A 57,671-nucleotide genomic window follows, 5' to 3' on the forward strand; every position below is an offset into this window, starting at 1 on the left:
CAACAACTGGAATCGCATTAATTGTTACTACAAAACTTTTCTCGTCTGTACAATTTGGGGTAGTCCCAGATTGAGCATAAACATACACGGTTTGCGTAGTAGTGAGTGTTGCTCCTGCTGCTAATGGTGTTCCTGTTCCTCCTGTTCCAGTAAAGTATCCTCCTACTGTTAAAGCTGGTAAAACATAACTTCCACATCCTGATACATCGGCAACTGGTGCAACAACAGGTTGCGGGTGAACCGTTACAGTAAAGCTTGTGTTTGCAAAACATCCGCCAGCTGCTGTGTTAACCACGTGAACATAAATTGTTCCACTAGGACCTGTGTAAACTGATGGGGTTGGTATTGGATTGGCTCCAGTAGCTCCATCGGCAGCATTTGTATGGTAGGTAATTGTATATCCTACAGGACCTGCGCCATCTAGAATAATATCTTCTTGTGTTGTTAAATCAAAAGTAGAAGTACCTGAACCTGCCGGTAGCTCACATTTTTCAAGATTACCCGGTTGTCCTAAAACAACAGTAACCTTATTTAATGTAAAGGTTTTAACTGTATTACATCCTGCTCCTGATAAATCTTCAATTCTTATATATATGGTTTCTCCATTCCCTGGACTTTGGTAACTTCCCAAATCAGCTGTTGGAATAAAAGGAGAACCTGTATTTAAATTTCCTAAAGTAGCAAAATAAGTTAATTCATAATTTGCATTTAAACCTAAAGCGGTTAAATCATTTGTATTCAAATTATAGGTTTGCATTGGCGTCCCATTATCACAGACTGTGAGATCTGAAGGGGGATTCGTCTGAATACCTGGTGTTACAGTAACTGTAACCGAATCTGTTGCATTATTAGAACATCCTGGCTTAGTCACTACAACTGTATAAACACCTGCAGCAGAAACTGTTAATGTTTGTCCATTAGCTCCTGGTACTATACCTCCATCATGAGTCCATACATAAGATGTCGCTCCAGAAATATTTGAATTAAGTGTATAAGATTGTCCTTCACAAAGAGGTACATCCGGACCTAAAGATATAGGACAAACAATATCACAGTTTGTAGAACCTGTACCTCCAGATTGTCCAAAACTGATAAACCCAGATTGTCCATTGAAGTTGGTAATCATAACCATATAGATTTGACCTACCTGAGCACCTGTAATTGTAAAATCTTCTTCTGGTGCTGCAGAATAACTACAACCTACTTGTGTCCCTGCTCCTAAATTTCCACACGCTTGTGCAGGAGAAGTAAAGGGTCCGTAAGCAATAAAATCGACATCTAGTGGATTTCCAATTGGATTTCCTTGTCCATCAAACTGTGTATTTTGCACAATATGGAAGTTAAGATCTCCTGGAGTTGCAATTTGCAAATAATACCAAACAGGGTTTGGTGTTGTTGCTAAACATGAAACTGATCCAGCACTTGGCACTCCTGTGGTATTTGGAAAAACCATTGTACTACCGCCTGCACAAAAGGGCTGAGCTGTAGCACAAGTTGCCCCTTGTCCAAAGACATTAATACACATCAAACTGAACAAAATCAATAGGAAGTATTTCTTTCTCATTTTTATTAAACTGTTTAAGGTTCGAAATTTACATAATTTTAAGAAACTTTTAAGGTTTTGTATTAAAATTTTTAAATATTAACAGTTGAAATTATTTTTACAGTATAATTAGGTTTAATTAATTATCTTTGTTCTCTTAAATTTTAATCAAAAAAACAATTATTTTATAATGATTCCAAACGAAGATTTTTTAGACGAAATTGGAGATAATCATATTGCTACAAGCGCTTTTACCCCTTTAAGAGAAAATGCTTTTGATCTATCTGATGATAAAAAAATAGAACTGATAAAAAAAGATGTTGAAAGCATCCTAAATACATTAGGAATGGACCTTACAGATGACAGTCTAAAAGGTACTCCTAATCGTGTCGCTAAAATGTTTGTGAAAGAGATTTTTGGAGGTTTAAATCCTGCCAAAAAGCCAAGTGCATCAACTTTTGAAAACAAATATAAATACAATGAAATGCTTGTTGAAAAAAACATTACTGTTTATTCAACTTGTGAACATCACTTACTTCCTATTGTTGGACGTGCTCATGTTGCTTATATTTCCAATGGAACTGTAGTTGGTCTTTCTAAAATGAATAGAATTGTCGATTATTTTTCAAAAAGACCACAAGTACAAGAACGTCTAACGATTCAAATTGTACAGGAATTACAAAAAGTATTAAATACTCAAGATGTTGCCTGCGTAATTGATGCAAAACACTTATGCGTTAATTCAAGAGGAATTAGAGATATCGAAAGTAGCACTGTTACAGCTGAATTTGGTGGACAGTTTAAAGAAGATAAAGTAAGAAGAGAATTTTTAGACTACATTAAATTAGATACTCAGTTTTAATACCATAAATTGATTTGAATTATTTTAAAATTTAATTCAAAAAAATCTTTTAATCCATTTAAGCCAAATGCCTTTATATCAACATCAGACATTAAAATTATACAACTCCTTAAGCGGAGAAAAAGAAGTTTTCACACCTATTCATGAGGGGAATGTTGGAATGTATGTTTGCGGCCCAACGGTTTACAGCAATGTTCATTTAGGAAATGTTAGAACTTTTATGTCATTTGATTTAATCTTCAGATATTTAAAACATTTAGAATACAAAGTACGCTATGTTCGAAATATTACTGATGTGGGACATATTGTTGATGATGAAGATGAAGGTGAGGATAAAATTGCTAAAAAAGCTCGTTTAGAACAACTTGAACCTATGGAAGTCGTACAGCGTTATACTGTGGACTTTCATCAGATATTGGAACTATTTAATACAATTCCGCCAAGCATTGAACCTACGGCTACTGGTCATATCATAGAACAAATCAATATCATCAAACAAATCATCGACAATGGTTTTGCTTATGTTGTGGATGGATCTGTTTATTTTGATATTGCTAAATTCAATGAGAAACATCATTACGGAATACTTAGCGGTAGAAACATTGATGAAATGCTAGCTAACACTCGTGAACTTGCTGGGCAGTCAGAGAAAAGAAATCCACAGGATTTTGCACTTTGGAAAAAAGCTGAACCGCAACATATCATGCGATGGCCTTCACCTTGGAGTGATGGTTTTCCAGGATGGCACCTTGAGTGTACTGCAATGAGCACAAAATATTTAGGTGATAAGTTCGATATTCATGGTGGTGGAATGGATTTAAAGTTTCCACATCACGAATGTGAAATTGCACAAAATGAAGCTTGTACAGGTCATGCTCCAGTGAATTACTGGATGCACGCTAATATGCTAACATTGAATGGTAAAAAAATGGCTAAATCGACTGGTAACAACATTCTACCAAAGGAAATTTTCACAGGAAATAACCCAATATTAAGTAAACCTTTTTCACCTGCTGTAACTCGATTTTTCATGTTACAGGCGCATTACAGAAGTATATTAGATTTTTCTAATGATGCTATTCTTGCTGCAGAAAAAGGATTTAATCGATTGATGGAAGCCATTGACAATAGTAAAGATCTTAATTCTAGTCCTACTTCTTCTTTGGATATAGCAAGTTGGAAACAATCTTGTTACGATGCTATGAATGATGATTTTAATAGTCCTATATTAATTGCACAACTTTTTGAAGCTGTAAAATATATCAACCTATTAAAAGAAGGCAAAGAAACATTAACTGCCGAAGATCTAAAAACATTACAAAATGCTTTAAATGTGTTTGTTTTTGATGTTTTAGGTTTGGTAAATGAAAAATCTTCTAATAATCAAAATGAAAAACTGGAAGGCATTGTAAATATGTTAATCACAATGCGTAATGAGGCTAGAGCTAATAAGGATTTTGCTTTGTCAGATCAGATTCGCGATCAATTGATCACCTTAGGAATACAACTAAAAGACGGAAAAGACGGAACTACTTTTTCAGTAAACTAATATAACAATGGGCAAATGATATTCTATTTCAAATGCCCATTGTTTTTAAACCAATAATATGAGCCTTAAAAAAATTCTCATATTCCCATTCATATTATTAATCCGTTTTTATCAAGGGGCCATTTCTCCTTATACACCTGCAGCTTGTCGCTACACTCCTACCTGTTCACATTACAGTGCAGAAGCTTTGCAAAAGCATGGTCTATTTAAAGGAGGTTGGTTAGCAATTAAACGTATTGCAAGTTGTCATCCTTGGGGCGGCAGTGGTTATGATCCTGTTCCTGAAAAAGATATTATCAAAAAATAATCTTAATCATTACAATTGGTTTAAATCAAATTTTTAATTTTAACGTAAAATATATTTATTACTTATGACACACCCATTGAATATAGTCTGGAATCCATCTGAAGGAATTGACTTAGGTTTTTTCGTAATTCGATATTACAGCTTAATGTTTGTTGTAGCTTTCTCTTTAGGTTGGTACATCATGAAGAAAATTTTCGAACGTGAAAACGAATCTATTGAAAAACTTGATTCTTTATTCATCTATTCAGTTGTAGCTACCTTAGTTGGTGCTCGATTAGGACATGTTTTATTTTATGATTGGGAATATTTTCAACATCATTTACTTGAAATCTTCTTACCTTTTAAATTTGAACCAAAATTTGAGATTACAGGTTTCGCTGGTTTAGCTAGCCATGGAGCAGCCATTGCTATCATCATTACAATGTATTTCTATAGTAAAAAAGTAATCAAAAAACCATTATTATGGACTTTAGACCGTGTCGTAATTCCTGTTGCTAGTGGCGCTATTTTTGTTCGTCTGGGTAATTTCTTTAATTCTGAGATATTAGGTAAGGAAACAAATTCTGCTTTTGGAATTAAATTTTTACACGATGCATATTCTCCGAATGAAGTCGTTCAATTAACACACATCACCCCACCCAAAGCCGCTTATAAAGCAATTGTTACCGATCCTCAGTTTGCAAACTTATTACAAGCTGTACCTGTAAAACATCCTGCTCAATTATACGAAGCGATTGGTTATGTCTTTGTATTCTTTATATTATTCTTTATGTACTGGAAAACTGAGGCACGCAAGAAATTGGGTTACTTATTTGGAGTATTTTTAGTTTTACTATGGAGTGTTCGTTTTATTGTAGAATTCATCAAAGAGAGTCAAGGTGGATTTGAAGGCAAAGAGCCGATATTACTTACTGGACAATGGTTAAGTATTCCTTTTATCCTTGTTGGTTTATATTTCATGTTCAGACCTACCAAAGCAGAAGCATAATTAAACATCTTATTATAGTATATAAAAAAAGCCTGAGGAATTCCTCAGGCTTTTTTTATATACATCTATTTTAGCATTATTGTATCTACTATCTTAATCTAATTGCAATTACTCTAGAGCAGTAATACAACAACAACTTAAAATCTAAAACAACCCCTATACACGGCCATTATACTCAAAATCTGATTAAGACTAAGTCTCCACACAATCATCGCTTAATCTTTCTTAGGATCCTTTTATTTTATATTGAAGATTAAATTATAGTCCTAAAAAAAAGTCCCGATAATTATCGGGACTTTTTACTTTTATTTTGAACTAAAATATTGCTTTATAATCTAAATAATTCTTTAATTATTCAGCGCTTTCTGCGTGTCTTTTTTCAATTAATTCTCTTTCTTTTCTTGAAACTGTATCACATAATACTGGAGTTGCAATGAATAAAGAAGAGTATGTACCAACACCAATACCAATTAACATCGCGAATACAAATCCTCTGATTGATTCACCACCAAAGATGAACATAATCAATAATACGATTAACATTGTTAATGATGTATTAATTGTTCTTGACATTGTTGTATTAATAGATTGGTTTACGATATCATTAAAGTTACCTTTAGTTTTACCTGCTAAGTATTCTCTAACTCTATCAAATACAATTACAGTATCATTCATCGAGTATCCAATTACTGTTAGAATAGCTGCAATAAAGTGTTGGTCAATCTCCATGTGGAATGGAGCATATTTCCAGAATAAAGAATAGATACCTAATACAAATATAACGTCATGCGCTACTGCTGCAATTGCACCTAAACTATATTGCCATTTTCTAAAACTGATCATCAAATAGATGAATACAATAGCCATAGAACCTAATACTGCCCAGTAAGAATTTGTTTTAATATCTTCTGCAACTGCAGGACCTACTTTAGAAGCTTGTAAAATACCTACTTTCTTACCTTCGTACGTGTTTACAAATTTCTCATAGGATAAATCTGTTGTATAATATTTCTTAAGGTTATCATACATTAATTTATTTACTTCCTTATCTGCTTCAACTCCGTGATCTGCAACTTTATATTTTGTTGTAATTTTCAATTGACTAGCATCTCCGAAAATTTTAGCCTCAGCACTTCCGAATACTTTAGATAAGTCTTCTGCAACAGCTGATGCTTCAACTGGTTTTTCAAAACGTACTTGGAATGTTCTTCCTCCAACGAAATCTACACCTTGATTCAATCCGTTTGTTGCTAATGAAATAATACTAACAATAACTACAATTCCTGATATCACGTAAGTGATTTTCTTTTTTCCTAAGAAATCAAAATGGAAGTTCGTAAACATATTCTTAGAGAATTTTGTAACGAATGTCAAATTGTTTTTTCTGCTTACGCTCCAGTCTAAAAGAATTCTTGTAATAAAAATTGATGTAAACAATGAAGTTCCAATACCAATTAATAATGTTGTAGCAAATCCTTTAATTGGACCTGTACCAAAAATCAACAATACAATACCTGTTAAGATGTGTGTAACGTTTGCATCTGTAATAGAAGACATTGCTCCTCTCCAGCTGAAAGATGTTTTAATTGCTTCAGGCAATGTTTTACCAGCTCTTAACTCTTCTTTCGATCGTTCATATATAATAATGTTCGCATCTACCGCAGTACCCATTGTCAAGATAATACCTGCAATACCTGGTAATGTAAGTACAGCACCTAAGCTTGCTAAAACTCCAAATAAGAATAAAAGGTTCACCCCTAAAGCCACGTTAGCATACCAACCTGCTTTACCATAATAAACAACCATCCATAACGATACGATTAATAAACCGATGATCGATGACATAATACCATTATCAATAGCTTCTTGCCCTAATGATGGTCCTACTACTTCTGATTGAACGATATCTGCAGAAGCTGGTAATTTACCTGCTCTTAATACGTTTTCTAAATCTTTTGTTTCTGATAATGTAAATTTACCTGAGATTACTGAACTACCTCCAGTGATTGGCTCATTAACATTTGGCGCAGAGTATACGATGTTATCTAATACAATTGCAATAGCTCCTTTATTTCTTGAAACTTCCGTTGTAAGTTCTTCCCATTTTTTAGATCCACTTGGGCTCATTCTCATAGAAACCGATGGTTTACCAAATTGGTCAAAATCAGCTTTTGCATCTACAACAACACTTCCACTTAATGGTGGGTGATTATCTCTATTTCCTTTTAAAGCATATAACTCTACCGCAGAAATATCTTTTTTGTCTTTATCTTGTATAGAAGTTACTTTACCCCAAGCAAATTTCACATAACGTTGTTCTGCTGGTAATAATGCTTTAATATCTTCTCTTTTTAAGTAACCGTTGATTACTGCTGTATCTTTTGGTGAGAAGTAAGCAATGATTGGTCCACCACCACCACCGATGATTTTATCAAATAACGGGTTATTTCCTTTTGTTACTGCAGCTGAATCTTTAGATACATCTGTCAATAATGAATCGATATCTGATTTTTTTGTTTCTTTCGTTACAACTTCAGCTTTCTCTGTTTTTTTCAAAGCTTCGTTAGCTGTCATTAAAAACTGGCTAATTTCTTCTCCTTTATATACATCCCAAAATTCTAATTGAGCTGTACTTTGTAATAAATTCTTAATACGGTCAACATCTTTTGCACCTGGAAGCTCTACTAAGATTCTTCCTGTTTCTCCTAATGGTTGAATATTAGGTTGTGTTACACCAAATTTATCGATACGTTTTCTTACTACTTCAAATGCACTAGCCGTTGACTCTTCTACTTTCTTTTTCAATACAGCTTGTACAGCTTTATCAGTCATTTGAAAGTTGATTTCATCACTTAAGTTTCTATTTGCAAAAATATCAGGTGAAGCTAATTTCACTTTACCAGCAGACTCTTTTTCAAAAGCAATAAAGAAAGCATCTAAATAACTTTGATTACCTTCTCTGTTTTTTGTTGCATCTGCTAAAGCTTTATTAAAAACCGGATTTTTTGAGTTGTTCGATAATCCTTTCAATACGTCTTTAATAGACACTTGAAGAATTACGTTGATTCCACCCTCTAAATCAAGACCTTTATTAATCTTTTTGTCTTTTACTTCATTATAAGTAAATTTCGTGAAACCTAGATTGAAAACAGATTCTTTACCAATAGAATCTAAATAAGAAAATTCTTTAGCCGAATCTCCATTAGCAAATTTTTTCGCGTTGTTTTCTACTCGGTCGGCAACAAATGTGAATGAAAGTTGGTAAATACTTACCAATGCAAATAAAATTGCAAAAAATTTAACGAGTCCTCTATTCTGCATTATTACAAGTAATTAATTAATTTTTGTTATTTAAGTTGTTTCGCAAAAAATCAAAATTAAAATATCCTTTACTACATTTATAAAGGTCTTCAAATCTTCACTATTTTTTTTAAAACGAGCAAATATATAATTTACCAAAAGATTAACCAATTTATTTATCGATTAATATATAAAAAAAGACTGCATATAGCAGTCTTTTTTTTGATAATTTATGATTTGCTTAAGATAAAACTGATTTTAAATCTTCATTCATGTTACGAACTGCATCTGCACTCTTCACAAATAAATCTTTTTCAACCGCATTTAACTCAATATTTACAATCTCTTCGATTCCATTTTTTCCTATAATACAAGGTACACCTACAAAAATATCTTTTTGTCCATATTCACCTTCCAATAAAGTAGAGCAAGGAATAATTTTCTTTTGATCGTTCAAAATACTATCTACTAGATAAGCTACTGATGCTCCAGGAGCATACCATGCCGAAGTGCCTAACATACCGGTTAAAGTTTTACCCCCAACCATTGTATCTTCTGCTACTTTTGCTAAAGCTTCTTCTGATAAAAATTCAGAAACTGGTATACCATTATAGGTTGCTAAACGCGTTAAAGGAATCATCGTTGTATCTCCATGACCTCCAATTACCATTCCATGAACATCATTTGCAGGTTTCCCTAAAGCTTGTGCTAAATAATATCTAAATCTTGAACTATCTAAGATACCTCCCATACCGATTACACGGTTTTTAGGAAGGCCTGTTGCTTTTTGAACTAAGTAAGCCATTGTATCCATTGGATTTGAAACGACAACAATTATTGCCTCTGGCGAATATTTCAGTACGCTTTCTGCCACTGTTTTCACAATACCTGCATTGATACCAATTAATTCCTCACGAGTCATTCCTGGTTTTCTAGGGATACCTGAAGTTATAACGACAACATCGCTTCCAGCTGTTTTTGAATAATCGTTCGTGCTTCCTGAAACTTTAGTATTAAATCCTAAAGTGGTTGCTGTCTGAGAAATATCCAATGCTTTTCCTTCTGCAAAATTTTCTTTGATGTCAATTAAAACTATCTCGCTCGCAATTCTTCTAAATGCAATTGCATCAGCACATGTTGCGCCTACGTTACCGGCTCCTACAATAGTTACTTTCATTCTATAATTTTTTTTAGTTGTTGATTAGTTTCATATCAAAATTGATATTCTCAAATATAATAACAAAAACCATTATATCTTACTTATGCATCAATTTTTGCATAAACTGCATTCTTCTCTATAAATTCTCTACGTGGTGGAACTTCATCCCCCATCAACATTGAGAAAATACGATCTGCTTCTGCTAAACTATCAATTGAAACTCGTCTAAATGTTCTGAATTCTGGATTCATTGTAGTATCCCACAATTGCTCTGCATTCATCTCTCCAAGACCTTTATATCGTTGAATGGTTGCATTACCACCCATTTTCTCATTTGCAATATCACGTTGATCATCGTTCCATGCATATTCCTTTTTATTTCCTTTTTTCACTAAATATAAAGGTGGTGCTGCAATGTATACGTGTCCATTCTCAATTAACTCTCTCATGAATCGGAAGAAGAACGTCAAAATTAATGTAGAAATGTGGCTACCATCGACATCGGCATCACACATAATAACAATTTTATGGTAACGTAATTTTTCTAAATTCAAAGCTTTACTGTCTTCAGCAGTACCAATAGTAACTCCTAAAGCTGTAAATATATTTTTGATCTCTTCGTTTTCAAAAACTTTATGGTGCATTGCTTTTTCCACATTCAAAATCTTACCTCTTAAAGGTAGAATTGCTTGGAAATTACGGTCACGCCCTTGTTTTGCTGTTCCACCTGCAGAATCTCCCTCGACAAGGTAGATTTCACATTTTACTGGATCTTGTTCAGAACAATCTGACAGTTTCCCAGGTAGTCCACCGCCACCCATTACGGTTTTTCTTTGAACCATTTCACGTGCTTTTTTCGCAGCATGACGTGCCTGAGCCGCCAAGATTACTTTTTGCACAATAATTCTAGCATCGTTTGGATTTTCTTCCAAATAATTTTCTAGCATCTCCGAAACAGCTTGACTAACTGGCGCTACAACCTCACGGTTTCCTAGTTTCGTTTTTGTTTGCCCTTCGAATTGTGGTTCTTGAACTTTTACAGAAATAATTGCTGTTAATCCTTCACGGAAGTCATCTCCAGAAATTTCAAATTTCAATTTATCTAATAAACCAGAAGCATCTGCATACTTTTTCAAGGTATTAGTCAAACCTCTTCTGAAACCAGACAAGTGTGTTCCTCCTTCGTGCGTATTAATATTATTCACGTAAGAGAAGATATTCTCTGTGTAACTTGTGTTGTAGATTAAAGCAACCTCAACTGGGATTTCACCTTTTTCACTCTCCATGCTAATTACATGGCTAATGATTGGTTCACGATTTCCATCTAGAAAACGGATGTATTCTTTTAAACCTTCATCACTATGGAATGTTTCAGAAACAAAATTTCCATCTTTATCAACTTCTCTTTTGTCTGTAAGTGTAATTGTAATTCCTTTGTTCAAGAAAGACAATTCACGCATACGGGCAGCCAAAGTATCATAAGAATATTCAACTGTCTGTGTAAAGATGCTATTATCAGGTTTAAAAGTTACTACAGTACCTCTTTTTTCTGTTTCACCAACTTGTTTTACAGGATAAATTGCTTTTCCCTTTTCGTATTCTTGTTCGTATATTTTTCCTTCTCTGTGAACTGTTGCTTTCAAGTGGTTTGATAAAGCGTTTACTACAGATACCCCAACACCGTGAAGACCTCCAGAAACTTTATATGAATCTTTATCAAATTTACCTCCGGCACCAATTTTAGTCATTACAACCTCAAGTGCGGAAACACCTTCTTTTTTATGTATATCTACCGGAATACCACGACCATTATCTTCAACCGTTACCGAGTTATCATCATTAATAGCAACATAAATAGTATCGCAATGTCCTCCCATCGCCTCATCGATAGAGTTATCTACCACTTCATAAACTAAGTGATGAAGACCTCTAACACCTACATCTCCAATATACATCGAAGGACGCATTCTTACGTGCTCCATTCCTTCTAAAGCCTGAATACTATCTGCTGAATAATTGTTTTTATTGATTTCTTCGCTCATATAATTATATTCTAAATATATTTTTTGATTAACGAACAAATATACAAAAATCCTAGGGATAATCTGGTATAAATGACGTTTTTAGCCGTCAAGTTATCAACATTTGTTCATTATTCGCAACTAAAAACAGAAAAAGCGTTGCCATAGCAACGCTTAACTAAACAAACAACTAAATTATACTAAAACTCAACAGCCACAGGCTTCTTTGCTATTGCTGTGTCGGCCATGACATGTGCAGCATTTGCTCTTCCGCTTGGGTCTGTATTTTCTTGCCATTTCGGAATCCACTTTCTAACGGTTTGCGCAGCACTTTTCTGCGGAAAATGCTTATGGAATAAGCTTCTATAGAAATATGCTTCCTTTGATGTTGGCGTATTGTATGGAAATAGTTCCGATGCTTTACTAAGCTCATCATCGGTTACTTGACTTGAACAGTATTCAATTAAATTATCGATCCAACTGTATCCTACTCCATCTGAAAATTGCTCTTTTTGCCTCCATAAAACTTCATCAGGTAGATAGGGACTTTCTGGTGTATCGAATGCTTTTCTCAAAATATACTTTTCTATACCCTTATAAGTTTTTGGTTGTTTTTCTTCTGGTTTAATCTTTATCGCTAATTCCAAAAAGGCTTTATCTAAAAATGGCACTCGTGCCTCGAGTCCGTGAGCCATAGTCGATTTATCTGCTCTTAACAAGTCTGCGGTAAATAATTTCTGCACACGTTCAATTGTTTCTTTTTGAAATTCCTCTACTGTTGGCGCATTTCGGAAATAGAGGTAGCCTCCAAAAATTTCATCAGCTCCTTCGCCTGACAAAACAACCTTAATCCCTAAATCTGAAATTGCTTTAGACAAAAAGTACATCGGTGTACTTGCCCTAATAGATGTAACATCATAGGTTTCTAAATGCCATATTAGTTTTTCTAAAATTGAAATTCCTTCCGCTACTGTAAAGTGAATCTCATGGTGTTCTGTACCAATAAAATCCGCCACTTTTCGAGCTGCTACAGCATCTGGCGCATCTGCTGTTAAACCGATAGAAAAAGAATGTAGCTTCTTCCCTTCTTCTGCCAAAAGCCTTGCTGCTATCGAAGAAGTTAACGATGAATCTAATCCTCCTGAAAGCAAAACTCCAATAGGAACATCACTCATTAAGCGTTTGCGGGTTGCTTCCGTCAATGTCTCTCTAATTTTATCTAAGTCCAATATTTCTATTGCTTTCTCTGCATCTACCCATTGTGGGTTATAGTATTTCACAAACCCCGTTTTAGGCGTATAATAATGTCCTGGAGGGAATGTTGAAAATGTTTTACATTCTTCTGAAATTGCTTTCATTTCTGATGCAAAATAAATGCGACCTCTTGCATCAATTCCGTAATACAATGGTTTCACACCTAGCGGATCTCTTCCTGCAATAAAGTCGTCTCCATCAATTACAACAAAGGCAAAAATTCCATCTAGCTTCTCGCAAAAATCATATCCGAACTCTTCGTATAGATGCACAATAACTTCTGAATCGGAAGTGGTTCTAAATGTATGTTCTTTCAAGATAGTTTCACGTAAATGTTTGTGATTGTATATTTCGCCATTATGAATCATAAACGCTTGATTTGTTCCTTGAATAGGTTGTTTTCCAGTATATAAATCGACTATCGATAAACGTTCATGACATAGAATATGTCCTTTCTCTGTTCTCTGTAAGTCGCTTTCATCTGGTCCTCTATGGGACATGCGTTTTGACATTTGCTTTACTAAAGCTTCATCTAATCCTTTTCCAATAATGGCTAATATTCCACACATAATACACTTGTTTAATTATTTTCAACAAGGCAAAATTGCATTATCAGTTACAATTACAAAACACAAAATAACATATTAGTTATAATTTGAAACAAAAATTACATTTTTAAATTAAATAATAAACTCACACAAAGTATTTCTCCTTATCACGCTTTCAAATTCTAAATTCAAGGGTTCATTTTTAGACATAAAAAAAGCTGCTCTAAAACAGAACAGCTTATTATTTCAAAATTCACTCTTAAAATTATTCGATACTTTCAATCACATAAGTAGTGCCATTAATCTCAAACATATGTCCCACTTCCATCCCTAACATTTTACCTCCTAATGGGGATTGAGGTGATAATGCGATTACATTTACTTCATCAATCTTAATTTTAGGTAAGGCTGTACTCATAAATAATAAAATACCATTGGCCTTGACTAGGCTTCCTAAAATAATTTTTGATGTTGTAGTTGTTGGATCAATCTTTTCTAAAATTGCTTTTTGTCCTAAAACTTCTTTTAGTTTATGATTAATTTTCTCTTGCTCAAGGTGCATCATAGACAAAGCTGTTTCATGCTTATCTCCGGCAGAACCTTTCGCATCGTTTTGTGCATCTTCTGTCAATGCCAAAATCATATCTCTAAACACATCTATTTTATCCTGTACGGATTGATTATAGTATTTTAATACCTTTTCTTTAAAAGTCATTTTTTGAGTCGTATAAAATAAAAAACCTACAAGCTTATGATGCTTGTAGGTCTATTGTTTGATTCTTATCATTCTAGAAATCGAATTTATAGGATGCTCCTACTACGATTTGAAATTGTTGTACTGGATAATTCATCCATTTTTGGTACGCTTGATTTGCTAAATTGTTTGCTCTTAAAAAGGCTGTTAGTCTTTCATTGTATTGATAACCTACATGTAGATTTGCATCAAAATAACTATCTAAAGTAACGGTTTGTGCCATTTGAGAAATTGATGTACTGGTTGAGAACATATCTTTACGTTCTCCTACAAAAAATACATTTGCCCCAGCAAACCATTTTTCTGTAATCTTTACATCCATGTTTGCACCAAATTTAAACTCTGGTAAATTATACGCTTCTTCTAATCGATCTGTTTTAAAACTATTGAATGTACCGTTTACACCTAATGAAAAGGCTTTTGACATATCGAATTTTAGCTCTCCAAATAAACTAACTGTTCTTACATCATCGTACACCACATTAAAGGAGTTTCCATACATATATCCTTCTTCTAATGGAGCTGCCCCTATAGCATAGGTATTACTCATGAACAGTGCTTTATTTTTTTCATTCAACAATGATCCTCTTACGTTATAGCCAATATTATTCGCTAATTTCCCTTTTAGACCTACATATAAATCATATTGTTGATCTGTTGGAGCAATCCCAATTGTTGGTGAAATAAATTGATTCTCGGTCATCAAATCACGGTATGAATTCTGACGTAACTTTCCTTCTGCACCAGCGTATGCAATCATCAAATCACCTACGACTTTATAGGATGCTGTTACTTGTGGGTAAACGTAGAATTTATTTCTACTGTTTTGGTTGTCCATACTATAGAAAATTCCTGCTCCTAGATTGATCGATAAATCATCTCTTTGAATCACAAAACTTGGTTGAATTCCAATATTTGTATATCCATATTTTAATGCCTCTGCCGTAAAGTAGTTTCTTTCAAATGTACCACCCACATAATCTACCACAAATAGTGTTTTGATTTTCTCTCCTAATATATCAAATTCTAAAGATGGTTTTACAAAAAATCTATTTTCTGCAGATCCTTTTGCATCCCAAAATCTCTTATACTGTAAAGTCACTTCATTAAAAAGGCTTTCTTTTGTCTCTAATCGCCCACCAACATAAAACGTATGGTACGTTTGCTCTGGTGCAATTGCATCTACTGTTGCTGGATCAAATGTTACAAATTCTTTTGGAAGTCCATACCAGTTGTAAATTTGATGTTGGTATCCTAAATCGGCGTTCCAACTCATATTTTGTTGTTGGTTACCATAGGTTAAATCCAGTTGAGTATTATAGAATTTGTCATTCAAATCAACTTCTTTGATTCCACCTTGTGATGATTGATGGCGTAGCATTCCTCCAACATATTCGTTACGGTTTAAGTTCTCTGTAACAAAAAGCTCTGCATTTAATGTCCCGTAATTTCCAATTCCAATGCTGGCAAAATTATTAAACAGTTTTTCCTGTTTGCTTTTGTCTACATTGGCTGCTTTTCCTTTAGCTGGTGTAAACGTTGAAGCTACGGGGAATGAGAAAATATTATATTTTATTTCTTCTTTCTTTGTATTGTCTTCATCGTCTAATGATGGTGTTTCTTTCACCTTAAACGCATCCGAAATTGTTGGTGTGTAAGGCTTAACAACATTAATTACCTCTGTACCTAAGTTTTCATCTTTCTTTTGCGCCCATGCAGTTTGCAAGCTGATTGTAAAGAAAGCTATTGTGAATATATATTGAAATTTGATTGTCATAATTGTATCAGTATTGGATAATTCGTATTCCTAAATACGCTAAAAATTAATCTTTAAATTATTGATGAATCGATGAGTTACGTTTTGCTTCTTCTGCCTTAATAACTTCTAACTCTTTTTTCGCTTCTTCAACTACGTCTGTATAATCTCCAAAGTTTTTAAGTACACTTTCCAAAATATAATTGGCCTGAAAAGCATCTTTTAATCCATAAAAATTCTTTGCCATTACTACTAATCCTTTTGCTCCAAAATACTTATATCCTGAATAGTCTTTTGCTAATTTCTGAATAGCGGTATTTGATGCTTCAAATTTCCCATCTTTATTTTTGAAATAGGCATCATAATACAATGCTTCTGCAGCTAATTCTCCTTTTGCAATGGTTAATAATTTTGCGTAAGCTGTTTTAGCTTTTGCTTCATCTCCTGATTGCATGGCAGAACGGGCTACGATAATCTGTGCATCACTTTTTACTTTATCATCCATTTTAGCATTGTTCAATACTTTATCTGCATAGACTACTGCGTTAGGATAATCTTTTTGATTGTAATATGATTTCATCAAATTGGACTGAGCAAAAGTTACGTTTTGTGGGTAATCTGCTTCGGTCTCTAATCTTTTCAATACAGGAACGGCTTTTTCATAATCGTTCTTTTTCAAATGAATTTGCGCTAGTCTTGCTAATGATTGTTCTGTAAATTCATTTTTAGGTTTTGCTATTACAAACTCATAGTTTGGAACTGCTAGATTTTCCAATCCATCCGCAAAATAGGATTGTGCTAAATAGAAGTTTGCTTTTAATGCGCTAATTCCATTCGGGAATTTTGATACATATCCTGTGAAACCTGCTATCGCTTGTTTTGTATTGTTTTGTAGGTATTGTTTTTCTGCTGATTCAAAAGTTGCATTATCTAAATCGGCATCGGATACTTCTACGAAATCTAATGTTTTTACCCATGTTGCATATTCATCTACTTTACCGGAATCAACATAGATTAAACGGGCTGTTGATACAGCTTCAATGGCTTCTGGTGTATTTGGGTAAGTTGCTACAACTTGCTTAAATTTCGTTAATGCTTGTTGATCTTTTTCAGCATTATAATAGACTAGTCCTTGTCTTAATATTGCTTTTGATGCATACGAGCTTTCTTTGTATTCTGAGATTAACTGATCGTACACTTTCAATGCATTTTCTGTTTTTTTCTCCGTTACGTAAGTATTTCCTAATTCAAATAGTGCATCATCTCTCAATTTTGATTTTGGAAAATTCTGAACGAATTTATTTAGTTCTGTAATTTTATTATCATTTCTTGATACATATCCATAACTGATTGCTTTTTGGAAAAAGGCATAGTCTGCATCAATTCCTTTCATGTCAATGGCTTTATTATAAGCATCCATTGCTGGCCAGTATTTCGTAGTAACGAAATAACTATCTCCTAATCTTAAATAAGCATCATTCAAACGTACTTTATCGTCTTTTGCTGCTGCTACATAATTCTGGAAGTAGGTTGCTGCTTGATCGTACTCTTTTAGTTTGAAATATGTGTACGCTAGATTATAGTTGATATTTTTGTTTTCTGGTGTATTTTTCGCTTCTGCAAAACCTATGAACTGTTTAAAACTAATTAAGGCTTCTTGGAAATTACTCAAAACATATTCTGTTTCTCCTTTCCAGAACGTTGCTCTAGCAGTAAATTTAGCATCTCTTGGCTCAGCGATTGATTTTTTAAACAATCCTAAAGCTTCTTGGTAATCTCCATCGGTAAACAATTCTAAACCGCGGTAAAAAGTAACTTTTTGGTAGGCTTGTTTGTTTTCGAAACTTTTATTTTTCTCTAATAGGACTAAAGCTTCTTTGTAGTTTTTAGAGGTAATATAAGAGTTAATCAAAAGGGTCTCTACTTCTGCTTTAAAAGCCGAATTTGGATATTTATTCAAATAAGATGATAGTACTTGTGGTACACTTTGGTATGAATTTCCAATTTCATAGCTCAATTTAGCATAATTTAAATACGCATCTTCTTGAATTTTTAAATCAAATTCCATTTCCGATGCATTTTTAAATGCATTTAAAGCTTGTTGTTTTTTATCTGTTTTCAGGTAACTTTCTCCTAAATGATAGTATGCATTTTGTGCCACTCCATCTCTACCATCAATAATTTTATTGAACTGAGCGATTGCATTTTCATAATCTCCTTGTTTATAGTAGGCATAACCTAACATATAAAAGTCGGTGTTACTCCATTTTCCTTTTTTCCCTTTGTATTGTACTAAATAAGGAATTGCTTTATCATATTCTTTTAAATTGAAATAGCTTTCTCCAATGATTTTAGACAATTCAGACTTTTCATTGGCATCAGATTTCGGCATTTGCTCAATTCCAAGATCGATTGCTTTTTGAAACTTTCCAAGTTTAAAGTTCATATCTGCCTGGAAATAGGACATCTTTTCTTTGTACTTTTCTTCTCCTGCTACTTGATCAAAGTATTGGTTGGCTTCTTTGTAGTTATCTCCTTCATAGGCCATGAAACCTAAATAGTATTTTGCTTGTGATCCGTATTCTTTTGAATTCACTACTTTTTCAAAATACTTTTGTGCTTCTTTTCCTTTATTTGCTTTAAAATAGCTGTATCCCATTTGAAAGTTATAACTATCGCGATCGTCATTCGACATACTCGCTTCATCCACTTTATCAAACCATTTTAATGCCGAAGGATATTTTCCTTGTTCGAAATAAAAATGAGCAACTTCAAGAAAAGCTTGATTTTGTTTTGTACTTGTAGGATAGTTTTCTACAAAATTCTCCATCAATAGATCAGCATTCATCTGATTCAAACGTATTGCACAATTTGCAATATAATACGCACAATCCGCTTGTACTTCTTGGTTTGAATTTTCTGTTCTTACTCGGTCAAAAATAATTTGAGCTGACTGATATTGTTTACTATTATAAAGCAAAACTGCTCTGTCATAATCCTTTAAGTCGTGTGTATAGATAGCTGATTGTTGCGCCGAAACATGTTTTGTTCCAATACAAAGTAGCAAAATAATTAGCCAAGAAAATTTACGCATTGTTTTATGGGTTTTAAAAAAATCAAATATATCAAATTCTTACTGTTTATAACGCCTATAAAACGGATTTTAGTATTAACAATTCTTGATTATCACGATAAATTTTAATTCTTTGAGGAATATTCTATAGTTCTAGTAGAATACAAATCTTTGGATTTCAATTCTATTCTTACTTATTTGCAAAATAAAATTTTGATGTAGTACGTTAACTTAGTACTTTTACGAAATAAATCACTTACTTATGTCGCAACCCGTATTATTTTTAAGAAATGTAAATATTTACCAAGAGCAAAATTTAGTTTTGTCAAATGTTAATATTGAAGTCAATCAAGGTGATTTTATTTATCTGATTGGAAAAACGGGCTCCGGAAAAAGTAGTTTTATGAAAACGCTTTATGCTGACTTACCTTTAACTGAAGGGCAAGGTAGTATTGTTGACTTTGACTTGGCTACATTAAAGGAAGCTAACATCCCTTATTTGAGAAGAAAGATTGGAATTGTTTTCCAAGATTTCAAATTATTACCAGATCGTAATATCAACAACAACCTTGAATTTGTATTGAAAGCTACAGGATGGACTGATAAATCTGAAATGCAACTTAAAATTGATGAAGTATTGGATAAAGTTGGAATGAAATCTAAAGCTTCCAAAATGCCACATCAACTTTCTGGTGGAGAACAACAGCGAATTGCTATTGCTCGTGCCTTATTGAATGATCCAGATCTTATTTTAGCGGATGAGCCTACAGGAAATTTAGATCCTCAAACGAGCGCTGAAGTATTACAGTTGTTGAAAGAGATTAATCAAAATGGCAAAACGATTATCATGGCTACACATGATTATGCTTTATTGATGAAATTCCCTGCCAAGACTTTAAAATGTGATGACAACATGATTTTTGAAGTGGTACAGCGTACTGTTTAAAAAACAACACTACATTTTTTCAAAAAACCATATCTGTTTTCTAACGGATTATTTGATATATCCCAGATTGTCATAGATAGTAGTACCGGTATTTATTCCAAATGACGTTTTATGAACTGGATAGCTCTAATTATATTAGGATTGATTTAATTCGAGAGATTGGCTATTCTCTATTCATTGAACTTATACTAAAATTTCAAATTGTACTTCAAAATTAAAGAAGTGAAATAAATATTTTTCTCGTTTAATCATTGTGTATTTTATCTCTAAAACCCATTTTACTTTGTTATTTTTGTTATTGAAATTTCAAAAAAACGAATGCTTTCAATATTAATTCCTATATATAATTATAATGCATCAAAACTGATCACAGTTTTACATCAATATGCATTAGACTCAAAAGTTTCTTTTGAAATTATTGTCATTGATGATGCTTCTACAAATTCTGAAATTTCAGCTCAGAATGCTTCTATTTCTGACTTATTATTCTGTCAATACATTATCTTGGAGAAGAACATTGGGCGTTCAAAAATTCGTAATCTATTAGCCTCAAAGGCATCTTATGATTGGTTATTGTTTATGGATTGCGACACTTTTCCTCAAGATACTAAATACATAGAAAATTATCTGAATGCTATACATTCGAATCAAAGTGATGTTTATTTTGGTGGTATTGTTTATCAAGATGAAAGACCTACTGATGATCATTTATTTCGTTGGGTTTATGGCAAAAAAAGAGAGGCAATTCCATTACAGATTAGAATCACAAAACCGCATCATTATGCTTTAACTTCCAATATCTTGATAAAAAAGAAAATCATGCTAGAGCATTCTTTTCATGGCGAGATTACAAACTATGGTTTTGAGGATTTAGTATTTGTTATGGAATTAAAAAAGAATGGCATTCCGATTACGCATATTGAAAATAGTTCTTATCATTTAAATATAGAACCTTCTTCTGTTTTTTTGGAGAAGACTCATCATTCACTTAATAATCTTAATTTCATTACTGAAAAAGGCATTATCAATTTTGAAGATACTTCACTGACCCAGTTTTATAACAAGATTTCAAAATTCAAATTACAGTATCTCATTATTCCATTTTTTAAAATAAGTCAGCCTTTATTGAAGAAAAATCTATTATCTAAAAATCCTTCTTTATTCATTTTTGATTTATATAAATTAGGCTATTTTTGTAGTATAAAAAACCGCTAAATGCCTATTTTCTCTGTAATAATTCCATTATACAACAAGCAAAATGACATTGCAAATACACTTTTAAGTGTAACACAGCAGTCGTTTGTAGATTTTGAAATTATTATTATCAATGATGGTTCAACAGATGATAGTGCAGCAGAAGTAGCAAAGGTTGATGATCCTCGAATTAAATATTATAAAACGGTTAATCAAGGAATTTCCCAAGCTCGAAACGAAGGAATTAATAAAGCTACTGGAACTTTAATTGCTTTTCTTGATGCTGATGATTATTGGTATTCCAATCATCTTGAACGACTTTACCTTCTTTATACAGCATTTCCTTCGAGTGGAATATTCGCTACAAATTATACATTTTATTACAGCCCTAATCAGATTATTACTCCGCATTATGAAGGTATCCCAGCACATCCTTGGCAAGGAATCGTGGCTGATTTTTTCCTTTCTAGTTTAGATTATCGATTAGCCTGGACCTCAGCACTAGCAATTCCTAAAAAAGTTTTGGATACCGTAGGAACGTTTGATGCTTCAATTTCTTTTGGAGCTGCTGGTGAGGACACTGATTTATGGACGCGAATTGCTTTGCAATATCCTGTCGCTTTTGATACTGAAGTTACAGCGCGCTATCAACTGAATGGGAGTAATCGTGTATCGAATGTAAATACTTCTAAGCGTTCTTTTGATACATTGGATAAATTTCTGGTTCAAGAACAGGAAAATCTTTCTTTAAAAAAATTCTTGGATCGTTATCGCGCTGAATTTGCATTAAAGCATAAGTTGGACTATAACATTGAAAGGTTTAATTTTTACAAGAATGGGATTTCAAAAAATAACATTTCTCGTAAAACATGGTTCTTGCTGAGACTTCCTACTCCTCTTTTAAGGGCATTATATAACTTTAAGCAATGGCTAACCGACAAAGGTTTGACTGTAAATATCTATAATTGATTCGATTGAACGTAATCAATAAATTCATCGTATTCTCGGATGTAATCTTCTTCGTTATAAACAGCTGAAGCAATTACTAAACAAACTGCTCCTGAAGAAAAGTTTTCTAGTTCACGCCAAATACTGGCATTAATCAATAATCCTTTATCTGGCTTATTTAAAGTAATAATCTGTTCTTCTTTTCCGTCTTTCAATAATACATCGAAACTTCCTGATAACGGAATCAATAGCTGTTGTAAGTTTTTATGTGCATGTCCTCCTCTATGTGAAGTACTGGGCACATCGTATAAATAGTATACTCTTTTGATTTCAAAAGGTACACACTCATTTTCAACTACAGCAATATTACCACGGTAATCCTCAATTTTGGGGATTTCAATTATCGATACATTCATGTGACTAACTTACTTTAATTTTCAGAAAATCCAACCATTTGTGTCCAATATTTTCCAAAGAAAATCGTTCTGCACTGCTTACCGCGTGTTTCTTACAATTTTCATACAATGCTTTATCTTCATACAGCCTATTCATCGCGAGAATAAATTGTGCTACATTTTGATTCTCTACTAAGAGTCCATTTTCTTGATCTATAATCATCTCACTTGGTCCAGACAGACAATCAAAGGAAACAACTGGTGCTCCACAAGCTAGTGATTCATTGATTACATTTGGAAATCCTTCATTTCTGCTGGTTAGAAGCATAAACAAAGCTTTTCTCATGTATACAAATGGGTTTTCCTGAAATCCAAGAAAGTAGATTTTATCAGTTAAGTTTTTCTTGCGCACTAATTCTTCTAATTGTGTTCTTTGTGGACCATCACCAATCAAAACTAGCTTAACATCATTTACCGGTAAAACTGATTGCTCATAGGCTTCAATCATCTTATCAAATTGCTTGATATTATCGAGTGCCATTCTCCCAACACCTAATACGTATTGATAACTGATCTCTAGTTTTTCTTGGGATAAGGTTATTATTTTATCAAACTCAATTGGGTTGTATACTTTATGTACATTTTCATAATTATATTCTACTTTTATTTTTTCTGCTACAGCATCACATACCGCTACAATTCCATAGGAGTTACTGTAGATTTTTTCGGCTAAAAACTTATTTGATGGAAAATACAAATAGGTCATGTAGCTATGTATTATGGGTACATAAGGAGCATTAAAAATAACTTTGGAAAATAAAAATTCTTGTAATTGATGTTCCCGGTATCTAAAATCAATAATATAATCGAAGGTATTGTCTTTAAAAAATCTACGGAGTACGTTTAATCTTTTCAGCTGATTGAAAATATCATTTCGTTCGTTTTTTATAGCACCTAAATTCAGTAATGTCCCCGAATAGGAATAATATACTCGATCTATTAATATAACATTGTGTACTTCTATATTTTTACTTGCAAAATACTGAGACAAAACAGCATGCATCTTTTCTGCGCCACCGGATGACAGACAATTTCCAAGTAAACATATTTTATAGGACTTCATTTGCTATATTAGCTTTTTAATTAATTTTAGAAACAAATATAAACAATTATGAAGATTCTATTGGTGGGTGAATACAGCCGCTTGCACAACACGCTAAAAGAAGCTCTAATCCTTCTAGGACATGAGGTTGAAATAGCAGGTAGTGGTGATGGTTTTAAAAATTTCCCAGTAGATTATAATTTTGAGGCTCAATGGTCACAGAAACCTTTTCTAAGATTTATTAATAAATTTACAAATCGTATTTTCAGGCTTAATTTAGATTTTTTAGAGCGTGGCATCCGATTTTATTTTATTCACAAAAGGTTTCAGAATTACGATCTAGTACAACTGATTAATGAAGCTCCGATTCAAACAGTACTTCCTCTTGAAAAGTATCTCTTAAAAAAACTATTTCAACATAATAAAACGGTTTTTCTGCTTTCTTGTGGGATTGATTATGCTTGTCTTCATTACATGATGCAACGTCAGTTTCGTTATTCTTTATTAGATCCTTATTTTAAGGATTCGTCGCTGATTTATGAATATGATTATGTCTTGAAGTATGTTAATGAATCACATCGAAAACTACATAATTTTGTCTATCAAAGAATAAATGGTGTCATTGCTTCCGATATGGATTATGCGATTCCTCTACGTGAAAACCCAAAGTTTTTGGGTCTAATCTCTAATCCTATTAATATTGGATTACTTCCTTATAAAGTTCCGAACATTGAACAGAAGATCATTATTTTCATGGGAATTAATCGTTTGAATTATCATAAAAAAGGAATTCCATTTTTTGAAAAAGCGTTGGCAATTATTGAGCAAAAATATCCAACAAAAGTTCAAGTCATTATCACTGAAAATATTCCTTATCAGCAATACATCAAGCTTTATGATGAAGCTCATATACTATTAGACCAAATCTATGCGTATGATCAAGGCTATAATGCACTTGAAGCTATGGCCAAAGGAAAAGTAGTTTTCACAGGGGCAGAAACGGAATTTATGGACCATTATACTCTAACTAAGCGAGTCGCCATTAATGCTTTACCCGATGTAAACCAAATTGTTGCTGAGCTTAGTTATCTAATTGAAAATCCTACTGAAATTGTAACCATAAGCCATCGCGCAAGAGCTTTTGTAGAACAGGAACATGATTATCTAAAGGTAGCCGAAAAATATCTATCTACTTGGAAGTTGGCTCAGTAGACTTTTTCAAAAACAAACTCTTTCTAAAGTAGGTTACCAGCACAATAAAATACAATACATACGTAAAAGCATGCGCCATTACAATTCCTTCTAACTGGTAATAATTCAATAAATAATTACTGGATATATACAATACGGCAAGTGATCCTACTTCTGTAATAATAAAAGCTGTTGTCATTTTTTTAGCAAAAAACTGATAGCCTAAAATTAGCGATGCTGCTTTAAAAAAATCACCCAATAGCTGCCAAAAAAACAAGTGAATTACGGGTAAAAATTCTGTAGTGAAAAGTATTTTCACAATCCATGAACGGAATAGGAATAGACCAATCATTCCCAATAATAAAAGGGGCATAATTGTTTTATAATAATTCACAAATACCGATTGTGTTTCAACATTATTCTTTGCTTGTGCTAACTTCGGAAAAAAATATACCGTCAAAATTGTTGAAATAAACATCATATAATAGGTTGCTATCCTGCTAATTGCCTCCCAATATCCAGCTTCACTAACGCCAATACGATCTATTACATTATTCCGAATGACTAAAAACAATAGTGGCCCAATAAAGGCCGAAACAAAGGCCATCAACGAATAGGAAGATAGGTTTTTGATTATAGCAAAATCAAAGGCATTCCATGTTACATATTCTCTTAGTTTGAAGTCTTTATTTATCATAAAAAAGGAGACAAATAGCATTAATCCCGGCGTTACTACAATTGCAAATAAAGCACCTTCTATTTTATATTGATAGATAAACAGAACCGACATAATAAATCCGAAGATATTACCGAAAATATTAATGTATATAACTTTTTTAAACTGACTTAACCCATTGATAATTGCAATTATAAAAACATTGAATGCATAGAACGGTAAGGCAATAGCCAAGGCTTTAAATATAATTCCGTAATTATAACGTAATCCGAAGACTTCTTTGTTCCAAAAATCTGCAAAAAAGAATAGACCGCTACTCAGTAGTAAGGTTACAACTAATAAACTCCAAAAAACAGTAGAAATAATGGCTTTTAATTCCGTTTGTTTTTTTTCATTTTCGGCTACATATTTCACAATTCCATTTTGAAATCCCAATGTTGAAATGGTTTCCATTGAAGCTAAAAAATTCCGCATATTCCCCATTAAAGCCATACCATTGGGCCCAATAAAAAATGCAACAACTTTTGACGTTACTAATCCTATAGCTATGCGAATTACCACACTCAGACTATTCAAGGAAGTTATCTTGAATAAGGGCGTTTGCACTATGGATTTTATAAAATTCAAATCAATATTGATTTAATACTGTAATTACTGTTTGAACTTCTTCTGGAGTCATCACAGAACTTATGGGAATACTCAATATTTCGCGATGAATTCTCTCTGTAATAGGGAACGATAATGTAGCAAAAGAAGGCAAAGCCTTCTGCTTATGTGGTGGTATTGGATAATGAATGAGGCTTTGAATTTTATGTTCTTCCAAATAACGTTTCAAATCTTCTCTATTTTGTGTTCTAATGACAAATACATGAAAAACATGGTCTTCTTCATTAGTATAGTAAGGCAAGTTTATTTTATCATTTTTTATACCTTTCAAATATTCCTTCGCAATACTTCTTCTTTTAGTATTTACATAATCCAGATCTGGCAATTTTACATTCAGAAAAGCAGCTTGTAGTTCATCTAATCGGCTATTCACACCTATGTAGTCGTTATAATATTTCACCTCAGATCCATAATTCCGAATAGAAATTACCATTTTGGCTAACTCGGCATCATTCGTTGTAATAGCACCTGCATCACCTAAAGCACCTAAATTTTTCCCTGGGTAAAAACTAAATCCAGCTGCATCCGATAGATTTCCTGCTTTTGTACCTAACTCTGTTGTAGCACCATGAGCTTGAGCAGCATCTTCAATAACTAACACAGCATGTTTTTTCCCAATCGCAATGATGGATTGCATATCAGCCAATTGTCCATATAAATGAACAGCCAAAATCGCTTTTGTTTTTGGGGTTATATAACGTTCAATTTCTTGAGGATTGATATTGTATGTTTCTATAGTTGGTTCCACAAGAACAGGAATTAAATCTGCCTCAAGAATAGCCAAAATACTGGCAATATATGTATTTGCGGGTACAATGATTTCATCTCCTTTTACTAATTTACCCAGTTGTATATACGCTTTAAAAATTAAAGTCAATGCATCCAAACCATTGGCTACACCAATGCAGTGCTGTACTCCACAATAGTGCGCAAAATCTTTCTCGAATATTTTAACCTCATCTCCTAGCACATACCATCCTTTCTCTAAGAAAACATCCATTTTTTGTTTGAATGCTTCTTCATAAGGTTTATTGATTTTCTGTAAATTCAAAAAAGAAATCATAGGATTACATTATCAAGTTTAAAAAATTGTGTTGTATCTATTTCGTAAAAATCCTGCACTATCGTTCGGGCTCCGAAACTTTCTTTCCAAAATGATAAACCTTGGTTTAGTTTTCTACCTTGGTCTTCATTTGATATCCCAAAATCAAAATAATGTTTGTTTTTAAAAATCGTTTTTAATAAAGTATAGTATAGAAAGTCTAAACTTCCTAATTCATTTTTATCTTCATCGGCCGCAATGTATTGCGCATGAAATACATTTTTACTTTCAAAAATTGTCGTTCCAGCCACAATTCTATCTTTATAATAAACATTGAACTGACGGATGGATTTAGGAAATTTTTGTTTTAATTGTTCTATTTCTACTAAAGAATGTACTGGCTTAGCCTGATGTTTTCTTTCTAGCGTTGGCATTAGTATTATTTCCCAAAAGGATTTAAAATCTTCTTCTTCTTTTACAATTAAAGAATGCTTCTCCCCTTTTTTCACTCCTTCAATTCTCCCTTTAGCGATAGCATAATTCTGAGTTAAATCAATAACGGCTAAAGTATCCCGACGAACCAATTTTGCATCAGCTAAAAAAAGCGCATAGTGAAGTTCCTCTGAAGGAATATCACAATAAATAGAAGGTATTAATTTTAAATGAAGCTTTGTAATTCCATTTTCCTGTAAATGAATCATTATTGATTTTACTATTTCAATAACCGAAAACAGCTTTAACTTTTCATCATATACTAGCCCACCATAAGTAAGTCCCTGATGTGAATATACCAGTTCATCTACTCTATTGGCTGGTAAAACAGCAATCCATTTATCTTTTTCTAAAACAATTAAGGAATGGTCTTGAAATCGATCATCATGATATTCCATAAAATCGCGATGAAAAAGAAAAGTAGCATTTTTGGCTCTACTTATAAAAGTATTCCAATTCATGCTATCACTGGCTTTGTATGGTCTAACAGTATAACTCACTTCCAAAATTTAAACTTCGGAAAATTACTGCTTTTTTATCAATTTACCCTATGTTTCTTTTTTAATTCCAAGAACAAAATTCTCACCGAAACACAACATTAAACAACAATACTGTTAAAATAAACATCAAAACTTATCAATTTTAAAAATTAAACCATTGTTTGATAAATATTTACTAATTTTAATTCGTACAGCCGTAAATAGATTTTAATGAATAAAAAACTACTCTTCTTCTATTTTGTGTTTATCGTATTACCTTCCTTCTCCTTTTTTGGACAGGATATTGCATTATATAAACAATTTAACGGTCGTTATGATTTTACTTTTATTGGCAATACGCTAAATTTAAGAGAAAATGGAATTGGGATTCCTTGTACTATTTTAACGACTTCTTCGGCAACATTGACCTTGAATTCCGATGATCAGATTGAAAAAGCATACCTTTATTGGGCGGGTTCTGGTCCTGGTGATTTTAAAGTAAAATTGAACAATCAGGATATTATTGCCGAACGAACTTTTAACGTCGTACAAAACAATACTGAACTCATTTTCTTTAGTGCTTTTAAGGATATCACTGCGTTTGTACAAACTACAGGAAATGGACTTTATACTTTTTCTGATTTAGATCTCACCAATATTATTGCTGATTATTGTCCTAATGGAACCAATTTTGGCGGTTGGTCCATTATTATCATCTACAAAAATGATAATCTCCCACTGAATCAATTGAATTTATATGATGGTTTACAATACGTTCCTGATGCTATCAACATTACACTAACGAACCTTAATGTAATCGATGATCAGGATGCAAAAATTGGTTTTTTGGCTTGGGAAGGTGATCGTAATATCAGTGTCAATGAAACACTCCGCATCAATGGAAATATCATTAGTAATCCTCCTCTAAATCCTGCCAATAATGCTTTTAATGGGACTAATAGTTTCACCGGATCAGATCAATTATTCAACATGGATATGGATTTTTATTCTATTCAGGATAACATAGCGATCGGGGATGATTCTGCTGAAATTTCGCTAACCTCTGGGCAGGATTTCGTAATGATTAATACAATACTAACAAAATTAAACAGTCAGCTACCCGATGCTACTATTGCGCTTACGGATTATACTTTAGATTGCAGAATCAAAAAAATTGATATTGAATTCTCCGTTTATAATATAGAAAGTACCAATCCTTTACCCGCCGGTACTCCGATTGCAATTTATATTAATAATCAACTTGTTTCAACTCTAGCAACGCAGACCATTATCCCAATAGATGGGTCGGAAAACTTTGCAACAACACTCACTATTCCAGAAAATATTGTGGCTAATTTTCAATTAAAACTTGTAGTGGATGATACAGGAAATGGGACTGGTATCGTTACCGAGATTAATGAAACGAACAATACTTTCATTACAACTATTGCACTGTTATTTCAACCAAAATTTAATCCTTTAGAGGAAATAAAAACTTGTAATTTAGGATTAGGAAGAGGTATTTTTAATTTTTCGCATTATGAACAGTTTGTAAAAGTAAACACCGAAGATCTGGTTTCATTTTTCAATAGTCACGAAGATGCAATACAGAATGTTAACGCGATTAACAATACAACAAATTATATTACTCAAAGCAGTCCTACAGAGATTTTTGTACGTATAGAAGATGAAAATTGTTTTAGTATTACCTCCTTTTTGCTTAGCACCAAAAATTGTCCTCCTAAGGTTTATAATGGTTTTTCTCCCAATCACGATGGAATGAATGATTTTTTCTTCATCGATGGTTTACGTAATATATTCACGAATTATGAATTGTTTATTTATTCTCGTTGGGGGACTTTAGTATGGCAAGGCAACCATAATGATCCTGATTGGGATGGCACGGCTAATAAAGGCGCTACTGTACACGGGAATCTTGTTCCGGAATCAACTTATTATTATGTACTCGAATTAAATGATCCTGATTACCCAAAGGCATTAGTGGGATGGCTTTATCTTACTCGATAATTATGAATCTTCATGGTGTTCAAAAGCAGGCAATGACCATCTATATTTTACAGCCATTAATCGAATGGCAATAATAATTCCAGTTGTTACAACATAAAGCACATCTTCTGTCATACCCATAGCACGCAATCCGAAAAAGATAGCTCCTCCAACAATACAAATTGTTGCATATATTTCTTTTCTGAAAATAACAGGAATCTCATTACATAAAATATCCCTGGATACACCACCAAAGCATGCCGTCATTGTACCTAGAGCAATACAGATAACTGGATTTAAATTAATTTCAAGTCCTTTTTCTATACCAACAATCGTAAAAACACCTAATCCAATCGTGTCAAACAATAGTAATGACTTTCGGAATGAATCAAGTTTTTTTCTAAAAACTAACGCTAAAAAGAAGCCTAAGATAATAACATACAATGAATTTAAATCCCTCATCCAACCTACTGGAGTACGACCAATTAATACATCACGTAGTGTTCCTCCTCCTACTGCGGTAAATAGACCTATGATAAATACACCAAATGGATCCATCTTTTTACTCATACCCGTTAGTACACCTGAAATGGCAAATGCCATTGTACCTAAAATTTCTATTATATAAAACATTACATGTTCTGGGTATAAAAGTTATAATCTTTTAAAATTGTTTTGATAAAATCTTCATCGTTTCCAGATTGATTTTTAATTCCGGTAACTGTTTCAATTTTATCTCGTAGCTTGGATAACACTATCAAATCTCTATTCTGCATTGCAGTATGGTAGGTTTCTTTTACAATACGAACATCATTATCACTTAACTTTATTACCAAAGGATAGATGGGCACATATTGATCTCCTATTTCCTCTAATATGGTATGATTAATATTGATATTATTTTTCAAAGTGATAACTGCTGTTCCAGCAGTCATATCGCCCAATCGCTGCGTTTTTTCACTCATAATCATGCTAATCAATCCAATTACTCCAAAGTTAGAATTAACATCTATAATTCGAAATAACCAACGCATCAAATAATCGCCAAAAGAGGCTTGATAACCTTCAATTTTCACTACTTTAATTTTCAATATTCTCTTCCCAAAAGTTTGCCCTTCTAGGAAACTTTCTAGAATTAAAGAATAGAATAATGCGGGAGAATAGAACATTACAATTACAGCCATCCTAGACCACATATCCATTCGTCCAATAACATCACTAATTCCAAATGTGTAAAAGAAAATATAAAAGACAAAAATTATATATGCGATTTTAATCACATAATCCAAAAGGAAGGCAAAAATTCTATCCCCCACAGAAGCGGCGGTAAAATTAATCATAACATTTTGAGTCGTATTTATTGATAGTTCTGACATATTTTATATTTTAGCTTCATGATTATTGTATATTTGTTAATATACTAAAGCTTACTTTCATTAATACTAAATTCATTTGATCCTCATTTTATGAGAGAAATAGCCTTCATTAAACAAAATAAAGAAAAATGGCTTTCATTTGAAGAAGCTATTTTCGGTAAAGCTAAAAAAAATCCTGATGAAATGGCTAGTTTATATATACAATTAGTCAACGATTTATCCTACGCACAGACCTATTACTCCAAAAGTAAAACGGTTGTTTACCTTAATTATTTGGCGTCGCAAATCTATCAAAGAATTTACAAAACCAAAAGAACAAAAACGAATAGAATTCAATACTTCTTCACAACTGAAGTACCGCTAATTGTTTATCAATATCGCCGTTATTTGGTATATGCTTTTATTTTATTCTTCGCTACCGTATCATTTGGCGTTTTATCGGCTAAATATGATGATACTTTTGTAAGACTTATACTCGGAGATGATTATGTTAATGAGACTTTAGAAAACATCAAAAACGGTAATCCCGTTGCAATCTATACCACCGGAAGTAATTGGGGTGGTTTTATTGCGATTACCATGAATAACCTTTATGTAGGTGCACGCTGTTTTATTTTTGGCGTTTTTGGTGGTGTGGGTACATTTTATGTCATGCTACAAAATAGCCTGATGATAGGTGCTTTCCAATATTTCTTTTACCAAGAAGGGGTATTCTGGGAAAGTGTACGCGGAATCTGGATTCATGGATCAATGGAAATTTTTGCCATTGTAATTGAATGTGCAGCTGGTTTTATCTTAGGAGCAAGTATATTGTTTCCAAAAACCTATTCTCGAATGAATTCCTTTAAAATTGGCTTCAAAAATTCATTAAAAATATTTCTAAGCACCATTCCTTTTACGATTGCTGCTGGGTTTCTGGAAGGTTTTATTACACGTTACTCTGTAAGTATGCCGCATTGGCTTAGTGTATTCATCATACTTTCCACCCTTTCATTAATTTCATACTATTTCTTGATTTACCCTTTCATTATTAACAAAAAATTTAAAAATCATAATGTTCATATTATTTAAAAAAAGAGGATTTAGTGAATTCGTAAGCGATACTTTTTCATTTTTTAAGCAAAATGGAAAACACTTTTTCAAGAACTATTTAATCATGAATGGTATTCCATTACTGGTTATTACTGTTTTGATTTATTTTATCTTCAAAGTATACTTTGAAATTCTCTTTGGTGGTTCAATAAATGCCGAACCTGATTTTAATATATTTTCAGGTTATTTTAATAACAACATGGGCTTAATTATAGGGACACTAATTGTCTTTGTAGTGATGCTATTTACATTAACATTATTGAATTTTGCTTATCCAGCAGTATACTTGGAATTATATGAGCAAAACAAGGGGAATAACTTCACAATAAGAGATATTGCGAAACAAATTAAGCTAAAAGCAGGACGAATAATCTCCTTTAGCATTGGTGGTTTTTTCATACTTTTCCCGCTAACAATACTAGTTTTTGGATTATTAATCTTATCCATTTTTATTATTATTGGAATTCCATTAATTATCATTGGAGTTCCCGCCTATGTAAGCTGGATTACATTGAGTTTCTACGAACATATTAATAATGACAAAGGATTTTTCAGTGCTTTAAGAAAAGGATTTCAGCTTGTAAAAGAACAATTTTGGCCAACAGTAGGTTCAACTATCATTTGCTATTTAATCATCCAGGCAATAGTAACGATTGTAGCATTGGTTCCATATGTAATTGGAATGATAAGTCTTTTTACCAGTACAACGAGTGGGAAATCAGCCGTAGATCCTGAACAAACTGGTTTCTTTGCTACTATGATGATTATTGCTATGGTTGTCTCCACGCTTGCTAATTATATCATGAATAACTTATTAATAACGAATCAAGGTATAATCTACTATAGTATTAGAGAAATAAATGAAAATAACACACCTCAAAGCGATATTGAATTGATCGGAACCTCTCATAGTGAATAAACTACTCTTATATCTATTTTTACTTTGTGCAGCTCCATCATGGGCGCAAGATTCATTGGCAGCAGTCAAGAAAGATACTATTGTCTTTACTGAAAAAGATATTATTTTAGACCATAGTGCGGTTAAGCTGCAAAAATTTGAGAAGAACTTCCAACAAAAATATACAGACGATGACTTCCAATATAAGCCTAGAGCTGTAGAACAAAACATGTGGCAACGCTTTGTTACATGGCTTAAAAATACACTTTCAAAATTATTCAGTTTTGGAGGAGATGGTCCATCGGGTAAAGTAATCGAAATAACACTGAAAGTCTTAGCTGTAATAGTTATCATCTTTGTTATTTATCTGATTGTAAAAGCCATTATGAATAAGGAAGGACAATGGATTTTTGGCCGATCATCCGATAAAAAAATAATTCGCTATGATGAGATTGAAAAACAAATTCATTTGATTGATTTTGAAAAATTGATTCAAAACTCGTTACAATCTGGCGAACGACGTCTATCCATTCGATATTACTATTTATGGCTCCTAAAAAAGATGGCAGAAAAAGAAATCATTGAATGGGATCCCGAAAAAACAAATTCAGATTACCTATATGAAATAAAGAATGAGGCCCTAAAAAGTGAATTCTCATACCTCTCCTATCTGTATAATTACATTTGGTATGGTGAATTTGATCTGGATGAGCCTGCTTTCGAAAAAGCAAAAATAGCCTTTGAAAAAGCAATTCAAACTGTACGATAATGAATAGAACACTTAAAATATATATCTTTTTTCTTGTTCTGGTAATCATCGGAATAACTGTTATTGATGCCAATAGACCTAAACCTATCAACTGGACACCTACGTATGGCATAAAGGATAAAATCCCTTTTGGTATGTATGTATTCAACAAGGAATTAGACAGCCTTTTTAAAGGACAAAATATTCATCGTTTGACCAAAACGGCCTATGAATACTTTGATCCTAAATACACTTATGAAACCAATTCATATGATGCAAAAGGTACATTTTTAGCAATTGCGCAAAATTATGAGATTGATCCAGAATCTACTAATGAACTACTCTACTTTGCAGAACATGGAAATGATGTTTTCTTAAGCATGCAATCCTTTTCGCAACAATTAATGGACAGTCTTAAAATTGATTACAAAAGTAGCTTCAATAGCAATGATAGTTTATACAGCTCATTAGTAAATCCCAATTTAGGAAACCAGAAATATAAAATTGTAGAAGGATCTTCCACTAATTATTTCTCAAAAATTGACACACTAACGACCTCTGTATTAGGTTACCAAACTGTTGGCAGTCAGAAATTCACCAATTTCATTAAAGTTCCCTATAAGGCTGGGAATTTCTATCTGCATTTACAACCTAATGCTTTTACCAACTTTCATTTATTAAATGAAAAGAATTATGAATATGCCCAAAAAGTATTATCCTATATCAATCAACCAGAAATATACTGGTATATAAAATCTGCGGCAAACAATGAGATGTCATCTTCACCAATGCGTTATATATTAACTCAACCCGCATTAAAATGGGCCTGGTACATCTTTTTAATTGGTATGGTGATTTTCATGATTTTCAATGCCAAAAGAAGACAACGCATTATACCGATTATTACACCTTTATCAAATACAACTATAGAATTCACGAAAACCATTGGAAACCTGTATGCACAGGAAGGCGATCATGACACTATGATTGATAAAAAAATTATTTATTTCCTAGAAAAAATAAGACATGATTATCTAATGGACACTACTGTACTGGACAATAATTTTATTAAAAAATTACACCAAAAAACAGGGAAAGATATACTTCTCATACAAAGAATTGTACTTTTGATTAATCAGCATAAAAAAGGAAACTTTACCAGTGTCGAAAGTGACCTGATAGAAATTAACAACACTATAGAAAATTTATTGAGCTAATGAATACTTTAGATCCGAATAATCCAGAACCGCATATGAATGAAAATGTAAATTTTCAATCTCGCATAGACTTAACGAAACTACAAGAAAGTATTCAAGCCATTAAAAATGAGCTTGAAACCGTAATCGTTGGGCAAGAAAAAATGATTGACCAACTCCTTGTTGCAATCCTTTCTAATGGTCACGTACTAATCGAAGGTGTACCAGGTGTTGCTAAAACAATTACAGCAAAATTATTAGCCAAAACTTTAAATATTGGGTTTAGCCGTATTCAGTTTACGCCTGATTTAATGCCTTCAGATATTTTGGGAACTTCCGTTTATGATTTGAAAAAATCAGAATTTGAATTTAAAAAAGGACCTATTTTTTCCAACCTAATCTTAATTGATGAAATCAATCGTGCTCCTGCAAAAACACAGGCAGCATTATTTGAGGTAATGGAAGAAAGACAAATTACTATGGATGGAACTACTTATACCTTAGAAACACCATTTCTAGTATTGGCAACACAGAATCCTATTGAACAAGAAGGAACCTATCGCTTACCTGAAGCACAGTTAGATCGATTTTTATTCAAAATTAATATCGATTACCCTAACCTATCAGAGGAAGTTATTATCCTTCAAAGAGAACACGTATTACAAGACAAAGGAAAACTAGAAAACATTCAAGCCATTCTATCTGCTAGTGATATTAAGCAATATCAATCCTTAGTAAAACAAGTAATTGTTGAGCCACAATTATTAGAATACATTGCTAAAATTGTAGTAAACACACGAGAAAATGCCTTTTTATATTTAGGAGCATCACCTAGAGCTTCTATCGCAATTTTAAATGCAGCCAAAGGATATGCAGCCATAAGAGGACGTGATTTTGTTACTCCAGAAGACATTAAGGAATCTGCCATTCCAGTATTACAACATCGTGTAATTGTAACACCAGAGCGAGAAATGGAAGGCATCAACAGCACCGAAATTATTAAACAAATCATTGAAACGGTAGAAATACCTCGATAATGCAATTATTTAGAAAACTCTATATCAACAATCTATTCTTCTATACACTACTGGGTGTAATAGCAGCCTTTGGATTTGCTTTTGTTTTCCCAGCATTGTACAATGTCGCATGGCTATTACTATTAATTGCTTGTATCTTCTTGTTCTTAGATATTTTAATCCTTTTCTTGGCAAAAAACGGCATTGAAGCCACTCGTATCACTCCAGAAAAATTATCCAATGGAGATGAAAACCCCATTAATGTGAGTATTCGGAATTATTATACTTTCCCTGTTACAGCAAAGATAATCGATGAAATCCCATTTCAATTTCAAGTTAGAAACTTTGAAATCGACAGAAAGATTAAAGCTTCTTCGGAAGATGAAATCAATTATTTATTGAGACCAACTGAACGAGGAGAATACTTCTTTGGGAATTTAAACATCTATGTTTCTTCTCCTTTACGTTTAGCTGCCAGGCGATTTACGTTCAATAAAGATCAAATGGTACCAACCTATCCATCTTATATTCAATTACGAAAATACGATCTGATTGCTTTTTCAAACAATTTGTTTCAATATGGTATTAAAAAAATACGTCGTATAGGACACACGATGGAATTTGAACAGATTAAAGAATATGTGCAAGGCGACGATATTAGAACCTTAAACTGGAAAGCAACTGCCAAAAGCAATCGCTTAATGGTAAATCAGTTTCAAGATGAAAAATCACAATCCGTTTATATGGTTATTGATAAGGGCCGTGTAATGAAAATGCCTTTTAATGGTCTTAGCTTACTCGATTATGCCATCAATGCAACATTAGTATTATCCAATGTTATCCTAAAAAAACAAGATAAAGCTGGAATGTTTACTTTTTCAAAAAAAGTAGAGAATCGTGTAGTTGCCGAAAAGAGATCTTCTCAAATGCAAAAGATTCTTGAAAGCTTATACAATATCAAAACAGATTATTTCGAGTCTGATTTTAGTCGATTATATGTTGATGTCAAAAAGAATATTAATCAGCGTAGCTTGATCTTATTATATACCAATTTTGAAACCATCGATAATCTAAACCGTCAACTACCCTATTTAAAAGCCATCGCAAAAACGCATTTATTAATTGTCGTTTTCTTTAATAATACTGAATTGAATGAATTCATTCATAAAAAAGCAGAAAATATTCAAGAAGTATATGACAAAATTATTGCTGAAAAATTTGCCTTTGAGAAACGTTTAATCGTCAATGAACTTAAAAAATATGGTATCCATTCTGTATTAACACAACCTGAAAATCTGACTTTAGATACCATTAATAAATATTTAGAAATCAAAGCCCGAGGAATATTATAAATCCAAAGTTGAATCTATTAACTTTGTAGCTTCTTATGACTTTCTATTATTATGATAAAACAAATTACCAGTATACAGAATCCTTTTATTAAATCTCTTGTACAACTACAGGAAAAAGCCAAAGCAAGAAAACAAAGTGGTACCTTTCTAATTGAAGGCCAAAGAGAAATTGCTATGGCCATTAAAGGCGGTTATACTATTGAAACAATATTATTCTACCCACCAATATACACTGAAAAACAAGCACATACATTATCCAGAAGCGCTGACCTTATAGAAATTAATCAAGAAATCTATCAGAAATTAGCTTACCGTGATACTACCGAAGGTGTTATTGCTATTGCAAAAAGTAAGAGCTTGAATCTATCCGACTTAAATCTTGGAGACAATCCTTTAATTGTAATCGCCGAAGCTCCTGAAAAACCAGGTAATATCGGTGCAATATTACGTACAGCCGATGCGGCCAATGTGGACGCCGTAATTATAGCAAATCCAAAAGGTGATTTATACAATCCAAATATTGTTCGGTCTAGTGTAGGATGCATTTTCACCAATACTATTGCAACAGGTACAACCGAAGAGGTTATTGCTTTCTTAAAAGAACGCAATATTTCTATTTACTGCGCAACATTGCAAGATTCTACTTCCTATCATACCCAAAACTTCACTACCCCTACGGCATTAGTTGTCGGTACTGAAGCAACAGGTTTAAGCGATACTTGGCGAGTAGCAAGCACACAAAATATTATTATTCCTATGCAAGGCGAGATTGACTCTATGAATGTTTCAGTTGCCGCAGCCATATTAATTTTTGAAGCAAAACGTCAAAGAGGATTCAACTAAAAGATAAACCATTATGAAAAAATCTACAGGTTACAAGCTCGGAATTATTTTAGTTTGCTTTATGAGTAATCTTACCCTACTCAAAGCTCAAGTATTAACTTCTGCACAAATTGATGATTTGACAGAACGTACACTCAAAACCTTTGATGTTCCCGGTATAGCTGTGGCTGTAGTGAAAGATGGTAAAATATTCCATGCAAAAGGATACGGAGTGAGCTCTTTAACCACACATAAAAAAGTAGATGAGAATACATTATTTGGTATTGCATCAAACAGTAAAGCTTTTACTTGTGCTGCATTAGCCATCCTTGTTGATGAAGGAAAAATAAAATGGGATGATAAAGTCATCCAGTACATTCCTGATTTTAAAATGTACAATACATATGTAACGGAAGAATTTACAATACGTGACTTATTAACCCACCGCAGTGGATTAGGTTTAGGTGCCGGCGATTTAATGTTATGGCCAGATCAGAGTCAGTTTAGTATTGATGATATTATTCATAATTTAAGATACTTAAAACCCGTTTCCGATTTCCGTACAAAATTTGATTATGACAACCTTTTGTATATCGTAGCAGGAGAAGTTGTTCATAAAGTGAGTGGAAAGAATTGGGATCAATTTATTGAAGAGCGTATCTTCCAACCTTTACAAATGGACAATAGCCGTGCTTCTCTAAACAGAGTAAAAAACACTTCCAATTTAATTGATGCCCATGCTCCTATTGATGGAAAAGTTCAGGTAATAGAACGTTACAAAAATCCAATTATTGATGCTGCTGGAGGCATTTATTCTAGTGTAGCCGATTTAAGCAAATGGGCAATTCTACAAATGAACGATGGTAAATACGGAGATCAATTGGAAAAACAATTATTCAGTAAAAAAGAACACTATGAAATGTGGGCTCCTCAAACAATTATGCCTTCCTACACTACTCCACCTTATAACACTCACTTTAGCGCATATGGTTTAGGATGGTTCTTAAGTGATGTAAAAGGATACAAACAAGTAACTCATACGGGAGGACTAGAAGGAATGGTAACGCAAGTGACTCTTATTCCTGAATTAAAATTAGGAATCATTGTACTCACAAATCAACAAGTGGGCGCTGCATTCAATGCTGTTACAAACACCATTAAAAATGGTTATTTAGGAATCGATCCTATTGACTATGTGACTCTTTATGCATCCAGAGTAAAAACGAATACTGATGAAGCCAACAAAATAACAAAGGAAGTTTGGGAAACCATTGAAAAAGAGCGCAAAAACAATACTAAAAAAACAGATAATACTAAGATTATAGGAACCTACAAGGATAATTGGTTGGGCGAGATTACAATCAGTAACAAAAAAGGAAAACTTTGGTTTGATGCCAAAAAATCACCTCGTTTAAGTGGTGAAGTATTCTTTTACAAAGACAATACCTACATCGTTAAATGGACTAATCGAAGCTATGATGCTGATGCTTATATGGAATTTACTTTTGATGAAAAAGGAAATGGAAGTACCATCAAAATGAAACCAATTTCTCCTTTAACGGATTTTAGTTATGATTTTCAAGATTTAGATTTCACTCGTGTGAACAACTAAAAATAATCTCAAAAAGTACTATCGTAAATTTTTAGGGCGCAAACCCTTGTGTTTACTGGATAATAATTTTATTTTTACTTAAATTCTAACATTTATAGTTTATGAAACGAATATTATTTTTTGCCTTAACCAGTTTATTTCTTTTTTCTTGTAATTCAAAAACAGAAAATAAAAATACCGATAGCGAGACCAAAAATGAAACTTCAGACAATCCTTTAATGTCCGATGACGGAATCGATAAATTCAACGCCTATATCGATTTTTTCAATCAGAAAAACAGTATCTACACCAACTTAGATGGATATCTAAAATCGGTTGATAAAACAGGGGCACCTGTCGATAAAGAAAGAGGTTTATATATTTCTCAATTACATCCTTATGTTGTTCAAAAAATAAGCGAGAAAGTTGATGCTGCTCCTAGTTTTGAAAAATTAGATAAAACAACCAAAGAACTTATAAAAACCTACGAAGCACTACAAGTGAACGTAAACAAGTTATACGAATATAATGCAATCAAGGAATTTTTATCTGACGATTATGCCAAAGCAAAAGAGCTATATCCTTTAATTCTTGCAGACTATAAAAAATTCGAAGAGCTAGACTTGATTATAGAAGAAGAAACCATTGTCTATCAAAATAAAGTAAGAGATGCCGAATTAGAACATTTCAAAAAAATGGGCTATGACATCTCCTATGCAAAAACAATGTTTATTAATTCTTCCAGAGACTTTTTAGACTACGTAAGCACCGAAGATATTTATGGAATTAATAAAATGGATCCTGAAAAAGTGAAAACAATGGCCAATAAAGTAAGTGCCGATTTTTCAGCTTTTACAGAAAAAGCAGGCGATAAAAAATTAGTAGAAAAAGAATTTGGAAACACATCGTACCGAATTGATTCTTTTAAATCGAATGCACAAAGTTATGTCTCACAGTGTAGATCCTTACAACAGTTATTAAGTGATCCTAAAAAACTGAAAGCTGCAATCGAAACCCATGAATTTCATCGTGGACTTATTGTACCCGATGGTACACCGGCTAAAATACTGGAAGCATTCAATAGTATGATAAGTTCATCAAACAACATGATGTAATTTAACACCTCCGATTAAACTTATTTACAACCTTCAAAAGTTAGCTCTTTTGGAGGTTTTTTATTGCGATAAAATCAATATAACATCATGAAATGCATTAAAAATAATGAAATTCTAAGTGGATTCAACAAACCGTTAATGTACTTGCAAAATCCAATTCTTTGTTTTAACTTTAATAAATGATAGAATACGCTTATGACAGATATTGATATTGAATTAGAAAACAAGGCCATTGCCCGTGAATATAAAGAATTACTGCGCATAAGTTACCAAACTCTAACCGACGAGGATAAAAAACTAATCCGTAAAGCATTCGATATTGCTGTTGATGCCCACAAAGATCAACGCCGTAAATCCGGGGAAGCTTATATTTTCCATCCCATTGCTGTAGCCAAAATTGTAGCTTCAGAAATCGGTTTGGGATCCACTTCTATTGCCGCTGCATTAATGCATGACGTTGTAGAAGATACTGATATAACGGTAGAAGACATCGAAAAGATGTTCAACCCAAAAATCGCACAAATTGTTGATGGTCTTACTAAAATAGCCCAAGTTAAAACCGATCAAAACATATCCATGCAAGCGGAAAATTTCCGCAAAATGTTATTGACCTTAAATGATGATGTTCGTGTAATTCTAATAAAAATTGCCGACCGTCTTCACAATATGCAGACGATGGACTCGATGGTGGATTATAAGCAAACTAAAATTGCTTCTGAAACTTTATACATCTATGCTCCACTAGCACACCGTTTAGGACTCTACAATATTAAAACGCAACTGGAAGACTTAGGTTTAAAATATACTGAACCAGAAGTATACAATGATATTGTTAGTAAAATAAAAGAAACCAAAGAAGAACAAGATAAATACATCAAAGATATTTCTGATATTTTGAAAGAATCTTTGGATGCGGAAGGCATCAGTTACACCATCAAAGGAAGACCAAAATCCATTTACTCTATTCGTAGAAAAATGCGCGTTCAAGGTGTCAGCTTCGATGAAGTCTATGATAAATTTGCCCTTCGTATTATTTATAATGCGCCTCAAAATGAAGAAAAATTCATTGCTTGGAAAATTTACTCCATAGTAACGGATCATTTCAGACCCAATCCAAGTCGATTAAGAGACTGGATTTCCTCTCCTAAATCTACAGGATACGAAGCTTTACACATCACTGTAATGGGACCAAAAGGAAGATGGGTTGAAATTCAGGTTCGTAGTGAGCGTATGGATGAAATTGCAGAAAAAGGATACGCCGCACACTACAAATACAAACAAGGTGGAAATACGGAAGAAAACGGTATGGAAACTTGGCTTAACTTATTGAAAGAAGCACTAGAAAATTCTGAAGCAAATGCAGTGGATTTTGTTGAAGACTTTAAGTTGAATTTATATGCAAAGGAAATTTATGTTTTCACCCCAAAAGGTGAAATTAAATCACTCCCAAAAGGAGCCACATCATTAGATTTTGCTTTCAGTATACATTCCGAAATTGGAGTTCATACTCGAGGTACCCGTGTAAATGGTAAACTAGTTCCTTTAAACTACGAACTGAAAAGCGGAGATCAGATTGAAGTCATCACCTCGCCCAACCAAAAACCATCGGCAAACTGGTTCGATTATGTAACGACTGCCCGTGCAAAAAATAAGATTAAAAATGTTCTTAATGAAAATACCAAGAAAATCGCGGAGGATGGTAAAGAACTACTAACGCGTAAATTAAGACATTTAAAAGTTACACTTAACGAGAGTACAATCAACGAACTGGTTAATTTTTTCAAATTAAAAACCAGTTTGGATTTATTTTATCGCGTAGGTGTTGGAACAATAGACAATCAACAATTAAAAGATTACGCTGCTCAAAAGAGCAATACATTTATCAATTTCTTCAAAAATAAGATTAAACGCAGTCCAAATACAACTACTGAGCATATTCAAAAAGAAGAAATCAGTAACAATTATGACATGCTGGTTTTTGGAAAAGAACAAGACAAGTTGGATTATAAATTATCCAGTTGTTGTAATCCTATTCCAGGTGATGACGTTTTTGGTTTTGTAACTATCAATGAAGGAATCAAAGTCCACAAAAAAGATTGCCCAAATGCAATCAGTTTACAATCTAATTATGCTTATCGTATTATACAAGCAAAATGGATTGACTCGTCTCAACAAGATTTCAAAGCCATTCTAAACATAACCGGAATGGATACTTTAGGTTTGACAAATGAATTGACAAAAGTCATTTCAAACAACATGAATGTGAACATCCAAAGTATATCGTTGAGTGGAGATGCAGGTATTTTTAATGGCCAAATTGTTGTTATCGTACAGAATAACACAATATTAAAGAGACTGATCGAAAACATAAAAAAAATAGATGGAATTGATAAAGTAACACGAGTTTATAAAAATTAACTTTATCTTTGCGGTAATTATGACACTTATTACAACAGACAACAACAAAAATCAAGAGATTGTAAAAAACGTTTTTACTAAATATCTTGAGAACAAAGGACATCGTAAAACGCCTGAACGCTTTGCTATCCTTCAAGAGATCTATGATAATGAAGATCATTTTGATATTGAATCATTATACATCAAAATGAAAAACAAGAACTATCGTGTAAGTCGTGCGACTTTATACAATACGATTGAATTACTTCTTGAATGCGCTTTAGTAAGAAAACATCAGTTTGGACAAAATCAAGCTCATTATGAGAAATCTTACTTTGATAAGCAACATGATCATATAATTATGACTGATACTGGAGAAGTGATAGAATTCTGTGATCCTCGCATACAAATTATCAAAAAAACAATAGAAGAGATTTTTGATATTGAAATTCACAATCATTCTTTATACCTTTACGGCAACAAAAAACAACCAACTAATAATTAAAATATAATGACCGTAGACTTACTACTCGGATTGCAGTGGGGCGACGAAGGCAAAGGAAAAATTGTTGACGTGCTTACTGCAAAATATGACATTATTGCCCGTTTCCAAGGCGGACCTAATGCTGGACACACACTAGAATTTGATGGAATCAAGCATGTTTTGAGAACTATTCCTTCTGGAATTTTTCATAAAAACTCTATTAACGTTATCGGAAATGGTGTTGTAATTGATCCAGTTGTTTTTCAAAAAGAACTTGAAGGTCTTCTAAAATTTAATATTGATGTTAAATCAAGATTAATTATTTCAAGAAAAGCTCACCTTATTTTACCAACACACCGCTTACTAGATGCTGCTTCTGAAGCTTCAAAAGGAAAAGCGAAAATTGGATCTACTTTAAAAGGTATTGGTCCAACATATATGGATAAAACAGGTAGAAACGGAATTCGTGTAGGTGATACAGAACTAGAAGATTTCAAAGAACGTTATAGAGCATTGGCTGATAAACATGAAGCCATGATTAAATTCTATGATGTTGATTTACAATACGACCTTAAAGAATTAGAAACTGAATTCTTTGAAGCAATTGAAGAATTAAAAACATTAACTTTTATCGATAGCGAAGAATATTTAAACAACGCTATGAAAGAAGGAAAAACAATTCTTGCAGAAGGAGCTCAAGGTTCTTTGCTAGATATTGATTTTGGAACTTATCCATTTGTTACGTCTTCAAATACAACTGCTGCTGGTGCTTGTACTGGTTTAGGTATTGCTCCAAATAGAGTTAAAGAAGTGTACGGAATTTTCAAAGCCTATACAACTCGTGTAGGTAGCGGACCATTCCCTACGGAGCTTTTTGACAAAGATGGAGAAACTATGGCAAGAGTAGGAAATGAATTTGGAGCAGTTACTGGAAGAGCACGTCGTTGTGGATGGCTTGACTTAGTTGCTTTAAAATATGCTGTTCAAGTGAATGGTGTTACCAAATTAATGATGATGAAGGGCGATGTATTGTCAGGTTTTGATACTTTAAAAATCTGTACAGAATATCTATACAAAGGAGAAAAAATTTCTCACTTACCGTACAACATCGAACCAGAAAATGTAACTCCACTATTCATTGAGAAAAAAGGATGGCATGCTGATTTAACTGGAATTACATCTTATGATGCTCTTCCATCAGAATTTAAAGAATATATCGATTATATTGAAAAAGAACTTGAAGTGCCTATTACAATTGTTTCTGTAGGACCAGATAGAACTCAAACAATAATCAAATCATAAAAATATTGTTTTCAATAAAAAGGCCTTAACTTAGTTAAGGCCTTTTTTTATGCACTACAATCATAAAATGATGTATAAATAATTCTTAATTAAAACCTTTTTGCTAAGTTTTTAACTAAATTTGAACCAAATTTTTTTTACATTGAAGAGACTATCTTTTTTTATTATCTGCTGCCTATTTTTTCTAAATGTACCATCACTTTTGGCACAAGAGAAGAAACCTATTATTATTGAACATTCTGACTTTGCGGATTTAAACCAAACAGAAATCCCTGATGCCTATGTTTTAGATGGAAATGTAAGAGCAATACATGATGGAATTGTACTTACTTGTAATAAAGCTTATTACTTTAAGAATCAAAACTACATCAGAGCCTTTGGAAATGTACAAATGGTTCAAGGAGACACTCTGTTCATGAATAGTAAATATGCTGAATATAGTGGCGATACAAAACAAGCCGTAGGATCTGGTAGTGTTGTGATGAGAGATCCTCAAATGACATTAACCACTGATACTATTCATTTTGATCGAAACATTCAGGAAGCTTATTATAACTCTTTTGGAACAATTCGCGACAAAGAAAATGTCTTAACGAGTAAATCCGGAAGATACTATATCAATCAAAAGAAATTTCAATTCCTTACAGCGGTAACAGTAACAAATCCTACGAATGTAATTAAGACCAATCATTTGGATTATTTCACAAATTCCGGACATGCCTATCTATTTGGCCCATCAACCATTACTAGTAAAGAGAATTATATTTATACTGAAAAAGGATTTTACGACACAAAGAAAAACTTCGCTCATTTTGTCAAAAAATCATTTATAAAATACAACAACCGACTCATTGAAGGAGATAGCTTGTATTATGACAAAAATAGAGAATTCGCCTCTGCGACCAACAATGTAAAGATTACCGATTCCATCAACAAAGGAATTGTAAAAGGTCATTATGCAGAAGTTTTTAGAAATCAAGATTCATTGTACATCACGAAAAGAGCTGTTGCAATTAATCTAATGGAAAAAGATTCCGTATATATCCATGCCAAAGTATTGATGGTTACGGGTAAACCTGAAAACAGAATTATTCGTGGTTTTGACAATGCTCGTTTCTATAAAATTGACATGAGTGGCAAGTGTGATTCAATTCACTCCAATCAAGTCAATGGATTAACCCAAATGATTGGTAGACCAATTATCTGGAATGGAGAAAGTCAAATGACAGGTGATATAATGCATTTAATTGCAGATAAAAAAACAGAAAAACTAGATTCCCTCAAAGTACTCAACAATGCCTTTATAGTCCAGAAGGACACCATAGGCACAGGTTATAATCAGATTAAAGGGCAAAATCTCTACGGCAAATTCAAGGACAACAAATTGCACGAAGCCGATATTATAAAAAATACCGAAGTAATTTACTATACCTATACCGACAATCAAGAACTGTACGGTATCGAGAAAAACGTAAGTAGCAAAATAAACATCATACTAGAAGACAATCAGATTAGTACCATTACTTTTTACAAAAAAGTAGACGGAGATATTTATCCCGAAAAAGATTTGCCCGAAAATGCTCGGAAACTCCGAGGATTTATATGGCGCGGTGATGAAAGAATAAAAAGTAAAGACGACCTCTTTTCCCCAGAGGAAAATGCAATGCATGAAGCGATTGTCAAGCAAAGCAAAATTAATGCAGATGCGATTAGTGTTCCAATGGAAATTAGACCTGAAACTTTAAATTACGACAGAGACAAAAATAAGCCTGCAGAAAAGGCAAAAAACAAAGACAAAACGAAAACCAAAAAAGCAAAATAAGCTTCTTTGATTTCCAATAATAAAATAAACGATTACCCTATTCAATATGAATACTGATTTTTACGAATACCAGGCACAAACCTCTCCTCACCCACTTGGATTAGAAATTTCTCACGCTGAAGGGAGTTATATATACGACACTAATAATAAAAAATACCTTGATTTTGTTGCAGGAGTATCTGCCTGCAGTTTAGGGCATCGCCACCCAAGAGTGGTCAATGCTATAAAAGATCAACTAGACAAATACTTACACGTTATGGTTTATGGCGAATATGCCCAAGACCCAGCCGTATTATTTTGCAAACTACTAGCTTCTCACCTACCGAAACCATTAAATAAGACCTATTTAACGAATTCGGGTACAGAAGCTACAGAAGGTGCCTTAAAATTAGCCCGTAGAGTAACAGGCCGAAGTGAATTAATTTCCTGCCACAATGCCTACCATGGGAATACGATGGGATCTATGAGTGTAATGGGATTTGAAGAACGTAAACAAATTTTCAGACCTCTTATTCCAGATGTTCGTTTTATTACATTCAATAACGAAGCCGATCTACAAAAAATAACAACCAAAACTGCTGGAATAATACTAGAAACTATTCAAGGTGGTGCTGGATTTATTCAACCTCACGATGGATTTTTACAGAAAGTAAGAAAACGTTGTGATGAAGTGGGCGCTATGATGATTTTGGATGAAATACAACCTGGATTTGGTAGAACTGGAAAATTATTCGGTTTCCAAAACTATGATGTTGTTCCTGATATTGTTGTAATGGGTAAAGGAATGGGTGGTGGAATGCCTGTTGGAGCATTTACAGCATCTGCCGAAAAAATGGATTTATTAAGTAATAATCCAAAACTTGGGCATGTAACCACTTTTGGCGGTCACCCTGTCATTGCGGCAGCTTGCTTAGCTACTTTACAGGAAATCACTGAAACGGACCTTATGTCGCAGACATTCGTTAAAGAAAAGCTATTCCGATCACTTTTGGTACATCCTTTGATTAAAGAAGTAAGAGGAGAAGGTTTAATGTTAGCTGCAATGACTGAAAGTGCTGAAATAACAAACCAGATCATTTTAAAATGCCAAGATAGAGGCTTAATTCTGTTTTGGTTACTTTTTGAAGGTTGCGCTATCCGAATCACTCCCCCATTAACTATTTCTGAAAATGAAATTAAAGAAGGATGCGAGATCATGTTAGAAGTGATGAATGAAGTAATGAGTGAAAATTAACCCTAGAATTGTTAATTAAATTGTTCACAACAATTATGAATTTAACTGCTTTTACGAATATCGTTCCCTAATTTTATTAAGGGTAATTTTAAAAATAATTGAGTATGAATTTGAGCCACGAAGAAGAAGAACACAATTTATCCTTATCGAAATTTGAATCAATGTTGAAAACCAATAAGGTATTGTTTTTCGACTCTGAAGAGTTTGAAGACATTATCCTACACTACTTAGACATTGGTAAAAACAATTTAGCGAAGAAAGCATTAAAATTAGCCTTGGAACAACACCCTAAATCGACGGGATTGAAGTTGGTCCAAATTGAAATGCTAGTTTATGAAGATAAACTTGAAATCGCAGAAAAGATGCTAAATGAATTGTATGCTATTGAGCCTACAAATGAAGAAATCTATATCCAAAAAGCGAACATTTTTTCAAAAAAAGACAATCATGAAAAAGCAGTTGAATTATTAAAAATTGCTTTAAAATACACGGATGATTATGCTGATGTATATTCACTCATTGGGATGGAGTACCTATTCATGGATAATTTAGAATATGCCAAAGATAATTTCATCAAATGTTTAGAAGAAGACACAGAAGATCATTCCGCATTATATAACGTAGTTTACTGTTTCGATTTTCTAGATCAGAATCAAGAAGCCATAGACTTCTTAAATTCTTTCATCGACAAGAATCCTTATAGTGAAGTGGCATGGCATCAATTAGGGAGACAATATTATACCCTAAAAGATTATGAAAATGCATTAAGAGCCTTTGATTATGCTACATTAATAGATGAATCATTCTTAGGTGCATTCTTAGAAAAAGCCAAATCACTAGAAAAACTAAAGCTTTATGAAGAGGCTATTGCAAGTTACAATACAACCATTGAGTTAGACGACCCTACGTCGTTTGCCTTATTGCGTATTGGAAAATGTTATGAGCGCCTTGGTAACAAAGTATTGGCTTTAAAATATTACCATAAAACAGTTCATGAAGATCCTTTATTGGACAAAGCTTGGATTGCAATTACCGATTTTTATATTCGTCAAAAAAACTTCCAAAAAGCATTGTACTATGTAAACAAAGCATTGGGTATTGACAATGAGAATAAATTATATTGGAAACGCTATGCAACAATCAATCAAGCTTTAAACTTTTTTGAAGAAGCTGAATATGGTTTTAGAAAAGCAGTAGAATTTGGAGACTATCAGTTAGACACTTGGATGTTTTGGACCGATATTTTACAATTCTTAGGTGAATTTGAAAGTGCGATTCAAACGCTTTTACAAGCATCAGAGTATTTCACCGATAATGATGAGATTGAATACCGTTTGGCGGGATTAAATTTCATGGTACAAGAAGATACAAAAGGTAAATTTCACCTGAGCAATGGGTTGAGAATTAACTTTGAAAATCACACTATAATTGAAGAGTTATTCCCTATTGTATGGGAACGCAAAATGGTTCAGAACTGTATTGAAAAGCATAGAAAATCTTAACCTATATTTTTAGAAACTATTCTAAAATAATGATTACTTTGCGGTCTCACCTTCTAATAAAAGGTTTGACCGCATTTTTTTAACAATAAGCAGGGCTTAGTATTTAAATTTTTGTACGCGATGAAAAACAAAACAAAAAAAGCAAAACACTTTGGTTTAATTGGAAGAAATATAAATTATTCTTTTTCCAAAAAATATTTTTCTGAAAAATTTGAAGAACAAGGATTAGAGCAGTACAGCTATAATAATTTTGATTTTCAAAGCATTGAAGAGTTTCCAACTGTGATCCAAAATGACCCTACACTTAGAGGTCTAAATGTTACGATTCCATACAAAGAAGCCATCATTCCCTACTTAGATAAAGTTTCAAAAAACGCCAAAAAAATTGGGGCAGTCAATACTATTAAAGTAACAAAAAAAGGCACTTTAGTCGGCTATAATACCGATTTCCATGGTTTCAGAAAATCATTAAAACCTTTATTAAAAAAGTACCACAATAGAGCTCTTATTCTCGGTACTGGCGGAGCTTCCAAAGCTGTTGCCTATGCTTTAAAAAAGCTAAAAATAGAATATGATTTTGTATCCCGAAACCCTTCTGAATATGAATTCAGCTATGATAGTATCAATTCAGAAATTTTTGATGAATATCAAATCATCATCAATTGCACACCTGTTGGAACTTTCCCAAATACCGAAGAATGCCCACCGCTTCCTTATGAACTCTTCACGACGAAGCATATTGCTTATGATTTAATCTATAATCCTGAAGAAACGTCTTTTTTAAAGCAGGCGAAAGCACATGGAGCACAAATTAAAAATGGGTACGACATGCTTATTTTTCAAGCAGAAAAAGCATGGTCAATTTGGAATAGTAAAATTCCAAAACCTTAAAAAAATGATGTTTCTAATTCAGAAATAGGCAGTTATTAACGGTAAATATTGATTTAATCATTTCTTTTTCTTTGAATTTTGATTAGCCTTTATTATCTTTCCAACATTAAAGTAGTATAAACCTTAAACATTTCAAAGATGTTAGAAGAAAAGAATGATAACCTGCAAGATGCAGACGGAGGTCAATTAAACGAAGTACAAGACAACTCTCAAAATGAGCATCAGAAAGCTATTGAATCTATTGAAGATTCAAATGCTGAAGAAAGTGAAGATGATTCATTACAGGATCGTCACACTATTCCTATGCAAAATTATGAGGCAATGGATATGGCACAACTCGTTGAGGAACTAGAAAAACTAGTTACAAACGAGAAAGTAATGTCGATTAAAGAACATGTTGAGGAAATACGCAAAGAGTTCACTTCTAAATACCATCACTTTATTGATGAGAAAAAAGAAGAGCATGCTAATGAAAATGATGGAGACACTACAGAATTTGAATATCATTTACCTGAAAAGAACAAGTTCGACAACATATACAATCAATATAAAGACAAAAAAAATATTCACTTTAAAAGTTTACAAACCAATTTAAAAAGTAATCTAGAAAATAGATTAACAATTATTGAGGAGTTAAAAAACTTAATTAATCCTGAAGAGAATATCAAAGATACGCTTAAGCATTTTAATGACTTAAGAGAGCGTTGGAAAACGGCTGGTCCTATTCCTAGAGATAAATACAACCACGTTTGGAATAATTATCATTTTCACGTAGAGAACTTTTACGATTATTTACACTTAGATCGCGAAGCACGTGATTTAGACTTTAAACACAACTTAGAGCTTAAAAACAAAATCATTGACCGTGTAGAAGAACTTCTTCAGGAAGAGGATGTAAATAAAGCTTTCAGAGAATTACAGATTTTACATAAAATCTGGAAAGAAGAAATTGGTCCTGTTTCAAAAGACCACCGTAATGAAATCTGGAATAAATTTAGTGCGTTAACTAAACAAATGCATGATAAAAGAGAAGTTCTTTTTGAAAAGCAACGTGAAGGCGAAGTAGTGAACTTAGAAAAGAAAAAAGAAATCATTACTAAAATTGAAGCCCTTGCTACTGAAAAAGTAGAAGTGCATGCATTATGGAAAGGCCAAATCGAAAAAGTAGAAGCTTTACGAAATGATTTCTTTAATGCAGGAAAAGTGCCTATTGAAGTTAACGAAGAAACATGGTTAGCCTTTAAAAATGCTGTAAAGAACTTCAATACACTTAAAAACTCTTTCTATAAAGACATCAAAAAAGAACAACAGGATAATTTAAACCTTAAAACTGCTTTAATCGAGAAAGCGAAATCATTACAAGACAGTGAAGATTTTGCCGCTACAACACCGGTTATGAAGCAAATTCAGGAAGAATGGAAAAATATTGGCCATGTTCCTAGAAAATATTCTGATAAAATCTGGAAAGAATTCAAAACGGCTTGTAATCATTATTTCGACAAATTACACGCTCAAAAGAACGAGGTTAATTCAGAAGAAATTGAAGCGTTTGAAAAGAAGAAAGCTTATCTTGAAACACTGAGAGAATTCCAACTTGTAGGGGATCATAAAACGGATCTTGACGCTATAAAAGCACATATTGAAACTTGGAAAACATTTGGTAAAGTTCCATTTGCAAGAAGACATATTGAAGGGAAATTCAATAAAATTCTAGATGCATTATTTGACAAATTAAGCTTGAGTAAGAAAGATACTGAAATGGTGAAATTCTCAAACAGAATGGATCATTTGGTTGAAATGGACGATACCCGTAAATTAGAGAATGAAAAAATCTTCTTGATGCGTAAGATTGATGAAGTTCAAAGTGAAATATTCCAATTAGAGAATAACATTCAATTCATCACTAGTGCAAAAAAAGACAATCCTTTTATTCTTGAAGTGCGCAAAAATATAGAGAAACACAAAGAATCTCTAGAAACTTGGAAAGCAAAACTTAAACAAGTTCGAAACTTAAAATAAAATTATTTGTTACTAGATACAAAAAAGCGAAATCAATTGATTTCGCTTTTTTTATTCTTCGTATTTATATCTTTTTAGCTTCTTCCCAAAAAACATCCATTTCGGCTAAGGTCATATCTGCTAATGATTTCCCTAATGTTTCAGCTTTAGATTCTAAATATTTAAAGCGTTTAATAAATTTCTTATTTGTTCGTTCTAAAGCGTCCTCAGGATTGATCTTTAAGAATCGGGCGTAATTAATCATCGAAAACAATACATCTCCAAATTCAGCCTCCATTTCGCCTAGATTACCTTTTTCTACTTCCGCATGCAATTCATTCATTTCTTCCTGTACTTTCTCCCATACTTGATTTGGTTCTTCCCAATCAAATCCTACTGCTTTTACTTTTTCCTGAATGCGGCTTGCTTTAACTAATGCTGGTAAACTATTGGGTACACCTTCCAAAACTGATTTTTTTCCTTCTTTTAATTTTAGCTTTTCCCAGTTTTGTTTTACTTCTTCTTCATTTTGTACTACTACATCACCATATATATGAGGATGACGATGAATCAATTTTTCACAAATACTATGAATTACATCTGCAATATCAAATTCATTCGTTTCACTCGCTATTTTGGCGTAAAATACAATATGCAATAATACATCTCCTAGCTCTTTTTTGATCTCCGGTAAATCATTATCTAAAATAGCATCCCCTAACTCGTATGTTTCCTCAATTGTTAGGTGACGTAAGCTTTCTAGGGTTTGTTTTTTATCCCACGGGCATTTTTCACGCAAGTCATCCATTATATCCAATAATCGACCAAATGCTTTCAGTTGTATTTCTCTAGAATTCATAAAAAACAGATTTATGTAAAAATAAGAAATCCTGTCATCCAAAAGAAATGGATCACAGGATTTAATTAAAATTTAAGGAATATTTATTCTTCTGTAGAAGCAACCGTTTCCGTTGGTTCAGCAGCGGCTTTCACACTCATATCTTTTGTTACTAAACCTTTAGCTTGTAACATGTTGTACCAGTTTAATACTTTTTTAATATCCGATGGATATACTCTATCTTCATCATAGTCTGGCAATACTTCTTTGAAGTAAGCTTCTAACTTTTCTTTGTCTTCTTTGTGCGATAATGCAGGTCCATTGTCTTCTTTTTCAGCAATAGCTCTCATTACTTCTGCCAATGGTTTCTCTTCATCATAAGTATAGATTGAAATCTCAGATAACAAACTTACATTACTTCTCAATCCCACTGTTACTTTTTTGCCATCGATTAAAGATTCCGCTACAAATCCTGAGCGTGTTTGAACTTTTAATGCATATAAACCTGGTTTTCCAGAAATGGCTAATATTTTTTCTAAACTCATTTTATAATTTTTTATAGGGTAACAAATATCTATTGTTTCATTTGAATTTCAAAATTATCTGCCTTTTTTGGCAATAAATTTCATTTTATAATCTGGTCGTGCTTTACCTTCCATGATGTTTTGCAACTTCTTCTGGATTAAACGCTTTTTTAATGATGAAATTTTATCGGTAAACAGAATTCCTTCAATATGATCGTACTCGTGTTGAATTACACGAGCGATTAATCCATCATAAACTTCTGTTTTCTTATTGAAATCTTCATCAAAATATTCGATGGTAATTTTTTCATTTCTGTATACATCTTCACGTACATCCGGAATACTCAAGCAACCTTCGTTAAAACCCCATTCCTCCCCTTCTTCTTTCAAAATCGTAGCATTAATGAATGTTTTCTTGAAACTTTTCAATAAATCCTGCTCTTCTTTTGATAGGTCTTCATCTTCACCAAATGGTGATGTATCAATAACAAACAATCGTATAGCTTGACCTACTTGTGGAGCAGCCAAACCTACACCATATGCATTATACATTGTATCGTACATATTCTGGATTAGATCTTTTAATTTAGGATCATCTGGTAAAATCTCTACGCCTACTTTTCTTAAAACCGGATCACCATATCCTACAATAGGTAAAATCATATTTTTAAATATTTAAAATTGCTGCATTATTTTTAACATGAGTAACTCACGCTATAATACAAACCGCAAAAATAGTAAAAAATAAAATTAGATAACTCTTAAAATATGCAAGAAGGACTCTTTTAACTTTAGCAGAAAATTGTGAGAAATCACAGCATCTTTTTTATCTAAATATTCCCTCAATTATTATCTTTGTAAGCAACCGATTCACAATGATTAATAAAGTCCGAAGTTTTACCGATAGTACTGAGTTCACAAATGCTCTTAAAGTCACAATATCCGCAGCGGTACCTGTGATTATATTGGCTAATATGGGTCAGTTTCATATTGGATTTACCATTGCTTTGGGTGCATTTTTAACATACCCAAGTGATATCCCAAGTAATCTTCCTCATAAAATAAAAGGACTGATTGTAGCGATACTTATTGCTGCGGGTAGTGCTTTATTGATTAGTCTTGCTGCTTTGAGTCCCTGGGTATTGTATCCTACTTTGGCAATTATGATATTTTTCATCTCGATGATATCAGTCTATGGTCAACGAGCTTCAATGATTTCATTTTCAAGTTTAGTTTCTATTGCGTTAGTATTTAGCAATATTTACAAAGGTTGGGAGCTATTAATGCACGGTGGATTACTTGTCGCTGGAGGTTTATTCTATTTATTGGTTTCTTTGATTTTTTATTACATTCAACCTTATCGTTTTGCCGAATTAAAAACTGCTGAATGCATTAAACTAACCTCTAAGTATTTAAAATTAAGAGGAGATTTATGGCATCCAGAGGCCAATAGAACTAAGATTACCGAAAAACAACTGCATCTTCAAGTAGAAATCAATACGATACACGAAACATTAAGAGAGGTTCTTTTCCGTAATCGAGCGAATTCAGGCACATCCAATCAAAATCGAAAAATGATGATTGTATTTTCTGCTTTAGTAGAAGTCCTCGAATTGGCCATGTCAACTTCTTTTGATCATGCAAAACTGAACAAGAAGTTTTATCATCATCATCACGTTCTGAATACTTATCAAAATCTAGCTTATAATTTAGCTGCTACACTCAAAAAGCTTTCTAAAAGTGTAGAAAGCCGTTCTAAATATGTTTCTAATCATAATTTATACCGTGATTTAGAAGCACTAAAAGCAGCCATAAATCACTATAAAGACGAAGTTGGTGAACCTGAAGCTACAGAAGGCGTATTGATATTGACCAATATGCACAACTATGCTGAAAAACAAATTGAGAAAATTAGAATTATTGAGCGCGCTTTTACAGAGGCTATCAATCCACAAGACTATAAAAAAGATGATAAGGACTTAGAAAAATTCCTGACTCCTTTATATTATCCATTAAGCTTATTAACACAGAATCTTAGTTTTTCTTCCACTATTTTCAGACATTCATTGCGTCTAACGATAACCATGCTGATTGGTTTTATTATTGGTAAATTTCTCCCTTTCCAGAATGTATACTGGATTTTATTAACTATCGTTGTAATTATGCGTCCTGGTTACGGACTTACAAAAAAGCGTTCTTTCGAACGGGCTTTTGGAACTGTATTGGGTGGATTAATTGCTTTTGGAATTATTTCATTTGTACATGACAATACCATTTTGGCTATCATGGTCATTTTATCCATGTTACTGGGATTATCTTTTACACAGATCAACTATAAAATTAGCGCCACCTTTGTTACGATTTATGTGATTTTTATTTATGGAATGCTAACGCCTAATGTTCAAGATGTTGTTCAGTTTAGAATATTGGATACCTTAGTAGGTGCTGGATTGGCTTTCTTTGCAAACTATCTACTCTGGCCGTCTTGGGAATTTCTCAGTCTTCCATTGTATATGGAAAAATCTATTGAAGCCAATCGGAATTATCTGAATCAGATTTCTATTTTCTATAATAATAAAGGAGAAGTAACGACGGCTTATAAAATAAGTCGTAAAAATGCGCTGATTGAAATAGGAAACTTAATGGCTTCTTTCCAACGTATGGTACAAGAACCAAAATCGAAACAAAAGAAAATGCCACAAGCCTATAAATTTGTGGTCCTCAATCATACTCTATTATCGTCTTCTGCATCATTAGGTACTTTTGTACAATCGTATAAAACGACAAAAGCATCGGAAGCTTTTAATGTCGTTGTAAATGCTGTAATCAAGAACTTAGATTATGCTATTGGCATTTTAAAAGATGAAATCCCTATTAATCAAGCGCTTGACAGTACTGTACAGGAAGATTTAGCCTTACGTTTTACGGAGCTAAAAGCTCTTCGAGAAAAAGAATTAAAAGAAGGATTTGAAGAAATTGATCGTGAAGCTTTTCATCAAAAAATGCAGGAAGCACAATTGGTTATTGAACAATTAATTTGGTTAACCAACATTTCTGAAAGTATTGTAAAAGCAACCAAAGAACTTAAAAAGAACTAATACCATTTCATTTACAATCTATAGTCATGGAAAATCTACTTAAGAATATCTATACTCCTATTTTCTTTGATCGTTTTACCGATGCTGTATCGGATGTCATTGTCGATTTTGATAAAACTTTAT

45 protein-coding genes and 1 pseudogene (1 of these 46 running past the window's edge) are annotated in these 57,671 nt (G+C 32.9%); 28 read left to right on the forward strand and 18 right to left on the reverse strand.

Annotation, left to right across the window (positions count from 1 at the left end; genetic code table 11):
* Positions 1-1,564, reverse strand: a pseudogene (locus P6733_RS10455) (hypothetical protein); the annotation flags it as partial.
* Between the two features lie 169 nt (positions 1,565-1,733).
* Between P6733_RS10455 and folE the strand changes: the two are divergent.
* The 4 genes from folE to lgt all read left to right on the forward strand — a co-directional run bounded on the left by folE (position 1,734) and on the right by lgt (position 5,249).
* Positions 1,734-2,405, forward strand: coding sequence for a GTP cyclohydrolase I FolE (gene folE, locus P6733_RS10460; RefSeq protein WP_306352818.1), 672 nt, complete (start codon positions 1,734-1,736; stop codon positions 2,403-2,405).
* Positions 2,406-2,472: 67 nt separating this feature from the next.
* Entirely contained in the window at positions 2,473-3,954 is a 1,482-nt protein-coding gene (gene cysS / locus P6733_RS10465; RefSeq protein ID WP_306352819.1) for a cysteine--tRNA ligase, read from the forward strand.
* A gap of 58 nt (positions 3,955-4,012) precedes the next feature.
* Positions 4,013-4,261, forward strand: coding sequence for a membrane protein insertion efficiency factor YidD (yidD, locus tag P6733_RS10470; protein WP_306352820.1), 249 nt, complete (start codon positions 4,013-4,015; stop codon positions 4,259-4,261).
* A gap of 64 nt (positions 4,262-4,325) precedes the next feature.
* On the forward strand, positions 4,326-5,249 hold the full coding sequence (lgt, locus tag P6733_RS10475; protein ID WP_306352821.1) for a prolipoprotein diacylglyceryl transferase: 924 nt from the start codon (positions 4,326-4,328) through the stop codon (positions 5,247-5,249).
* 351 nt (positions 5,250-5,600) lie between these two features.
* On the opposite strand, the gene secDF is transcribed toward lgt, so the two are convergent.
* The 7 genes from secDF to P6733_RS10510 all read right to left on the reverse strand — a co-directional run bounded on the left by secDF (position 5,601) and on the right by P6733_RS10510 (position 19,135).
* Positions 5,601-8,570 carry a protein translocase subunit SecDF gene (secDF, locus tag P6733_RS10480; protein WP_306352822.1) on the reverse strand — a complete coding sequence of 990 codons (2,970 nt, stop codon included), beginning with the start codon at positions 8,568-8,570 and terminating at the stop codon, positions 5,601-5,603.
* A gap of 220 nt (positions 8,571-8,790) precedes the next feature.
* Positions 8,791-9,726, reverse strand: a complete 936-nt coding sequence (mdh, locus tag P6733_RS10485; protein ID WP_306352823.1) for a malate dehydrogenase — start codon at positions 9,724-9,726, stop codon at positions 8,791-8,793.
* 83 nt (positions 9,727-9,809) lie between these two features.
* The gene (gene gyrB, locus P6733_RS10490; protein ID WP_306352824.1) at positions 9,810-11,750 is read right to left on the reverse strand and encodes a DNA topoisomerase (ATP-hydrolyzing) subunit B; all 1,941 of its coding nucleotides are present in this window, start codon (positions 11,748-11,750) and stop codon (positions 9,810-9,812) included.
* A 179-nt stretch (positions 11,751-11,929) separates the two neighbouring features.
* Entirely contained in the window at positions 11,930-13,552 is a 1,623-nt protein-coding gene (gene asnB, locus P6733_RS10495) for an asparagine synthase B (protein WP_306352825.1), read from the reverse strand.
* Between the two features lie 244 nt (positions 13,553-13,796).
* Entirely contained in the window at positions 13,797-14,246 is a 450-nt protein-coding gene (locus tag P6733_RS10500; RefSeq protein ID WP_306352826.1) for a hypothetical protein, read from the reverse strand.
* A gap of 73 nt (positions 14,247-14,319) precedes the next feature.
* Positions 14,320-16,062: a porin family protein gene (locus tag P6733_RS10505; protein ID WP_306352827.1), complete on the reverse strand. Its 1,743-nt coding sequence runs from the start codon at positions 16,060-16,062 to the stop codon at positions 14,320-14,322.
* Between the two features lie 58 nt (positions 16,063-16,120).
* On the reverse strand, positions 16,121-19,135 hold the full coding sequence (locus tag P6733_RS10510; protein WP_306352828.1) for a tetratricopeptide repeat protein: 3,015 nt from the start codon (positions 19,133-19,135) through the stop codon (positions 16,121-16,123).
* A gap of 241 nt (positions 19,136-19,376) precedes the next feature.
* On the opposite strand from P6733_RS10510, the gene P6733_RS10515 reads away from it, so the two are divergent.
* The 3 genes from P6733_RS10515 (at position 19,377) to P6733_RS10525 (ending at position 22,223) form a co-directional block, all read left to right on the forward strand.
* Positions 19,377-20,060 carry a cell division ATP-binding protein FtsE gene (locus P6733_RS10515; protein ID WP_306352829.1) on the forward strand — a complete coding sequence of 228 codons (684 nt, stop codon included), beginning with the start codon at positions 19,377-19,379 and terminating at the stop codon, positions 20,058-20,060.
* A gap of 318 nt (positions 20,061-20,378) precedes the next feature.
* A complete protein-coding gene (locus P6733_RS10520; protein ID WP_306352830.1) occupies positions 20,379-21,275 on the forward strand; it encodes a glycosyltransferase family 2 protein in 897 nt (298 codons plus the stop codon).
* Positions 21,276-22,223, forward strand: coding sequence for a glycosyltransferase family 2 protein (locus P6733_RS10525; protein ID WP_306352831.1), 948 nt, complete (start codon positions 21,276-21,278; stop codon positions 22,221-22,223).
* Here the strand turns inward: P6733_RS10525 and P6733_RS10530 are convergent.
* Together P6733_RS10530 and P6733_RS10535 are read right to left on the reverse strand one after the other, a co-directional pair.
* On the reverse strand, positions 22,214-22,618 hold the full coding sequence (locus P6733_RS10530; protein ID WP_306352832.1) for a sugar 3,4-ketoisomerase: 405 nt from the start codon (positions 22,616-22,618) through the stop codon (positions 22,214-22,216). The genes P6733_RS10525 and P6733_RS10530 overlap by 10 nt on opposite strands.
* Before the next feature lie 4 nt (positions 22,619-22,622).
* Positions 22,623-23,720, reverse strand: coding sequence for a glycosyltransferase (locus tag P6733_RS10535; RefSeq protein ID WP_306352833.1), 1,098 nt, complete (start codon positions 23,718-23,720; stop codon positions 22,623-22,625).
* A gap of 48 nt (positions 23,721-23,768) precedes the next feature.
* Between P6733_RS10535 and P6733_RS10540 the strand changes: the two genes are divergently transcribed.
* The gene (locus P6733_RS10540) at positions 23,769-24,911 is read left to right on the forward strand and encodes a glycosyltransferase (protein WP_306352834.1); all 1,143 of its coding nucleotides are present in this window, start codon (positions 23,769-23,771) and stop codon (positions 24,909-24,911) included.
* Here the strand turns inward: P6733_RS10540 and P6733_RS10545 are convergent.
* The 3 genes from P6733_RS10545 to P6733_RS10555 are packed head-to-tail and all read right to left on the reverse strand — an operon-like array spanning position 24,889 to position 28,266.
* Entirely contained in the window at positions 24,889-26,172 is a 1,284-nt protein-coding gene (locus P6733_RS10545; RefSeq protein ID WP_306353092.1) for an O-antigen translocase, read from the reverse strand. The two genes, P6733_RS10540 and P6733_RS10545, sit on opposite strands and share 23 nt — an antisense overlap.
* A gap of 22 nt (positions 26,173-26,194) precedes the next feature.
* Positions 26,195-27,295 carry a DegT/DnrJ/EryC1/StrS family aminotransferase gene (locus P6733_RS10550; RefSeq protein WP_306352835.1) on the reverse strand — a complete coding sequence of 367 codons (1,101 nt, stop codon included), beginning with the start codon at positions 27,293-27,295 and terminating at the stop codon, positions 26,195-26,197.
* Positions 27,292-28,266, reverse strand: a complete 975-nt coding sequence (locus tag P6733_RS10555) for a GNAT family N-acetyltransferase (RefSeq protein ID WP_306352836.1) — start codon at positions 28,264-28,266, stop codon at positions 27,292-27,294. Before P6733_RS10555 ends, P6733_RS10550 begins: the two co-directional genes overlap by 4 nt.
* 210 nt (positions 28,267-28,476) lie before the next feature.
* Between P6733_RS10555 and P6733_RS10560 the strand changes: the two genes are divergently transcribed.
* Entirely contained in the window at positions 28,477-30,273 is a 1,797-nt protein-coding gene (locus P6733_RS10560) for a gliding motility-associated C-terminal domain-containing protein (RefSeq protein WP_306352837.1), read from the forward strand.
* Here P6733_RS10560 and P6733_RS10565 read toward each other — a convergent pair whose 3' ends face one another.
* Together P6733_RS10565 and P6733_RS10570 are read right to left on the reverse strand one after the other, a co-directional pair.
* Entirely contained in the window at positions 30,274-30,885 is a 612-nt protein-coding gene (locus P6733_RS10565) for a trimeric intracellular cation channel family protein (protein WP_306352838.1), read from the reverse strand.
* The gene (locus P6733_RS10570) at positions 30,885-31,628 is read right to left on the reverse strand and encodes an RDD family protein (protein WP_306352839.1); all 744 of its coding nucleotides are present in this window, start codon (positions 31,626-31,628) and stop codon (positions 30,885-30,887) included. The genes P6733_RS10565 and P6733_RS10570 overlap by 1 nt, the downstream gene beginning before the upstream one ends.
* Positions 31,629-31,718: 90 nt before the next feature.
* On the opposite strand from P6733_RS10570, the gene P6733_RS10575 reads away from it, so the two are divergent.
* The 17 genes from P6733_RS10575 (at position 31,719) to P6733_RS10655 (ending at position 53,109) form a co-directional block, all read left to right on the forward strand.
* Positions 31,719-32,699 (forward strand): stage II sporulation protein M, encoded by a 981-nt coding sequence (locus P6733_RS10575; RefSeq protein WP_306352840.1) that lies wholly within the window; start codon positions 31,719-31,721, stop codon positions 32,697-32,699.
* A complete protein-coding gene (locus P6733_RS10580) occupies positions 32,683-33,639 on the forward strand; it encodes a hypothetical protein (RefSeq protein WP_306352841.1) in 957 nt (318 codons plus the stop codon). Before P6733_RS10575 ends, P6733_RS10580 begins: the two co-directional genes overlap by 17 nt.
* Positions 33,632-34,387, forward strand: a complete 756-nt coding sequence (locus P6733_RS10585) for a DUF4129 domain-containing protein (RefSeq protein ID WP_306352842.1) — start codon at positions 33,632-33,634, stop codon at positions 34,385-34,387. The genes P6733_RS10580 and P6733_RS10585 overlap by 8 nt, the downstream gene beginning before the upstream one ends.
* The gene (locus tag P6733_RS10590; protein ID WP_306352843.1) at positions 34,387-35,583 is read left to right on the forward strand and encodes a DUF4350 domain-containing protein; all 1,197 of its coding nucleotides are present in this window, start codon (positions 34,387-34,389) and stop codon (positions 35,581-35,583) included. The genes P6733_RS10585 and P6733_RS10590 overlap by 1 nt, the downstream gene beginning before the upstream one ends.
* Positions 35,583-36,599, forward strand: a complete 1,017-nt coding sequence (locus P6733_RS10595; protein ID WP_306352844.1) for an AAA family ATPase — start codon at positions 35,583-35,585, stop codon at positions 36,597-36,599. The genes P6733_RS10590 and P6733_RS10595 overlap by 1 nt, the downstream gene beginning before the upstream one ends.
* On the forward strand, positions 36,599-37,930 hold the full coding sequence (locus tag P6733_RS10600; protein ID WP_306352845.1) for a DUF58 domain-containing protein: 1,332 nt from the start codon (positions 36,599-36,601) through the stop codon (positions 37,928-37,930). Before P6733_RS10595 ends, P6733_RS10600 begins: the two co-directional genes overlap by 1 nt.
* Positions 37,931-37,984: 54 nt before the next feature.
* Positions 37,985-38,773 (forward strand): TrmH family RNA methyltransferase, encoded by a 789-nt coding sequence (locus tag P6733_RS10605; RefSeq protein WP_306353093.1) that lies wholly within the window; start codon positions 37,985-37,987, stop codon positions 38,771-38,773.
* 13 nt (positions 38,774-38,786) lie between these two features.
* Complete coding sequence (locus P6733_RS10610; RefSeq protein WP_306352846.1) at positions 38,787-40,364, forward strand: serine hydrolase; 1,578 nt, start codon at positions 38,787-38,789, stop codon at positions 40,362-40,364.
* A gap of 101 nt (positions 40,365-40,465) precedes the next feature.
* Entirely contained in the window at positions 40,466-41,458 is a 993-nt protein-coding gene (locus tag P6733_RS10615) for a DUF3829 domain-containing protein (RefSeq protein ID WP_306352847.1), read from the forward strand.
* Positions 41,459-41,653: 195 nt separating this feature from the next.
* The gene (locus tag P6733_RS10620; RefSeq protein ID WP_306352848.1) at positions 41,654-43,876 is read left to right on the forward strand and encodes a RelA/SpoT family protein; all 2,223 of its coding nucleotides are present in this window, start codon (positions 41,654-41,656) and stop codon (positions 43,874-43,876) included.
* A gap of 19 nt (positions 43,877-43,895) precedes the next feature.
* A complete protein-coding gene (locus P6733_RS10625; RefSeq protein ID WP_306352849.1) occupies positions 43,896-44,360 on the forward strand; it encodes a Fur family transcriptional regulator in 465 nt (154 codons plus the stop codon).
* Positions 44,361-44,366: 6 nt separating this feature from the next.
* Positions 44,367-45,641, forward strand: coding sequence for an adenylosuccinate synthase (locus P6733_RS10630; RefSeq protein WP_306352850.1), 1,275 nt, complete (start codon positions 44,367-44,369; stop codon positions 45,639-45,641).
* A gap of 202 nt (positions 45,642-45,843) precedes the next feature.
* Positions 45,844-47,463, forward strand: coding sequence for an OstA-like protein (locus P6733_RS10635; protein ID WP_306352851.1), 1,620 nt, complete (start codon positions 45,844-45,846; stop codon positions 47,461-47,463).
* Between the two features lie 46 nt (positions 47,464-47,509).
* Entirely contained in the window at positions 47,510-48,697 is a 1,188-nt protein-coding gene (locus P6733_RS10640) for an aspartate aminotransferase family protein (protein WP_306352852.1), read from the forward strand.
* 104 nt (positions 48,698-48,801) lie between these two features.
* The gene (locus P6733_RS10645) at positions 48,802-50,199 is read left to right on the forward strand and encodes a tetratricopeptide repeat protein (RefSeq protein ID WP_306352854.1); all 1,398 of its coding nucleotides are present in this window, start codon (positions 48,802-48,804) and stop codon (positions 50,197-50,199) included.
* A 120-nt stretch (positions 50,200-50,319) separates the two neighbouring features.
* On the forward strand, positions 50,320-51,090 hold the full coding sequence (locus tag P6733_RS10650) for a shikimate dehydrogenase family protein (RefSeq protein WP_306352855.1): 771 nt from the start codon (positions 50,320-50,322) through the stop codon (positions 51,088-51,090).
* Between the two features lie 138 nt (positions 51,091-51,228).
* Entirely contained in the window at positions 51,229-53,109 is a 1,881-nt protein-coding gene (locus tag P6733_RS10655; protein WP_306352856.1) for a DUF349 domain-containing protein, read from the forward strand.
* A 64-nt stretch (positions 53,110-53,173) separates the two neighbouring features.
* Here P6733_RS10655 and mazG read toward each other — a convergent pair whose 3' ends face one another.
* The 3 genes from mazG to def all read right to left on the reverse strand — a co-directional run bounded on the left by mazG (position 53,174) and on the right by def (position 55,113).
* The gene (gene mazG / locus P6733_RS10660; protein WP_306352857.1) at positions 53,174-53,947 is read right to left on the reverse strand and encodes a nucleoside triphosphate pyrophosphohydrolase; all 774 of its coding nucleotides are present in this window, start codon (positions 53,945-53,947) and stop codon (positions 53,174-53,176) included.
* Between the two features lie 83 nt (positions 53,948-54,030).
* Positions 54,031-54,471: a DUF5606 family protein gene (locus P6733_RS10665; protein WP_306352858.1), complete on the reverse strand. Its 441-nt coding sequence runs from the start codon at positions 54,469-54,471 to the stop codon at positions 54,031-54,033.
* Positions 54,472-54,525: 54 nt separating this feature from the next.
* Positions 54,526-55,113: a peptide deformylase gene (gene def / locus P6733_RS10670; protein ID WP_306352859.1), complete on the reverse strand. Its 588-nt coding sequence runs from the start codon at positions 55,111-55,113 to the stop codon at positions 54,526-54,528.
* A gap of 212 nt (positions 55,114-55,325) precedes the next feature.
* On the opposite strand from def, the gene P6733_RS10675 reads away from it, so the two are divergent.
* Both P6733_RS10675 and P6733_RS10680 read left to right on the forward strand, forming a co-directional pair.
* Positions 55,326-57,548 (forward strand): FUSC family protein, encoded by a 2,223-nt coding sequence (locus P6733_RS10675; protein WP_306352860.1) that lies wholly within the window; start codon positions 55,326-55,328, stop codon positions 57,546-57,548.
* A 26-nt stretch (positions 57,549-57,574) separates the two neighbouring features.
* Positions 57,575-57,671 carry the beginning of a DNA alkylation repair protein gene (locus P6733_RS10680; protein ID WP_306352861.1) on the forward strand. 1,007 nt of this gene lie beyond the right edge of the window, so only the first 97 of its 1,104 coding nucleotides appear in the window; it begins with the start codon at positions 57,575-57,577; the stop codon falls past the right edge of the window.

Origin of the sequence: Flavobacterium aerium (genome assembly GCF_030766725.1) — a bacterium.
GTDB lineage: Bacteria > Bacteroidota > Bacteroidia > Flavobacteriales > Flavobacteriaceae > Flavobacterium > Flavobacterium aerium.

Excerpts from the sequence above, each read along its gene's own strand:
- folE (WP_306352818.1), top strand. The coding sequence starts at position 1,734 with ATGATTCCAAACGAAGATTTTTTAGACGAAATTGGAGATAATCATATT.
- cysS (WP_306352819.1), top strand. The coding sequence starts at position 2,473 with ATGCCTTTATATCAACATCAGACATTAAAATTATACAACTCCTTAAGC.
- yidD (WP_306352820.1), top strand. The coding sequence starts at position 4,013 with ATGAGCCTTAAAAAAATTCTCATATTCCCATTCATATTATTAATCCGT.
- lgt (WP_306352821.1), top strand. The coding sequence starts at position 4,326 with ATGACACACCCATTGAATATAGTCTGGAATCCATCTGAAGGAATTGAC.
- secDF (WP_306352822.1), bottom strand. The coding sequence starts at position 8,570 with ATGCAGAATAGAGGACTCGTTAAATTTTTTGCAATTTTATTTGCATTG.
- mdh (WP_306352823.1), bottom strand. The coding sequence starts at position 9,726 with ATGAAAGTAACTATTGTAGGAGCCGGTAACGTAGGCGCAACATGTGCT.
- gyrB (WP_306352824.1), bottom strand. The coding sequence starts at position 11,750 with ATGAGCGAAGAAATCAATAAAAACAATTATTCAGCAGATAGTATTCAG.
- asnB (WP_306352825.1), bottom strand. The coding sequence starts at position 13,552 with ATGTGTGGAATATTAGCCATTATTGGAAAAGGATTAGATGAAGCTTTA.
- P6733_RS10500 (WP_306352826.1), bottom strand. The coding sequence starts at position 14,246 with ATGACTTTTAAAGAAAAGGTATTAAAATACTATAATCAATCCGTACAG.
- P6733_RS10505 (WP_306352827.1), bottom strand. The coding sequence starts at position 16,062 with ATGACAATCAAATTTCAATATATATTCACAATAGCTTTCTTTACAATC.
- P6733_RS10510 (WP_306352828.1), bottom strand. The coding sequence starts at position 19,135 with ATGCGTAAATTTTCTTGGCTAATTATTTTGCTACTTTGTATTGGAACA.
- P6733_RS10515 (WP_306352829.1), top strand. The coding sequence starts at position 19,377 with ATGTCGCAACCCGTATTATTTTTAAGAAATGTAAATATTTACCAAGAG.
- P6733_RS10520 (WP_306352830.1), top strand. The coding sequence starts at position 20,379 with ATGCTTTCAATATTAATTCCTATATATAATTATAATGCATCAAAACTG.
- P6733_RS10525 (WP_306352831.1), top strand. The coding sequence starts at position 21,276 with ATGCCTATTTTCTCTGTAATAATTCCATTATACAACAAGCAAAATGAC.
- P6733_RS10530 (WP_306352832.1), bottom strand. The coding sequence starts at position 22,618 with ATGAATGTATCGATAATTGAAATCCCCAAAATTGAGGATTACCGTGGT.
- P6733_RS10535 (WP_306352833.1), bottom strand. The coding sequence starts at position 23,720 with ATGAAGTCCTATAAAATATGTTTACTTGGAAATTGTCTGTCATCCGGT.
- P6733_RS10540 (WP_306352834.1), top strand. The coding sequence starts at position 23,769 with ATGAAGATTCTATTGGTGGGTGAATACAGCCGCTTGCACAACACGCTA.
- P6733_RS10550 (WP_306352835.1), bottom strand. The coding sequence starts at position 27,295 with ATGATTTCTTTTTTGAATTTACAGAAAATCAATAAACCTTATGAAGAA.
- P6733_RS10560 (WP_306352837.1), top strand. The coding sequence starts at position 28,477 with ATGAATAAAAAACTACTCTTCTTCTATTTTGTGTTTATCGTATTACCT.
- P6733_RS10565 (WP_306352838.1), bottom strand. The coding sequence starts at position 30,885 with ATGTTTTATATAATAGAAATTTTAGGTACAATGGCATTTGCCATTTCA.
- P6733_RS10570 (WP_306352839.1), bottom strand. The coding sequence starts at position 31,628 with ATGTCAGAACTATCAATAAATACGACTCAAAATGTTATGATTAATTTT.
- P6733_RS10575 (WP_306352840.1), top strand. The coding sequence starts at position 31,719 with ATGAGAGAAATAGCCTTCATTAAACAAAATAAAGAAAAATGGCTTTCA.
- P6733_RS10580 (WP_306352841.1), top strand. The coding sequence starts at position 32,683 with ATGTTCATATTATTTAAAAAAAGAGGATTTAGTGAATTCGTAAGCGAT.
- P6733_RS10590 (WP_306352843.1), top strand. The coding sequence starts at position 34,387 with ATGAATAGAACACTTAAAATATATATCTTTTTTCTTGTTCTGGTAATC.
- P6733_RS10595 (WP_306352844.1), top strand. The coding sequence starts at position 35,583 with ATGAATACTTTAGATCCGAATAATCCAGAACCGCATATGAATGAAAAT.
- P6733_RS10600 (WP_306352845.1), top strand. The coding sequence starts at position 36,599 with ATGCAATTATTTAGAAAACTCTATATCAACAATCTATTCTTCTATACA.
- P6733_RS10610 (WP_306352846.1), top strand. The coding sequence starts at position 38,787 with ATGAAAAAATCTACAGGTTACAAGCTCGGAATTATTTTAGTTTGCTTT.
- P6733_RS10615 (WP_306352847.1), top strand. The coding sequence starts at position 40,466 with ATGAAACGAATATTATTTTTTGCCTTAACCAGTTTATTTCTTTTTTCT.
- P6733_RS10620 (WP_306352848.1), top strand. The coding sequence starts at position 41,654 with ATGACAGATATTGATATTGAATTAGAAAACAAGGCCATTGCCCGTGAA.
- P6733_RS10625 (WP_306352849.1), top strand. The coding sequence starts at position 43,896 with ATGACACTTATTACAACAGACAACAACAAAAATCAAGAGATTGTAAAA.
- P6733_RS10630 (WP_306352850.1), top strand. The coding sequence starts at position 44,367 with ATGACCGTAGACTTACTACTCGGATTGCAGTGGGGCGACGAAGGCAAA.
- P6733_RS10640 (WP_306352852.1), top strand. The coding sequence starts at position 47,510 with ATGAATACTGATTTTTACGAATACCAGGCACAAACCTCTCCTCACCCA.
- P6733_RS10645 (WP_306352854.1), top strand. The coding sequence starts at position 48,802 with ATGAATTTGAGCCACGAAGAAGAAGAACACAATTTATCCTTATCGAAA.
- P6733_RS10650 (WP_306352855.1), top strand. The coding sequence starts at position 50,320 with ATGAAAAACAAAACAAAAAAAGCAAAACACTTTGGTTTAATTGGAAGA.
- P6733_RS10655 (WP_306352856.1), top strand. The coding sequence starts at position 51,229 with ATGTTAGAAGAAAAGAATGATAACCTGCAAGATGCAGACGGAGGTCAA.
- mazG (WP_306352857.1), bottom strand. The coding sequence starts at position 53,947 with ATGAATTCTAGAGAAATACAACTGAAAGCATTTGGTCGATTATTGGAT.
- P6733_RS10665 (WP_306352858.1), bottom strand. The coding sequence starts at position 54,471 with ATGAGTTTAGAAAAAATATTAGCCATTTCTGGAAAACCAGGTTTATAT.
- def (WP_306352859.1), bottom strand. The coding sequence starts at position 55,113 with ATGATTTTACCTATTGTAGGATATGGTGATCCGGTTTTAAGAAAAGTA.
- P6733_RS10675 (WP_306352860.1), top strand. The coding sequence starts at position 55,326 with ATGATTAATAAAGTCCGAAGTTTTACCGATAGTACTGAGTTCACAAAT.